At 37.1% G+C, this 43,259-nt stretch carries 45 protein-coding genes, 1 tRNA gene and 1 pseudogene; 18 read left to right on the forward strand and 29 right to left on the reverse strand.

The features are described from left to right. Together Q0X77_RS09290 and Q0X77_RS09295 are read left to right on the forward strand one after the other, a co-directional pair. The coding region (locus tag Q0X77_RS09290; protein ID WP_297796350.1) for a hypothetical protein at nucleotides 1–211 on the forward strand (211 nt) is incomplete at its 5' end. Between the two features lie 60 nt (nucleotides 212–271). Further along, nucleotides 272–769 carry a heme-binding domain-containing protein gene (locus Q0X77_RS09295; RefSeq protein WP_297796353.1) on the forward strand — a complete coding sequence of 166 codons (498 nt, stop codon included), beginning with the start codon at nucleotides 272–274 and terminating at the stop codon, nucleotides 767–769. Nucleotides 770–826: 57 nt separating this feature from the next. Here Q0X77_RS09295 and Q0X77_RS09300 read toward each other — a convergent pair whose 3' ends face one another. The 11 genes from Q0X77_RS09300 to Q0X77_RS09350 all read right to left on the reverse strand — a co-directional run bounded on the left by Q0X77_RS09300 (nucleotide 827) and on the right by Q0X77_RS09350 (nucleotide 11,833). Next, complete coding sequence (locus Q0X77_RS09300) at nucleotides 827–2,365, reverse strand: biopolymer transporter TolR (protein WP_297796356.1); 1,539 nt, start codon at nucleotides 2,363–2,365, stop codon at nucleotides 827–829. Between the two features lie 21 nt (nucleotides 2,366–2,386). Further along, a complete protein-coding gene (locus Q0X77_RS09305; protein ID WP_297796359.1) occupies nucleotides 2,387–4,597 on the reverse strand; it encodes an alpha-glucuronidase family glycosyl hydrolase in 2,211 nt (736 codons plus the stop codon). Between the two features lie 54 nt (nucleotides 4,598–4,651). Next, nucleotides 4,652–4,942 carry a hypothetical protein gene (locus Q0X77_RS09310; protein ID WP_297796362.1) on the reverse strand — a complete coding sequence of 97 codons (291 nt, stop codon included), beginning with the start codon at nucleotides 4,940–4,942 and terminating at the stop codon, nucleotides 4,652–4,654. 132 nt (nucleotides 4,943–5,074) lie between these two features. Further along, entirely contained in the window at nucleotides 5,075–5,737 is a 663-nt protein-coding gene (locus tag Q0X77_RS09315) for a hypothetical protein (protein ID WP_297796365.1), read from the reverse strand. Between the two features lie 9 nt (nucleotides 5,738–5,746). Continuing rightward, on the reverse strand, nucleotides 5,747–6,190 hold the full coding sequence (locus tag Q0X77_RS09320; protein ID WP_297796367.1) for a hypothetical protein: 444 nt from the start codon (nucleotides 6,188–6,190) through the stop codon (nucleotides 5,747–5,749). A 294-nt stretch (nucleotides 6,191–6,484) separates the two neighbouring features. Next, a complete protein-coding gene (locus Q0X77_RS09325) occupies nucleotides 6,485–7,849 on the reverse strand; it encodes an MBL fold metallo-hydrolase (protein WP_297796371.1) in 1,365 nt (454 codons plus the stop codon). Between the two features lie 18 nt (nucleotides 7,850–7,867). Then, nucleotides 7,868–8,710: an ATP cone domain-containing protein gene (locus Q0X77_RS09330; protein WP_297796374.1), complete on the reverse strand. Its 843-nt coding sequence runs from the start codon at nucleotides 8,708–8,710 to the stop codon at nucleotides 7,868–7,870. 41 nt (nucleotides 8,711–8,751) lie between these two features. Next, nucleotides 8,752–9,168, reverse strand: a complete 417-nt coding sequence (locus Q0X77_RS09335; RefSeq protein ID WP_297796377.1) for a hypothetical protein — start codon at nucleotides 9,166–9,168, stop codon at nucleotides 8,752–8,754. A gap of 93 nt (nucleotides 9,169–9,261) precedes the next feature. Then, nucleotides 9,262–10,110: a universal stress protein gene (locus Q0X77_RS09340; protein WP_297796380.1), complete on the reverse strand. Its 849-nt coding sequence runs from the start codon at nucleotides 10,108–10,110 to the stop codon at nucleotides 9,262–9,264. A 25-nt stretch (nucleotides 10,111–10,135) separates the two neighbouring features. Beyond that, nucleotides 10,136–10,969, reverse strand: coding sequence for a universal stress protein (locus Q0X77_RS09345; RefSeq protein WP_297796382.1), 834 nt, complete (start codon nucleotides 10,967–10,969; stop codon nucleotides 10,136–10,138). Between the two features lie 18 nt (nucleotides 10,970–10,987). Beyond that, nucleotides 10,988–11,833, reverse strand: coding sequence for a universal stress protein (locus Q0X77_RS09350; protein WP_297796384.1), 846 nt, complete (start codon nucleotides 11,831–11,833; stop codon nucleotides 10,988–10,990). A gap of 116 nt (nucleotides 11,834–11,949) precedes the next feature. Between Q0X77_RS09350 and trxA the strand changes: the two genes are divergently transcribed. Then, complete coding sequence (trxA, locus tag Q0X77_RS09355) at nucleotides 11,950–12,249, forward strand: thioredoxin (protein WP_297796387.1); 300 nt, start codon at nucleotides 11,950–11,952, stop codon at nucleotides 12,247–12,249. Nucleotides 12,250–12,329: 80 nt separating this feature from the next. Here the strand turns inward: trxA and Q0X77_RS09360 are convergent, their stop codons facing one another. The 6 genes from Q0X77_RS09360 to Q0X77_RS09385 all read right to left on the reverse strand — a co-directional run bounded on the left by Q0X77_RS09360 (nucleotide 12,330) and on the right by Q0X77_RS09385 (nucleotide 18,069). Next, a complete protein-coding gene (locus Q0X77_RS09360; protein WP_297796390.1) occupies nucleotides 12,330–13,169 on the reverse strand; it encodes a universal stress protein in 840 nt (279 codons plus the stop codon). Nucleotides 13,170–13,265: 96 nt separating this feature from the next. Then, nucleotides 13,266–14,321, reverse strand: coding sequence for a response regulator (locus tag Q0X77_RS09365; RefSeq protein ID WP_297796393.1), 1,056 nt, complete (start codon nucleotides 14,319–14,321; stop codon nucleotides 13,266–13,268). A gap of 50 nt (nucleotides 14,322–14,371) precedes the next feature. Then, entirely contained in the window at nucleotides 14,372–16,267 is a 1,896-nt protein-coding gene (locus Q0X77_RS09370) for a PAS domain S-box protein (RefSeq protein WP_297796395.1), read from the reverse strand. A gap of 46 nt (nucleotides 16,268–16,313) precedes the next feature. After that, nucleotides 16,314–17,150: a universal stress protein gene (locus tag Q0X77_RS09375; RefSeq protein WP_297796398.1), complete on the reverse strand. Its 837-nt coding sequence runs from the start codon at nucleotides 17,148–17,150 to the stop codon at nucleotides 16,314–16,316. A gap of 23 nt (nucleotides 17,151–17,173) precedes the next feature. Next, nucleotides 17,174–17,473 carry a ribosome-associated translation inhibitor RaiA gene (raiA, locus tag Q0X77_RS09380; protein ID WP_297796401.1) on the reverse strand — a complete coding sequence of 100 codons (300 nt, stop codon included), beginning with the start codon at nucleotides 17,471–17,473 and terminating at the stop codon, nucleotides 17,174–17,176. 158 nt (nucleotides 17,474–17,631) lie between these two features. Continuing rightward, on the reverse strand, nucleotides 17,632–18,069 hold the full coding sequence (locus Q0X77_RS09385; RefSeq protein WP_297796403.1) for a doxx family protein: 438 nt from the start codon (nucleotides 18,067–18,069) through the stop codon (nucleotides 17,632–17,634). Nucleotides 18,070–18,384: 315 nt separating this feature from the next. Here Q0X77_RS09385 and Q0X77_RS09390 point away from each other — a divergent pair, with 315 nt between their 5' ends. Genes Q0X77_RS09390 through Q0X77_RS09405 form a run of 4 tightly spaced genes read left to right on the forward strand, consistent with a single transcriptional unit; the run spans nucleotide 18,385 to nucleotide 22,175 of the window. Then, on the forward strand, nucleotides 18,385–19,092 hold the full coding sequence (locus Q0X77_RS09390; RefSeq protein WP_297796406.1) for a LytTR family DNA-binding domain-containing protein: 708 nt from the start codon (nucleotides 18,385–18,387) through the stop codon (nucleotides 19,090–19,092). 36 nt (nucleotides 19,093–19,128) lie between these two features. After that, nucleotides 19,129–20,232: an efflux RND transporter periplasmic adaptor subunit gene (locus tag Q0X77_RS09395; RefSeq protein ID WP_297796409.1), complete on the forward strand. Its 1,104-nt coding sequence runs from the start codon at nucleotides 19,129–19,131 to the stop codon at nucleotides 20,230–20,232. Continuing rightward, nucleotides 20,229–21,491 carry an ABC transporter permease gene (locus Q0X77_RS09400; protein WP_297796412.1) on the forward strand — a complete coding sequence of 421 codons (1,263 nt, stop codon included), beginning with the start codon at nucleotides 20,229–20,231 and terminating at the stop codon, nucleotides 21,489–21,491. The genes Q0X77_RS09395 and Q0X77_RS09400 overlap by 4 nt, the downstream gene beginning before the upstream one ends. 9 nt (nucleotides 21,492–21,500) lie before the next feature. Beyond that, complete coding sequence (locus tag Q0X77_RS09405) at nucleotides 21,501–22,175, forward strand: ABC transporter ATP-binding protein (protein ID WP_297796414.1); 675 nt, start codon at nucleotides 21,501–21,503, stop codon at nucleotides 22,173–22,175. Between the two features lie 15 nt (nucleotides 22,176–22,190). Here the strand turns inward: Q0X77_RS09405 and Q0X77_RS09410 are convergent, their stop codons facing one another. Continuing rightward, complete coding sequence (locus tag Q0X77_RS09410) at nucleotides 22,191–23,033, reverse strand: universal stress protein (RefSeq protein WP_297796417.1); 843 nt, start codon at nucleotides 23,031–23,033, stop codon at nucleotides 22,191–22,193. Nucleotides 23,034–23,179: 146 nt separating this feature from the next. Here Q0X77_RS09410 and Q0X77_RS09415 point away from each other — a divergent pair, with 146 nt between their 5' ends. Both Q0X77_RS09415 and Q0X77_RS09420 read left to right on the forward strand, forming a co-directional pair. After that, on the forward strand, nucleotides 23,180–23,629 hold the full coding sequence (locus Q0X77_RS09415; RefSeq protein ID WP_297796420.1) for a hypothetical protein: 450 nt from the start codon (nucleotides 23,180–23,182) through the stop codon (nucleotides 23,627–23,629). A gap of 132 nt (nucleotides 23,630–23,761) precedes the next feature. Then, nucleotides 23,762–23,845, forward strand: a tRNA-Leu gene (locus Q0X77_RS09420). A gap of 52 nt (nucleotides 23,846–23,897) precedes the next feature. Here the strand turns inward: Q0X77_RS09420 and Q0X77_RS09425 are convergent. Together Q0X77_RS09425 and Q0X77_RS09430 are read right to left on the reverse strand one after the other, a co-directional pair. Further along, nucleotides 23,898–24,614, reverse strand: coding sequence for a DUF1080 domain-containing protein (locus Q0X77_RS09425; protein ID WP_297796422.1), 717 nt, complete (start codon nucleotides 24,612–24,614; stop codon nucleotides 23,898–23,900). 11 nt (nucleotides 24,615–24,625) lie between these two features. Beyond that, nucleotides 24,626–25,981, reverse strand: coding sequence for a Gfo/Idh/MocA family oxidoreductase (locus Q0X77_RS09430; RefSeq protein ID WP_297796427.1), 1,356 nt, complete (start codon nucleotides 25,979–25,981; stop codon nucleotides 24,626–24,628). Nucleotides 25,982–26,157: 176 nt separating this feature from the next. Between Q0X77_RS09430 and Q0X77_RS09435 the strand changes: the two genes are divergently transcribed. The 4 genes from Q0X77_RS09435 to Q0X77_RS09450 are packed head-to-tail and all read left to right on the forward strand — an operon-like array spanning nucleotide 26,158 to nucleotide 29,843. Further along, complete coding sequence (locus Q0X77_RS09435) at nucleotides 26,158–27,054, forward strand: MerR family transcriptional regulator (protein WP_297796430.1); 897 nt, start codon at nucleotides 26,158–26,160, stop codon at nucleotides 27,052–27,054. 21 nt (nucleotides 27,055–27,075) lie between these two features. Then, nucleotides 27,076–28,542 carry an NAD(P)/FAD-dependent oxidoreductase gene (crtI, locus tag Q0X77_RS09440; RefSeq protein ID WP_297796433.1) on the forward strand — a complete coding sequence of 489 codons (1,467 nt, stop codon included), beginning with the start codon at nucleotides 27,076–27,078 and terminating at the stop codon, nucleotides 28,540–28,542. A 10-nt stretch (nucleotides 28,543–28,552) separates the two neighbouring features. Continuing rightward, nucleotides 28,553–29,392 carry a phytoene/squalene synthase family protein gene (locus Q0X77_RS09445; RefSeq protein ID WP_297796436.1) on the forward strand — a complete coding sequence of 280 codons (840 nt, stop codon included), beginning with the start codon at nucleotides 28,553–28,555 and terminating at the stop codon, nucleotides 29,390–29,392. A 1-nt stretch (nucleotide 29,393) separates the two neighbouring features. Further along, on the forward strand, nucleotides 29,394–29,843 hold the full coding sequence (locus Q0X77_RS09450; protein ID WP_297796439.1) for a sterol desaturase family protein: 450 nt from the start codon (nucleotides 29,394–29,396) through the stop codon (nucleotides 29,841–29,843). A gap of 51 nt (nucleotides 29,844–29,894) precedes the next feature. Here Q0X77_RS09450 and Q0X77_RS09455 read toward each other — a convergent pair whose 3' ends face one another. The 7 genes and pseudogenes from Q0X77_RS09455 to Q0X77_RS09480 all read right to left on the reverse strand — a co-directional run bounded on the left by Q0X77_RS09455 (nucleotide 29,895) and on the right by Q0X77_RS09480 (nucleotide 37,324). Next, on the reverse strand, nucleotides 29,895–30,458 hold the full coding sequence (locus tag Q0X77_RS09455) for a TlpA disulfide reductase family protein (RefSeq protein WP_297796443.1): 564 nt from the start codon (nucleotides 30,456–30,458) through the stop codon (nucleotides 29,895–29,897). A gap of 2 nt (nucleotides 30,459–30,460) precedes the next feature. Continuing rightward, on the reverse strand, nucleotides 30,461–31,018 hold the full coding sequence (locus Q0X77_RS09460) for a TlpA disulfide reductase family protein (protein WP_297796446.1): 558 nt from the start codon (nucleotides 31,016–31,018) through the stop codon (nucleotides 30,461–30,463). A 75-nt stretch (nucleotides 31,019–31,093) separates the two neighbouring features. After that, the gene (locus Q0X77_RS09465; RefSeq protein ID WP_297796449.1) at nucleotides 31,094–33,361 is read right to left on the reverse strand and encodes an aconitate hydratase; all 2,268 of its coding nucleotides are present in this window, start codon (nucleotides 33,359–33,361) and stop codon (nucleotides 31,094–31,096) included. Nucleotides 33,362–33,576: 215 nt separating this feature from the next. After that, nucleotides 33,577–33,984: pseudogene (locus Q0X77_RS15380) on the reverse strand (methyltransferase domain-containing protein); the annotation flags it as partial. A gap of 155 nt (nucleotides 33,985–34,139) precedes the next feature. Further along, complete coding sequence (locus Q0X77_RS09470) at nucleotides 34,140–35,093, reverse strand: AAA family ATPase (RefSeq protein ID WP_297796452.1); 954 nt, start codon at nucleotides 35,091–35,093, stop codon at nucleotides 34,140–34,142. Nucleotides 35,094–35,097: 4 nt separating this feature from the next. Further along, a complete protein-coding gene (locus tag Q0X77_RS09475; RefSeq protein WP_297796455.1) occupies nucleotides 35,098–36,582 on the reverse strand; it encodes a peptidylprolyl isomerase in 1,485 nt (494 codons plus the stop codon). Continuing rightward, nucleotides 36,533–37,324 carry a peptidyl-prolyl cis-trans isomerase gene (locus Q0X77_RS09480; protein WP_297796458.1) on the reverse strand — a complete coding sequence of 264 codons (792 nt, stop codon included), beginning with the start codon at nucleotides 37,322–37,324 and terminating at the stop codon, nucleotides 36,533–36,535. Before Q0X77_RS09480 ends, Q0X77_RS09475 begins: the two co-directional genes overlap by 50 nt. Nucleotides 37,325–37,609: 285 nt before the next feature. On the opposite strand from Q0X77_RS09480, the gene Q0X77_RS09485 reads away from it, so the two are divergent. Together Q0X77_RS09485 and Q0X77_RS09490 are read left to right on the forward strand one after the other, a co-directional pair. Further along, a complete protein-coding gene (locus tag Q0X77_RS09485) occupies nucleotides 37,610–37,849 on the forward strand; it encodes a hypothetical protein (protein WP_297796461.1) in 240 nt (79 codons plus the stop codon). Between the two features lie 106 nt (nucleotides 37,850–37,955). Continuing rightward, nucleotides 37,956–39,017, forward strand: a complete 1,062-nt coding sequence (locus tag Q0X77_RS09490) for a serine hydrolase (RefSeq protein WP_297796464.1) — start codon at nucleotides 37,956–37,958, stop codon at nucleotides 39,015–39,017. Nucleotides 39,018–39,053: 36 nt separating this feature from the next. On the opposite strand, the gene Q0X77_RS09495 is transcribed toward Q0X77_RS09490, so the two are convergent. After that, entirely contained in the window at nucleotides 39,054–39,572 is a 519-nt protein-coding gene (locus tag Q0X77_RS09495) for a fasciclin domain-containing protein (RefSeq protein WP_297796467.1), read from the reverse strand. 119 nt (nucleotides 39,573–39,691) lie between these two features. On the opposite strand from Q0X77_RS09495, the gene Q0X77_RS09500 reads away from it, so the two are divergent. Continuing rightward, nucleotides 39,692–40,258 (forward strand): RNA polymerase sigma factor, encoded by a 567-nt coding sequence (locus tag Q0X77_RS09500; protein WP_297796470.1) that lies wholly within the window; start codon nucleotides 39,692–39,694, stop codon nucleotides 40,256–40,258. After that, nucleotides 40,251–41,042: an anti-sigma factor gene (locus tag Q0X77_RS09505; RefSeq protein WP_297796473.1), complete on the forward strand. Its 792-nt coding sequence runs from the start codon at nucleotides 40,251–40,253 to the stop codon at nucleotides 41,040–41,042. The genes Q0X77_RS09500 and Q0X77_RS09505 overlap by 8 nt, the downstream gene beginning before the upstream one ends. Nucleotides 41,043–41,089: 47 nt before the next feature. Here the strand turns inward: Q0X77_RS09505 and rimO are convergent, their stop codons facing one another. After that, nucleotides 41,090–42,394: a 30S ribosomal protein S12 methylthiotransferase RimO gene (rimO, locus tag Q0X77_RS09510; RefSeq protein WP_297796475.1), complete on the reverse strand. Its 1,305-nt coding sequence runs from the start codon at nucleotides 42,392–42,394 to the stop codon at nucleotides 41,090–41,092. A gap of 124 nt (nucleotides 42,395–42,518) precedes the next feature. Here rimO and Q0X77_RS09515 point away from each other — a divergent pair. Beyond that, nucleotides 42,519–43,259, forward strand: a 741-nt coding sequence (locus Q0X77_RS09515; RefSeq protein WP_297796478.1) for a serine hydrolase, incomplete at its 3' end; no start/stop codon positions are given.

Here is a 43,259-nt window from a genome sequence, read left to right on the forward strand (position 1 = left end):
CTTGATGGAAATCATAACCGGAGCTGCAGAACCTTCTGCTTTACTACCTTTTCAAATGCCTGCGGACATGTTGACCGTTGAAGCCCAATTTGAAGATGTTCCGAGAGATATGACACCATATAAAGATGCCGATGGAAATGTATATGACTTTGCGTTTGGAATGAACTGGAAAGGGGTAATTTCTGATGACCGTGTGAAAAAGTATAAATAATCACTTTTTAATTCAATCTTTGCAACGAATAAAATTCTAAACTATTTTAATATATAGATCATGTTGAAAAAAATCTTAACCGGACTGTTAGTTGTCCTGATCATCATACAGTTTATACGTCCCGATAAAAACGAATCTAATGACCTAACCTATGACATTTCCACCAAATATGAGGTTCCGGATGATGTAAATCACCTATTACAGGTTTCCTGCAATGACTGCCACTCCAATAAAACGGAATATCCGTGGTATGCAAATGTACAACCGGTTGCATGGTGGCTCAATGATCATGTGGTGGATGGCAAAAGACATTTGAATTTCTCAGAATTTACCAAAATGCCCATCGCCATTCAAAATCATAAATTTGAAGAAACGATTGAAATGGTTGAAGAGAAGGAAATGCCACTACCTTCTTACACCAATTTTGGTTTACATAAAGAAGCTGATCTTTCCGAAGATCAAAGGCAAAAGATTATTGGTTGGGCAAAGAATCAAATGACCTATCTCAAAGATAATTATCCGGCCGATAGTCTTGTAATGCCCAAGAGGCGAAAATAAGGTTCAATTGGTTATAAACTATCAATACAATTAGCCTATAACTGAATGACAAAGTTATTAATTAGTATTGGTCACAAAGGCAATTTTCTTGCTATCCGGTGACCAGCTGGGTACATTTATAGAACCCTGACCCCCATAGATATAAGCTATTACCTTTGGTGTTCCCCCATTGTAAGGTATTATTCGTAAAAGACAGTGTTTATAAAAAGGATGGTCAGAAGGGTCAATATCCTTAGGAAAAGAAATAAATGCAATCCACTTTTTATCCGGACTTATATGCGGAAACCAGTCATTGTATTCATCAAAAGTCAATTGGGTTTGCTCTTCGCCATTTGCTTTCATCTTCCAAAGTTTCATCTTTCCCGTGCGCGTGGAATTAAAAAAGATATACTCCCCGTCCGGGCTATATTCAGGACCATCATCTAAAGTGGATTTATTGGTAAGTTGATTCTCAGCACCTGAATTAATATCAATTGTATATATATCGTAAATTCCGTTTCGGTTGCCGGTAAAGACCATTTTACTATTGTCAGGAGACCAGCCATGTAAATAGGATGCTCCTACGCCGGGTTTTGTGACCATCTTAGGCAAAGAATCCCCTTCGGCTGACATATAAAACAGGGCAGATGTACCACCATCATCCTGGTTATGATTACTTATTCCCAATAAAGCGCCATCAAAAGTGAGGACATGGTCATTATTATTATTTACTGCAAAGCCCGTATTTAAGGGAGTAATGGAATTAGTTGATAGCTCATAGTTGTACAAATGCCCTTTAGAATTGTAAATCAATCGATTGCCTTCAGGTGTCCAGTTGGGGGCTTGTATGGAGTGTGCAGATTTGTATATTATCTTTCGATGTCCACTCTCAACATCCATAATCTCCAGATTGCTGCCAAGATAATCCCGATATGGCGTAAAATCCGGGTTAACCGGTTTAATTATCCTTACGTTTCTAAATTCAGCAGATTCCAAAACATCAGGATTATGTGAACATACATATAAACCTATATAGACAGAATTGTCTAATTCCATATCGGGCAGTTCCACACTTTTAAGTTCATTTCCAAATTTGGAAGTAGACATGATAAATGTATTACCGCTTCTTTCTAACTGAATAACATCCGGAAATGTATCAGGAGAAATCAATTCTCTGGTTTCCCCTCCTATTTTCCGGCGATATTGGAGAGTGGTCAGACCATCGCCATGGGTAGTGGCATTCACATGTTTTGAATTGTCATCTAAGTTATTCCTAACAATCCATCCAACTTTTCGGTGAGGGTCAACACCTTTTCCTATAAATTTTACTTCCGCCCTAAGAATGAAGTCGCCCTGAATAGTAGTCCAGAGATATTGAAAGTCATCCTCCCCAAACCACATATTGGTGCCCGAACCGCTTATTTTATAGGTTTGATCCTCTTCTGAATAGTCCGAATATCCTTTTATTTTGCATACTCCGATATCTATGTTTCCATCGAACATGCCTATTTTGTTCTGGCTCCTAACTACATTTATACCAAAAATCACAAAACAAGATATACAGGTATAAATCAATGATTCTTTCAATTGGTTTTGATTTTTAGTTGATAATTTCATATTCTTTAATGTTATTGATTCTTAATTTCCCGGGGCATATGGGAATTTTAGGGACTTATAATATTCAAGGTTTTCACCGGGCAGTTCCACTCCGGTTGGAAGCTTTCTTTCCGAAAATGTCTGAAAGTATAGGAGGCATGCATTTCTCCACCATTTTGCTTCCTTAAGCTGAATTTCCAATAGCATTTTAACTTCATTGTATTGTTCCTCGGAAATATACATTTTTGCCTGTTTCCAAATGCCAAGCATTTCTTTCACCTGATCAACCCCTTTTTGATAATTCAATGCAAGTGTATCCCATAATATTTCACCATTTTTTAGTCTATAATCCCAGGGTAAATGATGAAACCACAACAGGTATTCTTCCGGTGTGGAATCCGGGTTATTAAAAAGTTTAGCTAGTTCTGGTGCATACTGGGAGCTTGCATTACTTCCCGAAGGGGTGCGATCAAATCCAATACCAAACTTGTCGGCCTTATGATAATATGTAGGGTTCCACTCAGGTCTGCTCAAATCATTTACCCATGGCCCGGGACCATAGTGATGACCTGTAGCCATGAGATGGTGCAATCCCAGCGGCGTCATATAATTAACAACTGCTTCCCTGGAACTAGCCATCATTTCTTTTACAGGGTCTAAAAACCTGGAATCATTGGAATAGGTTAATCGCAGCCATTCATCAGCTATCATATCGGAACTCAAATAGGGATTCCAGGCCAATCGTCCATAACCGTACCAATTAGCTTGGGCAAAAGGATGCCCTGTCCAGTTTATATCTGTTCCTATATTGGCCACACCTGCCATCCCTGTTATCTTGTTGTTGAATAAGGACCCATCAATGACTTTTGCAACAGTAGAATTATTGCCTTTGCGATAGGTCTCAGCATCTAACACTTCTTCATATAGTTTTGGCAAAAATACCAGATGTGAGCTAAAACCCAGATACTCCTGGGTAATTTGAAACTCCATAACAAGTGATGTGTTTGGCATTGCGCCAAACATCGGATGAAATGGTTCTCTGGGTTGAAAATCTATTGGTCCGTTCTTAACCTGAACCAACACATTATCCAGAAATTTTCCATCATAGGGCACAAATTCAGCAAAGGCTTGTTTTGCTCTGTCTGTCGCATCTGTGGCAGAATAAACAAAGGCCCTCCATATTACTATTCCACCAAAGGGCTGTAAAGCAGTTCCAAGCATATTTGCACCATCAACATGGGTTCTTCCATAATTCTGAGGTCCAGGTTGTCCCTCGGAGTTGGCCTTAACCAAAAATCCTCCAAAATCAGGGATCATTTGGTAGATCACTTTGGCTTTATCCTTCCACCATTCAATTACATCCTCATTTAACGGGTCAGCGGTATTTAACCCGCCAATCTCAACAGGCGCAGAAAATCTTGCAGTCAAATACACCTTTATTCCATAAGGCCTGAAAACATCTGCCAGGGCAGCCACCTTTTCTAAATAGGCCCGAGTTAATACAAGGGCATTTGCATTGACATTGGTTAATACAGTTGCGTTTATTCCTATTGAAGCATTTGCCCGTGCATAATCTATGTAACGAGGGTCTATATATTCAGGTAGTTTCTGCCAGTTCCAAAGTGAAAAGCCGGCATATCCGCGCTCAACGGTTCGGTCCAGATTATCCCAATGATTGAGCATACGTAAATCAAGTTTTGGTCCTTCAATTATATTTAATTCATCCAATTTTTTTTGCAATTTCATTAATTGCAAGAATTTAAATACCCCGTAAAGTATTCCTAAATCTTCATTAGCAGTAATTAGCAAAATACCCTTACCATTTACCAAAACAGATTTGATAATAAATCCTTCTTTGCCAATCCGTTCAAAATCTCCTATTAATTTTCTCCGTAACTCCTGGTTTAAATCATTTTTCTCAACCACCCACATTGTATTCATTGCATTGGGTGAATCCAGCACCCCAGAAACAGTATCTAACATCGCTTCAAGACCTCTAAGGAGTTCCTTCCTGGCAGTTTGCAGCACAGGGGTTTTAGCCCTAAAAAATATTGAATTTGTAGTACGTAGATATTCTGATCTTACGGTTTGCTTCTTAATTTGAGGGTATCCCAACCATAAATTGTATCCTACCGGTGTCTGGGCGTTGGTGGGGAGTATAGCTAAAAAAATGATTAAATAAACCAGTTTTAATGGTGAAAGGCAGTTAATAATCTTTAAGCAAGGGAAAACATAATCCAATTTTGAATTCATTGTAAGAATTTTGTTCAGGCCGGTAGTAATTAACTTAATTGGAAGGGCATTCCTTTATTTTTCCTCATCCGTCAAATCTTCCATTGGCAATTCAGTTACAACGTCATCGTCTATAATATCATCGTCTTCCAGGTCATGATCCTCCATGGCCGCGACGAGACGCTTACTGACTTTTACCAGATAAATAGCATCATCCGTCCTTACTTCAACGCATTCCACTATTTCATTTAATGCGTTTTTAAAGGTGATAATATCGTCATCATCATATCCATCAGGGTACTTTGTAACAAGAAGATCCAGGATGTCCTTGTTTAACTTTTTAAAATCCACGATTACACGTCTCATAACAAAGCCTTTTTATCAAATCAAATTACAAATTTAATTGATACCAAAAGCATAAAATACTTATTAGCACCATCTTTGGAATTTGGCAGGACGTGTTATTGGAATTCTGCGATCTTCTGATCGGCGATATGGTTACTTTGCGCTCGTGGACTCCTTATCATCGGTTTCTTTATGAAAAATCAAATCTTGTTCTTCCATGGCAAAAGTTACAAGTTTTACATAATCGTCCACTGCTTTTTTGATATTTGAAGGATCTGTTATATCAATGATACCTCGCCATATAAGTTGGCGTTCCTTACCAACGCATATACAATAAAGAGAGGTTTCCGCATGATAAACCTTGTAGTCATCATAATAATTGTCATCATAATAAATATCCTGATGTGATATATAGTCATCTTTGAATTTAGAATTAAAACTATCTAAATCTGACATCTCTTTCCTAAAGGTTTCCTTGTTTTCGGCACCAAGAATCTTCGTAAATAAAATAGCATCAAAATCTTTATCAAGCAGTGATTGTTCAACATCATCCAATTCTTCTTCCGATCTTTCAGAGTCTGTAAACCCAACATCAAATAAATCTATACTTCGCATAGCCTCTACTCCCCTCCTGGTAAAATGACGCTTCATTTTTGTTTCGAATTCTTCCTGGGCCTTAAGATTAGAAGTCATTCCAACAATAAGTACTTTGTTCGCATCAAAAATGACAATGTCCGGATTTTTCCAATTATCTATCAGTTCTGAGGAGGAACATCCCAGGAGTAACACCATTAATAAAAGATAGGATTTATTCATCTGATTTATTCAATTTAGTAATCGTTTCTGTTTTTCCTTTTTAATCACTTTAGAAACCAATTCAAAAAGCCTTGTTTTGATTTCCCTATATTGCTCTTTATAATGAGCAATGGTGTTTGTCAATTCCCTATGGGTATCTCTGTAGGCCTTTTCCAATTCAAATTGATCAACATCATCAATCATTACTTCCAATTTGTTTTCATGGGTCTGAACCTTTTTCATTAATGAAATAACTTCATCCTCAAGTTTAGATAGAACTACCACAATTTTCTTACTTTTTCCAAATATTTTTGAATCCACTAATTGTACAGTATAATGTTTTATCAAATTGTTTAAAAACAATTGCTCATCTCTCATAAATTTTAATTCCGATAACCAAAGTACAGTTGTACTATGCATCTCCTCAGGATCTATCCATTCAATATAGCGATGGGAGTTTTCTTTAATTTTCATACTCTCAAATTTTAGAAATTGTACTTAATTAAACCTTAACTATTTGTTAATCAATAATTTATATTTTAATCAAATATGGTCTTTGGCTATTTTTGGATAATTTCAATTTAGCCTTTTACTGAATAATAAGAAATGATAATTATCAGGTACTTCATAAAACTTTATGTTTCCCAATGGTCCGGCCCGTTGCACTTTAAAATACCTCCGGTATAACCAGATATTTCCGCTTTAAGAAATAGAATTGTGGTAAACTATTTGCCACCTCAACTATTAGCATTCGTATTTATATGATTATTAAAAAACGAGTTCAATGGTTTCAAATAATTTCGGAACATGTACATTCCAGTTGTATACCCCAGTTATTTTATGTTTAAACCCATCTAAAGCATCCTGCTCACCATGAATCAAAAAAACCCGCTCAGGGATATTCTTAATGGAATCCATCCAATCCAGTAGTTCCTTTTGATCTGCATGGGCAGATAAGCTCTCTTCATGATATATATGTGCTTTAACCGGGTAAAATTTACCAAAGATCTTAAGTTCTTGCCCACCTTCCAGAAGTGTTCTTCCTCTTGTTCCTTCAGCCATATAACCAACCAACAGTACGCTGGTATTGGTTCTATCCAGGAACTGTCGCAGGTAAGTAAGAATCCTTCCCCCTGTAACCATACCACTACCTGCAATAACGATTTTTGGTCTTGGATCATCAATAGTCTCCCAGGTTTCCCTGTAGGATTCAATAATAGTAACATGAGCACACATGGCATCATATTCTTTGCGAGAAAGTGAATGCCACCCGGGAAACCGCTCAAAGATGGAAAGTACGTTGGCCCCCATTGGACTATCAACAAAAATTGGAATATTTGGTATTTTGTTCTTCTTATATAGTTGCCAGAATAAATACATCAGAGATTGCAGGCGTTCTACCGCGAAAGAAGGGATGAGCAGAATACCTTTTTCGTAAATAGTTGTTTTCACCAGTTCAACCAATCTTTCCTCCATCTTATTTTCGGGATGGATTTTGTTGCCATAGGTACTTTCAACAAAAAGAAAATCGGCCCATTCGGGTTTAACCGGTGCTTCCAAGAGTATATCATCTGGTCTGCCAACATCTCCGGAAAATACAAAGCGTTTCCCAAAAATATCAAGTTCAATAAAGGTTGAACCAATTATATGTCCGTTATATCTGAATCTGTATTGTATGTTTTCAGAAAGTGGAATCCATTGGTTTAACTCTTCAGCCTTAAATAATCCTATAGTATCCTGTGCATCCTCAATGGTATAAAATGGTAGCGCAGGTTTATGCTTACTATATCCCTCACTATTGGCTAATTCAGCTTCTTCTTCATTGATCTTTGCACTATCGAGCAGTATTATTCTGGTTATTGCAAGTGTAGGTGCGGTTCCTACAATTTTCCCTTTGAATCCGGCCTTGACCAACCTGGGTAAATAACCGGTATGATCCAGGTGGCCGTGTGTCAATAATACAATATCAATTTGAGGAACCGAAATAGGTAAAGGCGATCTATTGGTAATTCTGAGGTCCTTTCTTCCCTGAAACATTCCGCAATCAACCAGTATGTTTTGCTCATTCGTTTCTAGGTAAAATTTAGACCCTGTCACTGTACCTGAAGCCCCTAAGAAGTGCACCTTAACCATGATCCTAATTTTAGAATATCAAATCTTGCAAATCATCTCAACTTCTTTCAGAATTTTAGTCTTTCTAGTATCAGAGACGCCTAAATGGTCCAGATAAAAGCTATCCTTCAGTAATTGACGGCACAAGACCACATCCCGACTTAGTAAGAATTGTTTTTCCCTTTTCGTAAGGAGTGTAGAAACCGTTATCGGATAGAGACCCAGTCTGTCTATTCGTTCTTTGAGACTATCCCCTTTCGGTAGATCCCAACTCAAAAGATAGAGCCCCATACAATTTCCATAGCGCATAGCGTCTTTGGTGAAGCGGGTATTGGTAGCTACCCAACAGGCATCGGGTTCTTTCGTACTGGAATTACTTTTATAAGCTGCATTTTTGATATCCTCGTATCTGGAATAAATATATAATGGTATTTTAACATTGCAATTTCGACCTTGGTCTCCGTGAAATTTACATTCAATAAGAATGATTGATCCATTTTTTTCGGCAATCACATCTATCTCATGTCTTACACACTTCCCTGCAATAGTCCTTCCTACCTGAATTTTGTAACCCGAATACTTCAAAACTGCACCTAAAAATTTTTCAAAGGGGAAGCCCGTGGGACCTAACTCATAAATGGCCTTTTTAAGTTTATATTTGGAGGCAAAGACAGGTTTTTTACGTCTTAAGAAACTAAACGCCCTATTATATACTTCTCTGGTTGTGATGCCATCATATAGTTCTTCCCTGACCAGGGACAAAATTTGATTTGTTAAGTCATCATCTGCCCCGCTTCTTTTAAGAGAAGTACGTAATTTCTCTTCTGAGAATAATACTTTGTCACCCGAAGCTTTGACTATAAAATAATCCTCATTTCCCATTGCTTGCTAAAACGTGATAATTAAGTCAGTATTTATAAGAATTAATAGCGTCCTTTTTTGTGAAAAAATTCCTTGACCATAGCCTTTACCTGATTTTCAGTCATACTATCTGCTTTTTCTACGCCCTTAACTTTCAAAGCAAGAGTATTATAGTTTTCATTTAACTCCTTATAAAATTTGGAATTGGTATCAGCCGGACCAAAAAGTGCAATGGCATCTGCATCTTTTATTTTCTTTGCTAATTCGCTGAAATACATTTTCATCTGTTGTTTCTCCCTTTCCAAATATTTACTGTCCTGTACTACATCCTGTGGTCCCCATCTTTGTTTGGAACGTGCGCCTCCCTTGGGATTAAAAAACTCTATTTCTGATTGAATAGTGTCAAAAAAAACATCTTCATTTTTTAAGGTTACCAGATGAGCCTTTTCTTTATCTAACCAAATACCTATTTCTTTCATGGATCTAATTTTGTGAATTTATATTGAGTACTTATTTGCAATTGACTGATGCATAAAACTATAATATCGCCTTTAATTGTCAAATGACAGTGGTCAGTCGTCGAATGGGAGAATGAGAAAAGGGATATTGATATTAAAACTTACTTTCTCAATTACCGGTTCACGGGTTAATTTCTCCAAAAATCCGTGCTGGTAATGCACCATTGACAGCATATCAATGTCCAATTCATCAATAAATTCTGTTATTGCCTTAGATTTATTGGTAAAATCGGGCATCCAATGAATAGAATGCTTTATTTTCCCTAAATACTCTCTCAGGATATACAAATTGGATTTCTGAACAGGACTTAATCGCTCTTCTACATTTATATGAACGACGCGTATAGCTGAATTACAACTTGAAGCAAGAGAGATTAGTGGTTGCAATACTTTAGCATTGTAACTATTCTTATAATCTGTAGCAAAAGCAATTTCGGCAGGTAATATAAATTCCTTTTCACCGGGCACGGTTAATATTGGACAGTCTTTGATTGCATTAATTGCTTTGATAACACTACTTCCCAAAAATATTGATCTGGAACCGGTCTTTCCCTTGTTCCCCATAACAACCAGATCTGCATTGGTCTGCTTAATAGCCTGCTGCAGGGCATCTATAGTATTTTCATGCTTAGAATGGATACTAAAATGGTGATTTTTATTAGCTGTATCAAGATTAATTTTGTGTAAAAACGCATTCAAACCTTCTTTGGACTCTTCTCCCAATTGCTGCAATAAACTAAGCTTACGACCGGCAGCGATGCTATTACTTTTTAATCTTGTATGTTCGGAATATGCATTCAGTATATAGAATGAGCACGAATCATTCTTAAATAATTGCGTTGCGTAAAAAAGGGCATTATATGCATTGTTCGAAAAATCTGTGGCAACAAGAATATTCTTCATTGAATTATAAAAATTATAAATTTAATTATGGAATAACCATAAATGGAATACTAACATGGAACCCTATTTTCTTGATAACAGGTTCGATAAAAAGACTTTCCAAAAAAGTATGTTTATTCTGAATCATTACCAGCAAATTCATATTGTTTTTAGACTGAAAATCATTTATGCCGGTAATGATTTCCTGACTTGGAAGGTCATGAAAAGAATTGGGGATTTTACCTAATATTTTTTCCAGTTTCGTTTTATTTTTTAATTGATCCTCCGTAAGATCATAGCCACTGGAAATATGAATTACATCAATTCTGGAATTATGAATCTTGGCCAAATGAACCAGAGATCGTAACTGCTCTTCACTATAATCTACCTCAAAATCTGTTGGAAAAAGTATTTCTTTTGGGGTCAAGTAATCAAATTCTGCAGGAATTGCTATCACAGGGCAAGTGGCTTTCTTAATGACATGAACGGTGTGGGTTCCTAAGAAAATCTCCTGTGCTCCCGTAGCTCCCTGAGTACCCATTATAACCAAGTCAGCCTCTTCATTGATCACCAAAGAAGCAACTTCATCTACAAGAATATTGAATGCGGAATGTGTAATAAGTGTATGTTTTGGATTCTTAAACTCCGTTTCAAGCTGTTTCTTAAGCTCTTCAAGCTGATTTATAGATTCGGATTGATAGATATCACCCAGGCCAATTTGCCCCGGGCTTTGTAACAAGTACTCTGTCTGATAAATAGCAGGAGTATAAGTGTTTAAAAGATAGAACGTTGCCTCTTCATCCTTCATCAGGTTCAAGGCATAAGAGATTGCATTATACGCATTATGGGAAAAATCGGTAGGAAGAATTATTCTTTTCATCAGTACATATTTTAATTATTAACGAGACAAATTTTGCAAAACCAAGAAAGGTATTTTTATGTGTAATCCTATTTTTTCAATTGTGGATTGATGTAACATTTGTTCAAGGTGCGAATGCCTGGAATTCACCATGACTAAAAGGTCTATTTCTTTGTGAACAATATACTTTGTGATCGCAATGGTCTTATTTTTGCCACTCGTAGTTTCAAAAAGCAAATTGGCTTTATACAAACACTCTTTTAGAAATCGCATATTGTCTTCCTGCCTTAGTGAAAGTCTCTTACTTCCATCAATATAGAGCATATGAATAGTAGATTTAAAGGAGCCTGTTAACTCACATAGCAATTTTAATTCCCTCCTTTTATAAGGTACCAAATAGTCTGAAGGAAACAATAGCTCTCTGGGAGGGTGGTATTTATAATTTTCAGGAATTGCCAGCACAGGACTTTGTACATACTTCAGGACCTGAACAGTATTACTGCCAAAAGTTATCGTCCTATCGTTGGTTTCCCCCCGTGTTCCCATAACTACAATATCTGCATTCTCCGAATTTATGAGGTCATTAATTTCGTCTGTAAGCGTTCCGAATGCTGAAATAGTTTTGAATTTGTGTTTTGGATTTGGTGAATAATCGAATATATCTTTCCTTATTCGGGCCAGTTCTTTTTCAGAGTCCCTGAAAGTCATTTCTTTTAACTCATCAAGCATACTTCTTTTGTCTACCTTATCTTGCTGATATACCTCATCTGCATAGGCATGTAAGATGAAGAATTCGCACCTCGTATATTTAAAAATCTGACTTGCATATTTGAGTGCATTGAATGCATTTGAAGAGAAATCCGTGGGTACAATAACTTTCCTCATAATTAGTTTGTCTTAAGAACCACACTAAAATTAGTATTTAAAGATCCCAAAAACCATGACATTGATCAGGTAGTAGTCATTAGATATTTTTTAAATTAGCATGGCAATTGAAAATTATGAAAGATAGCTTCAAGAAATTAACAGCAGGTCAGACACCGGTTCTGATAGATTTTCACGCAGATTGGTGCGGTCCATGCAAAATGTTGTCGCCGATATTAAAACAGGTTAAAGAAGATTTGGGCGATGCTGTAAAAATAATTAAGATAGACGTAGACAAAAACCAGGCAATAGCCTCCAAATATCAGGTTAGAGGTGTCCCCACCATGCTCCTGTTTAAGGATAAAAAACTACTATGGCGGCAATCAGGTGTCTTGCAGAAAGATGAAATAGTCAGGGTTATTGAATCTTTCAAATAATTTTATAGTTCCTCTGAACTACTAATTTCATTAAACTGATCAAAAATATTGGTTCGCGAAATAATCATTTCGCATACGCGTCATTCATGGAGGACCAAAAAGGGAATATCTGTATGATAACTTACCTCCTCAACTGTGGGTCTAAACAGGATACGTTGAAAAAAGTTTAGATTTTTTGCCACCATGGCCACCAGGTCAATATCCCTGCTTTCAATAAAACACTGTATAGCGGTTTCAAGTTTTGAACCGGTTAAGGAATGAAAGCTATGGTCAATTCCCCTGAGATAATCATGTAAAAAGTCCTTATTTCTCAACTGTTCTTCGCTCAGGGATTCACCTTTTTTAGATATATGCACAACCCGCAATACAGAATCGTTCATACTTGCCATATTGACTAAAGTATCCAGGACATTAATGTCATAGGCAATATGAAAGTCGGTAGGGAAGGCAATCTCTTTGGGTCTTTTGTACCTGGTATTTTCAGGCACCGCTAAGAGGGGACATTTTACTTTAGTAATTACATCACCTGTATTACTTCCAATAGCCACTTTTTTAAGTCCTGATGCACCCTTTGTACCCATGATAATAAGGTCAATTTTATTCTTTTCAATTTCCCTTTTTAAACCATCTACAAAAAAGTCATATTTTGCAAGGGTAACATAGGAATGCAGCTCATTATGGCAATTTTCTTCTATATAAACCAATAACTTTTTAAGGTCCTTTTTACTCTGGGTTAAAACAGTATCCTTTAAAAGGGTTGTGGTTCCTCTAACGGAAGTCCCTGCACCGGAATAAGGTGGGATGGGACTTATGTGAATAAGATGAATAATACATTTGGTTTTTTTAAACAATTCAAGACCGTACTTAATGGCATTTAGTGAATTGTTTGAAAAGTCTGTCGGGATTAATATTCGTTTCATGCTAGTCTAATTTGATAAAACGTAAAAATACAATCCTCTACTGGCGGATAAAATGATCGTCATCATGTGAACTATTTTTTCTAAGTGAAAAATTTTCTAAAAAGGTATCTTTTGCAGTCGCTCCATATCAAGTATTTTAATATCTCTATCCTTGATCTTAATAATACCTTCTTTCTTAAAACTCGATAAGGTTCTAATCAGTGTTTCTGTGGCCATTCCTGCAACACTTGCAAGGTCACTGCGTAAGACATGAATATTTCCTTCTTCATCCTCCTTTAATTTATCGGCAAATTTAAGCAGGGTTGATGCCGTTTTTTTTCTTACGGAGCCATACGCCATCTGCAACAATTGCTCTTTAATTTGTGTAAGATTCTCAGATAAAAGTTGCAATAAATCCATTACCAACTCCCCATTTTGCTCCAATACCGTTTTAAACTCATCCTTGTGAAGGCCAATGAGTATAGAGTCCTCCATAGCAGTGGCGTATTCCTGATAGGGTATATTTTTGGTAAAACTGGTAAAGCCAAAAAAATCATCAACTTTGTATATGCCCGTTATTAGCTCTTTACCCTGTTCATCCAGTTTATGTGTTTTTGCTATGCCTTTAATCACTAAATAGACTAAATTGGAGTTATCTCCTTCTCTGTATATAGTCTCCCCTAATTGAAATTCATACTCCTCACCATTATCATCAATAAAATTTTTAAGTTGATGAATAGTCCTGATCTGAGATTCAAATTTTGAATCATCGTAACTTTTACCCTCTCTTGCTTCCTGTATAATCCTGGCCTTGGCAATCCTGCTTTCAATTGCTCCAATTAGTTCGGATTCTTCAAATGGCTTGGTGAGGTAGTCGTCGGCTCCCAGTTCCATCCCCAGTCTTACATCCTTTCTTTCGGTTTTAGCCGAAAGAAATATAAAAGGTAAGGACCTGGTGCTGTCGTCTTCCGACAGGGCATCCAAAACACCATAACCATCTAACTTTGGCATCATAATATCACATACAATAACATCCGGGTTACCAGATTTAGCTACCAATACACCTTTTTCTCCATCAGGGGCAGTAAGCACCTTGTAATTGGCCAATTCCAATAATTCGGCGGTACTTTCTCTTAAAGCTTTATCATCCTCAATCAATAATACAGTTTTCATAAAAGCAGCTATTATAATCCTAATAAATTTCTGATATCTCAATCATTTTTCTAATCTTCCAACTTATCAATATTAAGAGGCAGATCTACCGAGAATGTACTCCCCTCGTTCTCCACGCTTTTAAAGCTGATTTTCCCTCCCAGGTTCTCAACATGAGATTTAACAATATTAAGACCTATTCCGGTACCCTGTGTCAACAATACATTATCTGCCCTGAAGTATCGGTTAAAGATATACTTTTGATCCTCTTCGGGTATCCCAATTCCCTTATCTATAACATGAAAATGAACATCCTTATGATTTACATCTATTTTCAGGTCTATTTCTGTATTCTCAGGTGAATATTTTATGGCATTATGCAATAAATTAGTTAGAAACAGGGAAACGATCTTTTCATCCTGGTGTATTTTAACATCATCGATATTCATGGGATAATTAATTTTTTGCCCGTCCTTTAATAACATGTTGGCACTATATATCACTTCATTGACCACTTTGCTCAGTGAAAAATCCGTCAGCCGATATAATTCCTTGCCTTTGTCCAGTCGTTCAAGGGACAAAAAATCATTCAATATTCCTGTAAGATGATGAACACCGGTCGTAATAGATTTTAAGTGTTTATCCCTTATATTCTGCTGTTCAGTGGAGGTATACTTGCCTACCAGGGTCGCAGAAGTAAGAATTGTACTCAATGGGGTTTTAAATTCATGAGAAACCATAGAAAGAAATTTGGTTTTAAGATCATTTAATTCTTTCTCCTTAACCAAAGCTTCGTTAAGCTCATGGGTTCTTTGGGCAACAGTTTTCTCCAGTTTTTGTGTATAATTCTTTCTCTCAGTGATATCAAGTACAAATACAACCATTACAATTCTATTGCCAAGTTCTGAAGATTGCAGATGAATTTCCACAGGATAGGTTGTACCATCCTTTCGTTTAAAATTCGTCTCAAATGTAATTTTCTCTTTTCTTTCTATGTTATCAGAAGGAAGGTACTCCCTGAATCTATCTTCGGAAATACCTTCAACAAGATCTGTAATGGTCCTTCGCCTAAGTTCTCCAATAGTATATCCTGTATTCTTTTGCGCCCCATAATTCACATGGGTAAACCTGAGTGTTTCCAGATCAAATACGTAAATCTCGTTTAGTGATTCATCAAAAATCTTTAAAAAATGTTTTATTTCCTCCTCTGCCTTTTTTCGGTTGGTAATATCATTTTGAATTCCCACAAAATGAGTAATCCTATCATCTCCATTACGAATCGGATTTATAGAAACCTCGTTCCAGAATAATGTACCGTTCTTTTTATAGTTTCTAAGTTGTACCTGACATTTTTTACCTTCTGAAATGGCCTTGCGCAAGATTGTAAGCCCTTCCTGATCATTATCATTATTCTGAAGGAATCGGCAATTTCTATTTAAAACTTCAGATTCTGAATACCCGGTCAACTTCAAAAAAGCTCTATTTACATAAATAATCGGATTATCTTCTTTTAAGGCGTCCGTTATGACAATTCCATTATGCGTGGCCTCAATGGCTTCACTCTTAATATCTAAACTTTTTTCTATTTCCTTTCTTTCCGATAAATCGCGAACAAGCACCAGAACATAGGTTCTATCATAGATTCTAAAAGGGTTCAACTGGACTGTTACCGGGAATTCCCGTCCAGATTTTCTCTTGCCCTGAACGCACTGACCACCTGCCATCTTGTCTTTCTTGATGTCTTTGAAATACTCGGCAACATTTTCTTTATGGTCTTTTTTAAACCGGTCAGGTATTATTACAGATAAGGGCTTACTTAAAAGTTCAAGTTTCGAAAAATCAAAGAGTTGCGCTGCTTTATTGTTTATGGAGACTATTAACTGATCCTCATTTACAACAATTAATCCTTCAGATACCGCTTCAGAAAGTAAGTGGAATATGTTGCTATTATTATCAAAAACATGCATCTGTTAGGATATAAATTAAAAAAGGGCAATCAATTTGTGTACTACACTAGACCTTAAAGGTAATCACAGGTAATTCAGCGTGATTTACTAAATCCTCACCGATGCTTCCCTTGAAAAAATGTGCTATTCCACTTCTTCCGTGGGTCGGAATTGCTATTAAATCTGCATTAACATCCTTTGCGTGATTAAAAATGCCGCTTTCAATTGAATAATCTGAAATATGAATGATTTCAGTATTGGGGGGAAGTTCTCCATTATGTGCTACTTTCAGGAAGAAATCTACCTTCTTTTTGATCTCCATGGTATTTCTGAAATCTTCATTGGGCAGGTTTACATAGACCAAGTGAAGTTGAACATTCCATTTGGCAAAAAATGAACGAGCATTATGGTAGGCCTTTATGCTCTCCACCGCAAAATCACAGGCAAAAACAACTAATTTAGGACTGAATTGAGGCCTTGGTACCTTTATAACCAGCACGGGTATATTAGAAGAACGTACAACTTTTTCTGTATTGGAGCCAACGAATATTTCGCTAACGCCACTTGCGCCATGGGACCCCATAACTATCAGGTCAATCTGTTGTTCTTTAGCCAATTCGTTAATCTCACTGAATATCTTATAATTCTGCACCATTTCAGTAATCTTAACATCTTTCAAATACGGTTTATCCAAAAAGGAATTAAACCGTTTTTTGGCCAATTTCATATAAAAGTGGGCTTCTGCAGCTTCCTCTGATTCACTCTTAGACAAGTAAGCTTCAGACAGTCCCATCATGTGAAGTACGGTAATTTCAGCACTATAATCCTTTGCCAGTTTTGCTGCTACTTCGAGTGCATATCCGGCATGTTCCGAAAAATCTACAGGGACTAATATTTTTTTCATGGCGATTTATTTAATAATCTTATCTAATACTTTTTGAATGTTTCCTTTCTTTTTCTTAGCTGATTCTCCAATTCTTTAATTGTAGTGGCTGCAGCCTTTTCAAAATTGTCTTGACTAGATTTAGCAAATAGGCGGGGGCCGGGGGCACTTAACTGTATTTCACATATTTTACCTGAACCCGATGGGTCATTTTCCAATTTAAAAAATACATCTGCTTTTATAATCCAATCATATTTATTTGAGAGTTTATTTAATTTGTTAGTAACAATAGCGCTCATAGATTCGCTGGTAGGCATTTGAACATATTGAATGTTTATCGTCATAGTTAATTAATTTATAGTTATGAATAAAGATCGTTTTAAAGATAATGGTAAACTATGACATTAATCATTTTTGATCAATGTCTGGTTAGAATAAACCAATATCCCATCCCCTAATTTATGAATACTAACTATCCAATCCAAGAACATTAAGACAGTTCTTATGACCTTAGTTTATGACTTTCTTTAAGTAGTACTAACAAGACGCCTAATATGATTAGGTTTTTGATTATATACTGCCCCAAAAGAGTAAGGTTAAAGGGGGCTTGTGAGAGTACCAGGTCTGGGAAATAAAGAAAAGGCAAGAAGGTTAATACAATATGTATTAAAGCCAGTTTTAAAGCAAATTTTTCAAAAAAGTGGGCTATTAGTAAAACCCCAATCATGGTCTCCCAAATAGCGAGTAAAATAATTGAAACCTCAGGGGCGATCAATCCAAAAGTTAATTCACTGATTGTTGCCTTAGCAAGATCTTCCGCAGGACTAACGCCATTAAAAAATTTGAGCATCCCAAACCAGAAATATACTATCCCAATACTTACGGCAACAAAATTAATATTAGATTTCCTATGCAGTATACGAGTTACTAGTTCCTTCATCTTTTTCTAAAAGTTGCTAAACTAAGAACCCTGGATTACCTAAAAAGTGATAAATGTCATTTTACTTAAATTATTTTAATAGTAATATCAGCCTTTTTCTTTTTATTTTGTATAAATTCTGCTTGTGAAATTAAAATGGATGAGTGCTATTGGCCTGAAGCCGGCGGGTTTAAAGCAGATAAAACAAACTGTACTATGATCAATGTCATTCCTCCTATATGAAAATACCGCTAGTTTTGTTTTTGATTATATAATGAACCAGGAATACCGGAATTCTTTCCTGAATACACTCAGCAGATCAATATTTATAAGTCTATGGAAAATAGATGTTTAAATACACTGGTAATCGAAAATTCGAAAGTTCAAGGCGCCATTTTAGCTCAAATGGTAAGGAACCATAAGGATTTGCATTTGGTATCCGTTTGCGGCAACGCCATGGATGCGAATCGAACTATCAAAAATCACAAAATTGACGTAATTTTTCTCGACATTGAAATGCCTTTTATAGATGGCTTTGATCTTCTTGAATCTTTGGAGCAGGACATTCAGGTTGTAATCGTGACCGGTAATTCAGATTATGCCTTAAAAGCATTTGATTATGGCGTAACAGATTTCATTCTAAAACCGGCAAAAATTCAACGTTTTCATAAGGCTGTGAAAAAAGTTCTTAAGAACCTGGTCAAAGTGGATGAAACCCTTGATGAGCAGGAATTTTTGATGGTACGAAGCAACATGAAAAACAAGAAGATCTACCTTAAAGACATTAAATGGGTAGAGGCTTTTGGTGATTATATAAAACTAATTACCAAATACGAAAAGGTGATTGTGCTCAATACCATGAAATCAATTGCAAATCAATTACCAAAGGACAGTTTCCTTCGGATTCACAGATCATATATTGTAAATTTAAGCATGGTAGACAAATTTAGCGGCACGAGTGTGGAAGTTGGCGAGCACAGCATTCCAATGAGCAGAAAGCATAAACCCAGACTTGAACTTCTATTGGAAAAAGCAGGAGTTTAGCAAACTGAATCATACCGGCAACTTAAAATAAGCTTAATGAAAGGTTACCCTATTTTCTTTAGATTTCTAATTGGCTTTATATCTGTTACATCAGCACTAAGCTGTAATGAAAATCGGGAAAAATTATTACCATCAAAGGTAACCATTACTGAATCTGTATACACTTCAGTAACCATACAACCCGATAGTCTTTATCAGGTGTATGCAGCGGTAGGTGGCATCCTCGACAAAAATTTTGTTGAAGAAGGTGATTCGGTAGCAAAAGGAACTTCAATCGCTCAAATCATTAACAACACCCCAAAGTTAAATTCTGAAAATGCTCAACTAAATCTCCAGCTAGCCCGGGAAAACTACAGTGGTAGTAATACCGTCTTAATGGCCTTAAGCGATGAAATTAAAGCTGCAGAACTTCAATATAAGAATGATTCAGTGAATTTTTGCAGACAGGAAAACCTTTGGGAACAAAATATAGGATCCAAGATAGAATACGAAAATCGAAAACTGGCTTATGAGCTATCAAGCAACAATTTGAGCTTGCTTAAAAGTAATTTTGAACGAACAAAAACCGAACTGAAGACCAAACTGAAGCAAGCTGAAAATAATTACGAGACTTCATTGATTACTACTCAGGATTTTAATGTTCAGAGTAAAATTAATGGTACGGTATACGCGCTATACAAAAACCAGGGTGAGATAATCAATACCATGGAACCCATAGCCGCTATTGGCAGTACAAATGATTTTATAATTGAGATGTTAGTTGATGAAGTTGACATAGTAAAGCTGAAAATTGGTCAAACAGCTCTAATAACACTTGACGCATATGGGTCCAAGGTATATAGCGCTATTATTAATAAAATTTATCCAAGAAAGGATGAACGTTCTCAGACGTTTAAAATAGAGGCCATTTTTTCAGAGCCGCCGGAAGTTCTATATCCCGGTCTGGCAGGAGAAGGCAATATTATAATTTCCCAAAAGGAAAATGCCATAACCATACCAAAGGAATATCTTATTGATGATAACAAGGTGCTAACGGAAGAAGGTATTATCGAAATTGTAACGGGTATTCAAGACCTTGAACGCATTGAAGTCCGATCAGGTCTGGATGCGGAAACATATATCTTAAAACCAGAAGAATGACTAACTGGAAGGTTATACTTAGCATTGCCAAAACACATCTGTTAACAAAGATGAAGTCTACCGTAACCGCTTCCCTTGGGGTAACATTTGGAATTGGAGCGTATATTACACTGGTAAGTTTTATGACGGGTTTGAACGGTATGCTCGATGACCTTGTACTTAATCAAACACCTCATATTCATATGTATAATGAAATTGCACCTTCAGCAGAACAGCCAATTTCCTTATACGATAAATTTGATGGTGGCTTAAATGTAGTACACTCCGTAAAGCCTAAGCAAAATCAACTTAAAATACATAATGCCCTCCCCATATTAAATTATTTAAAAGATAAGGAAAATGTAAAAGGAGCAACACCTCAACTGCGTACCCAAATATTCTATTTGTCGGGTTCCAGTGAACTGGGTGGTAACCTTGTAGGTGTAGATATTATGGAAGAAGTACGATTATCCAACATACAGGATAATATTGTTGAAGGGAGTCCGGAAGCTCTTAAAAACAATGAAAATGGAATCCTACTTGGTTCCGGACTTGCCAAAAAGATGTCGCTGGGTGTTGGCAATCGCGTACAAATCAGTACGGTTAAGGGTACTGTTTTTCCATTAAAAATTATCGGGATTTACCAAAGTGGTATTGCTGAAATAGACAATGTGCAAAGTTTTGCAAATCTTAAAACAGTTCAAAGAATACAGGGAGAACCTGAAAATTATATTACAGATATTAATATAAAACTATATGACCTAAAAGAAGCTGAGCCCATGGCGCGAAAGTTGGAAAAGCAGTTTAAAATTAAAGCAACCGACATCAATGAAGCAAATGCGCAGTTCGAAACAGGGACGAATATTCGAAATATTATCACCTACGCCGTTTCAATAACCTTGCTCATTGTTGCGGGTTTCGGTATTTACAATATTCTGAACATGCTTATCTACGAAAAAATGAAGGACATTGCCATCCTAAAAGCAACCGGATTTTCAGGTAAGGATGTACAACTTATATTTATGAGTCAGGCCATGTTAATAGGGGTCGCAGGGGGAATAGTTGGTTTAATCATAGGCTTTTTCTTATCGAGAATTATTGATAATATCCCCTTCGAAACTGAAGCCTTACCCACCATAAGTACATTCCCGGTAAATTATAACCTATGGTATTATGTCATTGGAATTGTATTTGCGCTAATTTCTACATTTATTGCCGGTTATTTACCTTCAAATAAGGCTAGAAAAATAGATCCTGTACGCATCATCCGCGGAACCTAATCAATAATTATGGGAACTGTTCTGGAAACCAAAAATATTAACAAGCATTTTCGAAAACCAGTGGATTTTCACGTTCTGAAGGATATAAGTTTTAGTGTACAGGAAGGGGAATTTGCATCCATTATGGGTAAATCAGGCTCCGGGAAATCAACCCTGCTTTACATACTTTCTACCATGGATACCGATTATGAGGGCCAGCTATTTTTGAATGAGGAACTTGTAACAGGGAAGCATCAAAAGGAACTATCACAATTGCGAAACAGACATATAGGGTTTGTATTTCAATTTCATTATCTCCTATCAGAATTTAGCGTTCTGGAGAATGTAATGCTTCCGGCTAAAAAACTAGCTTCCAAAAGCTATGAGGAAATAGAACATGATGCCATGGAAAAATTGAAAATGCTTAAAATTGAACATCTGGCACAAAAAAGGGCTTCACGAGTTTCCGGCGGTGAAAAACAACGTGTTGCCATTGCACGGGCACTTATCAATAATCCTGACATTCTTATGGGCGATGAACCTACAGGTAACCTTGACAGTTATAATGCGGAGAATGTCTTTCAAATATTTAAGAGATTAAAAGAAGAGGAAGGGCTTTCCCTATTGGTTGTTACCCATGATATGGACTTTGCAAAACGCACAGATCGCATCATAGTAATGGAAGATGGTACCATTCTCGACTAGATTTTGGTAGTTATTTTATTTTCTTATTGAATTATAACATAGTATGGGTATGGTAGCCAGGGATTCCATTTTTTTTACCATATCCTTATTAAAAAGCCTTGCAAAGATCCCCTTGTTTTCTCTTTCCAACATCACCAATAAATCCGCTTTCTCGTCCTTAACATGAATCCTTAAACCCTCTTCAATACTATTGGCCAGTACCATATGAAAACCTATTTTTTTATAAGTCACCTGAGCTTCCAATAACTCTTTAAACCACTCCATCTGTTGCATGGCCGTATATTCCTCCGAAGTTGGAATATGAACTATATCTATTTTGGCATCAAAACTTTCTGCTATGGCAGCCAATTTTTCAAGGGCTATGATATCAGAAGATTCAAAGTCACTGGCGTAAGTCATCTTTTTTATCTGCTTGTAATTATAGCCGGCAGGTATTATTAGTATAGGGCACAGGTTTTTATCTATTAATTTATTGGCAATGTTACCACTTAGGAATCCCCTCTTGGAATGTGCATCTTTCATCCCAATTACGAGCATGTCTATATCCTCTTTCTTTATTTTATCTGCTATACCTTTACTGACTGAAATATTTTGTGCTACAGAATATTTTAGTTGATTTTTACTCAGATTCTCATCCATATGTTTTTGGCAATAGGCTTCCAATATTTTCTTTTGTTCTGCATAGGCCAGCTTATGTATTTGTTCAACCGATCTAATATTGGAAGTACTTATCGGCGGAATATCATATATGTGAAAAATAATTAGTCGGGCATTTAAATTTTCACAGAGGTTTTTGGCATAATTTAGCGCAGAAATCGAATTTTTGGAACAATCGGTAGCGTAAAGAATAGTGTACATTGCATATTGTTTAAAGTTAACCGAATTTACCCTATTTTAGAATCAGAAAATATGACATTCGTCACTAATGTTTTACATGACATATATCATAAGAAGTCACACCCGGCTAAATTACTTTTAAGCTACAAATCAAAGAAATCTGAATCATGGATAACAGCAATAAATCAACGCAGCAAAAAAATATTGAAAATGTAAACTGGGAAAATCTATATATATTAACAGACCATTGGAAGTCTGACCTCAACTTCTACAAAGATGACCTCCGGTTTTTACACCACCTGATAGATAAATATATAATTTGGATTACAAAAGACAGCAATCTCAATATGGTAAAAGAAATACAGAAGAACCTGTTTGAGATTCGCAGCAAAAGTGAGGCCTTAATGAAAGAAGTAATTACGCACCAACAGAATCTGGCACTAATGGTGGAAAATCCCACAGAAAGTACAAACCCGCAATTCGTAAAAGATCATGAAATTCTGGAAGATCAGATTTCAAGTTTCGTAAAACAGTTCAGGTCTAATCGCAAAGAAGTTTTTAAAATAACCGAATATGTAATAGACAGTGAAGAATTACCAAATATTCTTAAATCCTAGTACGGTCCTAAACCAATTTATTTCCTCATTTCAGAGGATGGGCAATTGTTGCCTCCCAAAGCGCGAAGTAATAGTTAATAATCTGCAAAATAGAAATACTTCGTTATATTTGCACCTCCATTTTGGAAAAATGCCCACGTGGTGGAATTGGTAGACACGCTACCTTGAGGGGGTAGTGTTCGCAAGGACGTGCTGGTTCGACTCCAGTCGTGGGCACAAAAAAACTGCTTCTGTAATATTCAGAGGCAGTTTTTGATTTTATTTCAGCCTACAATCGTTTTACACGTACATTTCGGAACCATACCCCTGCACCATGATCCTGCAACGCTAAATATCCATCGTTAGCTTTGCCATAGTCTGGAAAATCATTCCATTTACCACTATTCCGTTTCTCCTGCCAGTCCTGAGAGTTCTTATCAAATTCAACAATTTTCTGACCATTAAGCCAATGTTCGGCCTTTCCTTTATTATAAATAATCTTGCTCGTATTCCACTCCCCTACCGGTTTTAGTGTTTTCTTTTCATTGGCAACATGCATGGCATAATTTGCACCTGTTTTTTGCCAATCTTCAATTGGTTCTTCAAAACCTACATCATCTAACAATTGGTATTCCGGACCGGTTTCGTAGGGAGAGTGATAAATGGTGTCCTCTACCACATGATAGAAAGCACCGCTATTGCCTCCTTTGGATATTTTCCATTCAAAAGCAAATTCAAAATTGTCATATGTTTCCATACTAATTATATCTCCTCCTACATCTCCGGCTTCTCCAAAACATTCTATTATTCCATCTTTTATAGACCAATTAGAGGGAAGTGAATTCTGGTTATATCCGCGCCAGTCTGATGGTTTTGTAAGCTCCACCCAATCGCTTTCCACCACTTGTTCTTCATTAGAGGGAGGTAGTTCCTCTTTCTTCTTTTCAGTATTCTTACATGCCACTATCATCAGCAACAAGCAACTTATAATTATTTTTAGTTTCATAACCTTATATATTAAAGTAGTTTCATATTGACAGGATCCCATTTTATTGCTTTATCCAAAAAGTAACTATCATTACAGGCTAGTGCGGGCGCAGCAGCACGATAGCCAAATACTGCATCTTCCGCTACTGCTTTACCTCCTCTTATAGCATTGAACCAATTAGAAAAGTGGTCATAATGGGCTCCCTGATAACCTTCCTCTGCTTCAAAAACCGTTTCTTCGGGTGGAAGCATCTTTTTTCTTGTACTGGCCATTCCTCTCTCGGATGCCTTGGCTTTTAAAAAGGGATCACTGTCAAATTGTTCATTATTCCTTCTTAAAATTACCTTTCTCCATTGAACATCCATAGAACCTTCACTACCCACAATTCTCAGATAAGTCGTGCCCGATGTACCGTCAACAAAATTGCACCGCAATGATAAGTTGAAAGCAGGGTGTTCTTGAGAATCGGGATAATCGAAAACACCAAGGAGAACATCCGGCACTTCTCTGCCATCTTTCCAATAACGCAATCCTCCTGAAGAATAGATCTGATTAGGTCCTTTTGAACCGGTAATAAAGTGAAGGCTGGAAAACAGATGTACAAATAGGTCCCCGGACATCCCCGTTCCGTAATCCTTGTAATTTCTCCATCTGAAAAATCTTGTAGCGTCAAAAGGTCTTTTCTCAGTATTCATTAAAAAAGTATCCCAATCTACAGTTTTTGTTGAAGCATCTTTTGGAATATTGTACTGCCAGGCGCCGGTTGGGCTTCTTCTTGCCCAAAATCCCTCTGCATAGTTAATATCCCCAATTGCTCCCTGAGCGATTAGTTCTTTAGCCTTTTCATTTCCCAATGAGGACATGCCCTGGCTACCTACCTGAAATACCATGCCAGTTTCTTTCTGAGCCTTAATAACCTCATGCCCTTCATCTAAGGAATGAACCATGGGCTTCTCACAGTAAACATGCTTGCCAGCCCGCATAGCATCAATTGAAATTTGTTTGTGCCAATGATCGGGTGTTCCAATGATTACTGCATCCACATCTTTCCTGGCCAGAACCTCCTTATACTGTTTCGTAGTAAATAAATCTTTGCCCCATCTTTCCCGGGCCCTTTGAAGATGCCCGTCATATAGATCGCATACTGCCACCAACTTTACCCCTTGGTGTTTTAAGGCAGTAATTGTATCCTCAGTACCCATACCCCCTGCACCTATCAGGGCTATTTGCACATTACTATTTGGAGTATAGACCCTCCGGTTTAATAACGATATTTTAGGTCTGGTTCCCGCAGCTATTATTGCCGGGGCACTTGCTAAAGCGAGAGTACCTGCACCAATATTCTTTAAAAATTGCTTTCTGGTCTGAGTAGTTTTTTTTGACATCCTTTTCTGCGATTAGTGAGTTTAAATATATCTATTTATAACAAAAAACATTGCCATTTAATCGTAAAAACTTAAGAATTAAAAGGTTTAATTGTTTAGTTCAGAAAAAATTAACGCAACGATAAGACAACTTTATATATAAAATTGTAAATTTGTTTAACTATTTCGTGTAAATAATGAACAATGTAAAAAAGTATTTTAGTATCCGCGATTTGGAAAACCTATCCGGAATTAAAGCGCATACTATCCGAATCTGGGAAAAAAGATATGGCTTATTAACCCCGGAACGTACCAGTACTAATATTAGAACCTATAGCCTGTCTAGTCTTCAGAAATTACTGAATATAACGCTCCTCTACAACAACGGTTATAAAATTTCTAAAATTGCCAAAATCCCGGAGGCAGAAATTCCACTTATAGTCCGTGAAATAGTTGCAAAAAACAGTACCAATAATCACGCGATCAATGCCTTTAAACTGTCAATGATTAATTTTGACCCTTCGCTGTTCCAAAATACCTATAATGGTCTTCTTGCGGAAAAATCGTTTCGCGAAATTTTTTGGGAGGATCTTATTCCATTATTAAATGAACTTGGTTTATTATGGCAAACAGACACGATAAACCCCTCACATGAGCACTTTATTACCAATTTGATCAAACAGAAGATCTATACAAGTACCGAGAAATTGCAGTTAATGCGACCCACGCAACATGATAAGGTTTTTGTACTGTTCCTACCCGAAAATGAAATCCATGAGATAGGCCTTTTATTTCTTAATTACGAGATCATGCTTAGGGGTTATAAAACAATCTATTTAGGACAAACCATGCCACTGGAAGATTTGGCAGACCTGCAATCTTATTATAAAAATTTACACTTCTTATCCTACTTCACCGTTGTCCCGACTAAAGACAGACTGGGGAAGTATATGGATGATTTTACAAAAATCATGAACAATGGAGACTGCAAGTTATGGGTTTTAGGCAGGCAAATTCAACATATAAAAAAAGAGAAACTTCCATCGCACATTCGTACCTTTGAATCCATAGAAGAATTATCCAAAGCTTTATAAGCTTTAATTAACTTTTATAGAATGAATATCAACAACAAAAAAGTTGTGATCATTGGATCGGGGTTTTCATCACTCTCTGCGGCCAGTTATCTGGCTCAAAAAGGTTTTGATGTAAGTCTTTATGAAAAGAATGATACTGTTGGGGGAAGAGCCAGGCAATTATCCAAAGGTGGGTTTACCTTTGATATTGGTCCAAGTTGGTATTGGATGCCAGATATTTTTGATCGTTTTTTTGCAGATTTTGGTAAGCAGACCTCAGATTATTATCAATTGGACAAGTTAAATCCGGCTTATAAAATCTTCTTTGAAGATGATGTGATCACCATAGGGGATTGCATGGATAAAATCAGCGAGGAATTTGAGCGCATAGAAGAAGGCAGCTCTAAATATCTTAAAAAGTTTATTGCCAAAGCTCAAAGTAACTATGATATCGCTATCAATGAAATTGTTTATCGTCCCGGGATTTCTCCCTTGGAACTGGTGACCAGCGATACCATAACAAGAGTTGATCAATTTTTTAAAACAATAAGTCAGGAAGTACGTAAAAAGTTTAAAAACCCAAAGCTGATTTCCACGCTGGAATTTCCCGTGTTATTTCTTGGAGCAAAACCCAGTAAGACCCCTGCCTTTTATAGTTTTATGAATTTTGCAGATTTTGGACTTGGAACATGGCATCCTAAAGGAGGAATGTATCAGATAATCATCGCTATGAAGAGTTTGGCGGAAGAGCTGGGAGTCACTATTTATACGAATAGCCCGGTAGAGAAGATTGTTGTTGATGGAGGTAAAGCGAAAGGGATTGTGGTCAATTCTGAAACTATAGCCGCTGACATGGTCCTTAGCGGTGCTGATTACCACCATTCTGAATCCTTATTGGACAAGCCGCATCGTCAATATTCAGAAAAATACTGGGCAAGAAAAACATTTGCACCATCTTCCTTACTATTCTTTATTGGGTTCGACAAGAAATTAAAAAATATTGAGCATCACAATTTATTTTTCGATACAGATTTTGGCCAGCATGCATCTGAAATTTATGACGACCCAAAATGGCCGTCCAGGCCCTTGTTCTATGCAAACTTTCCATCTGTAACCGATGCAAGTATGGCCCCCAGGAATCATGAAACCGGATTTTTTCTGATTCCCATTGCCCCTGGTTTGGAAGACACACCTGCTCTGAGGAACCAGTATTTTGATATTATCATGAAAAGATTCCAGGAGCGCACCGAACAGATTGTAGAAAATAATATTATATTTAAAAATTCGTTTTGTGTAAATGACTTTAAAGAACAGTATAATTCTTATAAAGGTAATGCTTATGGTATGGCAAATACGTTATCACAAACTGCTTTTATGAGACCAGGCTTGAAAAGCAAAAAAATTAGTAATTTATTTTTCACCGGCCAGTTGACTGTACCCGGGCCAGGAGTTCCCCCTTCGTTAATTTCAGGAAAATTAGTTGCTGAATTGATGATGAAAAATAATTAAAAGGTAGTAAATGAAAGCTATTTTTGATGAAGTTTCCTACGAATGCAGTAAGATTGTAACCCAAGCTTACAGCACCTCATTTTCTCTCGCAACAAAAATGTTGTCCACTTCAATTAGAGGTGATATATACAATATATATGGTTTTGTCAGATGTGCAGACGAAATAGTTGACGCTTTCCACAACTACGACAAAGAAACATTATTTAATAAATTTGAGGAAGATCTGGAGAGAAGCCTAAAAGACAAAATAAGCCTTAATCCAATATTAAACGCCTTTCAGTATACGTACCATAAATACAATATTCCTTATCATTTAGTTAGTTCATTCATGAAAAGTATGCGGATGGATCTAAATAAAAGTGTCTATAGTACAGAAGCAGAATTTAAAGAATATATTTATGGATCCGCAGATGTTGTGGGGCTTATGTGCCTTCGTGTTTTTGTAAAAGGAGATGATGAGCGCTATGAATCCCTTAAATTATCGGCCATGTCCCTTGGATCTGCCTTTCAAAAGGTGAATTTTTTAAGAGACCTTAAGGCAGATTATGAGCATCTAAACCGTTCCTATTTTCCAAACACCAATCTTCTTGAACTGGATGAAGGGTCGAAACAAAGAATCGTTGAAGAAATAAAAGTCGATTTTAAACAGGGTTACGATGGTATTGTTCAACTTCCTAATGAGGCTAAATTTGGTGTCTACACTGCTTATAAATATTATTATAAATTATTGAGTAAGCTACAAAAAACGCCTTCAAAGGAAATCAAGAACACCAGAATACGGGTGCCCAATTATCAAAAATTTGGACTTCTTGCAAAGTCCTATGTAAATTATAAACTGAATTTATACTAGTATGAAAATTGTAATTTGGATCCTGATTTTCCTTGCCACTTTTGGATTTATGGAATTTATGGCCTGGTTTACTCATAAGTATATTATGCATGGTTTTTTGTGGAGTTTACATCGTGACCATCATAAAAAAGACCATGATTCCTGGTTTGAACGAAATGACGCATTTTTTATATTTTATGCGGTTGTGAGTATAACTTTCTTTTGCCTGGCGAGCTTTACACCATTCTGGTACGGTTGGCCACTAGGTTTTGGAATAATGGCTTATGGAGCCACCTATTTTGTGGTTCATGATATTTTTATTCATCAACGTTTTAAAATGTTCAGAAATGCCAACAACTGGTATGCCAGAGGTGTGCGCAGGGCTCATAAAATGCATCATAAGCATATAGGCAAAGAAGATGGAGAATGTTTTGGTATGTTGATTGTACCCTTTAAGTATTTTAAAAAATAACCTGCTTTTTAACTAAGCCAGGTATATTCAGCAAACCTTAGATTTCTCGTTTTATTCTTTTTTTAATAGCTTTTCCAATAGCTGATGGATACTTTCGTCATTCCAGTCAGCAGCACCAGTCTCTGCCACAACAATATTGCCCTCTTTACCAATTATGAAAGTCGTGGGTAAAGCTCCTGAATAAAGGGATTTTGGTGTAAATCCGGCTTCAAAATAAACCGGTAAATCATAATTTTTCTTCACTAAGAAGTTAGACACCCTTTCTTCTTTATCCCTTGCAATAAACAAAAATGTAACCTTCTGCCCGTACGCGTTATATAATAATTGTAAATCCGGCATTTCCGCAACACATGGCGGACACCAGGTTGCCCAGAAATTTATAAATACAACCTCCCCTTTGTAATCCATGAGATTTGCCCTATTACCTTTTGCATCTACCAATTTAAAATCATAATCCTCCAGAACTTCCTGGGTTCTCTCTGCAACAGGTACAGGATTGTGAGATATTAACCTGTTCAGGTATACCTTGGCATGGAACCCTATCGGAGTGAAAAAATAAAGTGCCAGTAAAAGAATGATGGTAATATTTACCAGCTGTGTCTTTTTCAGTTTCATTTTTAATTAATTAACTCATTTAAGAGGTTATAAATTGTTTTATTATCCCAATCTGCTATTCCTTTTTTATTCACCCTGATATAGCCCTTTTTATCAATGATATATGAAGCCGGGGGTTCTGGAATAGCTAAAGGAGCTTTCTCTCCAATAATAAGGTAGGTTACGGGAAAAGTAAACTCATTTTCTTTGATAAATTCTTCTACAGGTTCCCGCTCTTCATCCGTAATAATATAAAAATCCATCTTACCCTGATATTGATCATACAGCGCCTGGATACTTTTTAGCTCCGCGGCACAAGGTAATCTCCAGGAAGCCCAGAAATTGATAAATACCACATTCCCTTTACTTTTCTCAAAATTAAAGAATTCCCACCGGGCATTTTTTAATTTCCAATTGTAATCAAGGATCCGTGATTCTTCATTAGGTGCTATCACTTCCGGGCTAAAAGAAAATACTCGGTTCAATACAATCTTACCATGGTACCCCATTGGTGTAACAAAAAAAGAAAGCAAAAAAGCTATGAGCAGTAGATTGAGTATGGTTTTCTTGCTTACTTTCATTTTCTTACAATTCTTAAAAACTAAATAACTCCCGAGGAATGTCGGGAGTTATTATATTTAACTTTATACTGTAATTTATCCTGCATTTTCTCTTTTTATAACATTCAGAGCGGATCCTTCGTGGAACCATTCAATTTGCTGCAGGTTATAGGTGTGTTTTGCTATGATCATATCTTTAGTACCATCTGCATGTACTACTTCAATGGACAAAGGTTTCTCTGGCGCAAAGTCCTTAATATCAATAAAATTAAAGGTATCATCCTCCTTGATAAGGTCATAATCACTTTCGTTGGCAAAAGTCAAAGCCAGCATCCCTTGTTTTTTCAAATTGGTCTCGTGTATCCGGGCAAAAGATTTTACCAAGACGGCCGCTACACCCAAATGTCTGGGCTGCATAGCGGCGTGCTCACGCGAGGAACCTTCACCATAATTGTGATCACCAACCACGATAGTCTTTATCCCTTCAGCCTTATAAGCTCTTTGGGTATCAGGTACACCTCCATATTCTCCTGTTAGTTGATTTTTTACAAAATTGGTTTTTTTGTTGAAGGCATTCACAGCACCTATTAATGTATTATTGGCAATGTTATCAAGATGACCTCTATATCTTAACCATGGACCGGCCATCGAGATATGATCCGTAGTACATTTACCAAAGGCTTTAATAAGGAGTTTCATATTCTGAAGACTTTCCGGAGATATGGGCACAAACGGCTCTAATACCTGTAACCTTTCAGAATCTTTGGAAACAATAACTTCAACTCCACTACCATCTTCATCCGGAGCAAGATACCCCGCATCATCTACCTCAAAACCTTTTGGAGGTAGTTCAATCCCTTCAGGTTCTTTTAATTTGACTTGCTCACCGTCTTCATTCATTAATGTATCGTTCATCGGATCAAAATCGAGCCTCCCCGATAGTGCAATAGCGGCTACCATTTCCGGAGAGCCAACAAAGGCATGTGTATTTGGGTTACCATCGGCCCTTTTTGAAAAATTTCGATTAAAAGAATGCACAATGGTATTTTTTTCCTCTCCTTTGAGATCACTTCTGTCCCACTGACCTATACAAGGCCCGCAGGCATTTGTAAAAATAGTTGCGCCCAGGTCTTCAAAAATCTGTAACAGCCCATCGCGTTCAGCGGTATATCTAATTTGCTCAGAGCCCGGGTTGATTCCAAAGTCAGATTTTGGTTTTATCTTATTATCCACGGCTTGCCGGGCAATTGATGCAGCACGTGTAAGGTCTTCATAAGAAGAATTGGTGCACGATCCAATAAGCCCCCAATCAACCTGAATAGGCCAGTCATTTGCTTTAGCTTTAGGACCTAATTCTCCAACCGGAGTTGCTAAATCCGGAGTAAAAGGACCATTGAGGTGCGGTCTTAGTTCATTTAAATTAATTTCTATAAGTTCATCAAAGTACTTTTCCGGATTTTCATATACCTCCGGATCTGCAGTCAGATATTCTTTTACTTCATTTGCCGCATCTGCTACACCACTCCTATCGGTAGCGCGCAGATATCGTTCCATGGAGGCATCATAACCAAATGTAGAGGTTGTTGCTCCTATTTCGGCCCCCATATTACATATGGTACCTTTACCTGTGCATGAAAGGTTCTTTGCCCCCTCACCAAAATATTCCACAATAGCCCCGGTACCACCTTTTACCGTTAAAATACCGGCAACTTTCAAAATAACGTCCTTAGCTGAGGTCCAACCGGAAATTTTGCCGGTTAGTTTAACCCCTATCAATTTAGGAAATTTAAGCTCCCAGGCCATACCTGCCATAACATCAACAGCATCTGCCCCACCAACTCCAATTGCCAGCATACCCAGACCTCCTGCGTTTACTGTATGAGAGTCGGTTCCTATCATCATCCCTCCGGGAAAAGCATAGTTTTCCAATACTACCTGATGAATAATGCCTGCTCCCGGCTTCCAAAAGCCAATTCCATACTTATTTGAAACAGATTCTAAAAAGTTAAACACTTCTGCACTGGTACTGTTGGCAGTTTTCAAATCAGCAACCGCACCACTCTTAGCCTGAATCAGATGATCACAATGAACCGTTGTAGGCACTGCAACTTTTGGTTTCCCGGCCTGCATAAACTGTAACAGGGCCATTTGTGCAGTAGCGTCCTGACATGCCACTCTATCCGGAGCAAAATCTACATAATCTTTGCCTCTTTCAAAGGCTTTGGTAGGATTACCTTCCCAAAGATGAGCGTATAATATTTTTTCGGAAAGTGTTAAGGGTCTTCCTACTATATCGCGGGCCTTATCTATTCGTTCCGCAATATTCGCGTAAACCCCTTTTATCATGTCAATATCAAATGTCATTATCTTGATTTTATCTGTTAATTGAATTTCCCAAAATTAGTAAAATACACGGGGCTAAAGAAATTTTTAGAATAGGATTACATATTAAACATTGTTAATTGGTGCACTTTATTTCTCGATCCTTCCAACTTTTAGAAAAATTGGAAATCGGATTTCTTTTTTCTCCTGCTCCTTCCAGTTTTTTCGTTACCCGTTTATCAATTCAGGAACCGGATTTATCCCATCATTGGCATTTTATAATTTTTAACGTCCGACCATGTATTTTGATAACCCTCCAATTGTTTTATGTCCCAATTTTCCTTTATTTCTATTTCACGATCAATACTCAAAAGATTAAAATTAAAAGGAATTGATTTATAGGCATGATCCACATGTTTCCTTTCGGCATTCCAATATGATCCAATGGTGCCTTTATAAAATTCCTCAAAATAAAACCAGTGAATTGCCCGGGCAACGGTGATGAGATCAAATTTATTCTCTGGAAATGAGGTTCTCTCTGCCCTTACTTTTTTATAAACAATGCTCTTTTGTACTTCCCGGTGATTTAATTGATTCTGACTTATGTCCGTCGCAAATACCTTGGTAAAATATTTTGCCAGTTCAACAGCAACCTGTACATTACCGGTACCGCAGTCCCAACAACAGTTTTTTACGGGAACAAACTACAGAATCTCAGATTAAAGTATAGCGGGACAAGAAGGCCTATATGCCTTGTACTTCTCAGATTGATGTGAAAAATAATCATGTACATTCTTCATGAAATGTCCAAGATTTAATCTTAAAGAAGCTTATTTATGATGTCTTCTTCTGAGATACCTTCGGCCTCAGCCTTGTAATTTTTGATTATTCTATGCCGGAGTATTCCCATCGCCACGGCCTGCACATCTTCAATATCCGGAGAGAACTTGCCATTAATAGCAGCATAGGCCTTAGCACCGAGTATAAGGTTTTGAGAGGCTCTTGGTCCGGCTCCCCAATCCAGGTATTGCTTTACATAATCTGAAGAACTCTCCAACCCTGGTCGTGTACTGCTTACCAGTTTTACAGCATAATCCACAACATTATCCGGGACTGGTATTCTTCTTATCAAATGCTGAACTTCCAAAATCTCATCCGCATTAAATAAAGGGTCCACTTCTGGAAATTCATCATTGGTAGTGGTTTTTACTACCTGGATTTCTTCCTCAACGGAAGGATATTTTAGTTCTATGGCAAACATAAAACGATCTAGCTGTGCTTCCGGAAGGGGGTAAGTACCTTCCTGTTCAATTGGATTTTGTGTAGCGAGAACAAAATAGGGTTTCGCAAGTTTATGACGCACTCCCGCAATGGTTACAGCCCTTTCCTGCATAGCTTCCAAAAGTGCAGCTTGCGTTTTAGGGGGTGTCCTGTTAATCTCATCTGCAAGAATTATATTGGCAAAAACTGGACCTTTGATAAATTTAAAATTTCTGTTCTGATCCAAAATCTCACTCCCTAAGATATCACTAGGCATCAAATCCGGAGTAAACTGTATTCTTTTAAAATCAAGTCCCAATGTGCTGGCAATGGTATTCACCATTAACGTTTTTGCTAGTCCGGGTACCCCAATAAGTAAGGAATGCCCGCCAGTATAGATAGATAAGAGAATTTGGTCTATAACCACATCCTGTCCAACTATGATCTTAGCTATTTCTTTTCTGAGGGCCTGGTGTTTGGCTACTAAATTGTTGATGGCGGTTACGTCAGACATGCAGTTATTCCTTTACCCATTTATTGGCAAACTCACAATCTCTGTTATCACCATTAACACTTACATAAGTATCCTCAATATGATCATTCAACCATTCCTTAATGGCCTTAAACTGTTTATCGCGTAAAGCAAGTTCCTGTATTTTGATATAATCTATAGCAAAGTCTGCTTCGTGTTCATCATATCTGTTACTCACCATTAATATTTTATATTTGGGAGGACCTCCATTCGGATCCTTCTCAAAAGTTGGTTGTGATACTTCGTTATCTTTTAAATTCCTTACCTGATTGTACAGGGAAGGATCCATCTTGGTAAGTTCAAAACGAGAATCAAAATTAATTGGATTTCTTAATAACCCTCCGTCATTTTTGGTTTCTTTTTCATCCGAGAAATTCTTAGCCGCTTCTGCAAAAGTATACTTGCCTTCAATAATTTGTTTTCGTATGGAGTCTAATTCAACTTTTGCTTTCTCAATGGAAGATTGTGGAATCTCTGGTTGAATGAGAATATGACGCAAGTCTAGTTCCTGGCCCCTTATTTTTTCAATATATATAATATGGTACCCAAAAGTAGTTTCAAAGGGATCTGAAATCTCTCCCTGGCGCAAACTAAAAGCTACATCTTTAAACTCCTTAACAAAAGGTGTCTCTCTGGTCATACTATAAAAGCCACCTTTGGATTTGGAGCCGGGATCCTGAGAATATAAAATTGCTTTTACACTGAAACTGGCATCATTGTCTTCGCAATCGGCCTTTATCTCATTTAACTTATTAATAGTTTTCTGTTTTTCCTCTTCAGGAATTTCAGGAATTTTAACTATCTGTGAAATTTCGAGTTCTGCTCCGAAAACAGGTTTTTCATCTTCGGGAATTTTATTAAAAAATTGTCTTACCTCTTCCGGGGTAACCTCTATTTCACTGACAATTTTTTGTTGCATTTTCTCAGAAAGCATCCTCAACTTATTAATAGTGAACAATTCTTCCCGAAAAGCCTCCACACTCTCTTTATTATAAAATTGAAGGACTTTCTGCATGGAACCTACCTGTTGAACCAATTGCTGCATTTGCCGGTCACTTGTGGCATTTACCTCATCGTCCGAGATCAGAATACTATCCTGCACTGCCTGATGTGCATATAAACGATCCTCCATCAATTTCCCTAACAATCCACATTGCGTAATATCGTCCATAGCTGCTCCCTGACTGCGTAAATCAATAAGCGTTTTTTCAATATCGGAATCCAGGATAAGGTAATCCCCTACTACAGCTGAAATACCATCTAGTTTTATTTTCTTAAAATTAGTTACTGGTTTCTTTTTTATCACACTATCAGCAACTTTCACTGGTTCTGGCGGTTCTATTTGAGTATCGGGAATAGAATCCATTTCCTGGGCACTAAGCCCGGTAAAAACAATAAAAAAGGCGACTATGTATACTAACTTATTCCTGTTTATCATAAACTTCAAATTCATTTTCCTTAGTTGCTTCATCTATAATTTCTGTTTCCAGTTTTCTGATATATTGCAATTTTCTTCTATTGAGAAGCACCTGCCTTATAGTAGGTTCAATATAAGAAAGCGGGGCAACTTCATTAACCTGAAGTACATCCTTAACCTTTGTCAAATATACCCCCAATGAGTCCTCTAATTCAAAAAATTGTGATTTTTTTAAGTATCTGTCCTGGTTATCTATGGTCAAAGGAGGTATTTCTTCAAGTACCCTCGAAGCCGATATCCAGATAGAATCGTTAAAGTTTAACTTTTTAAACTGTACACCAATAGAATCCAAAAATCTTTTATCATCCTCATTAAATCGCCTTAAACTCTCCGTCACTTCTTTCTTATTGAGAAATTGAACAGGCAATTGAATAAATCTCAGCTGAATAATTTTCTCTTTGAGCTTGAAATTTTCTTTCTCCCCCTCGTAGAATCTGTTTAATTCCGCGTCAGAGATAATAGTATCCTCCGCCCTATTTACCAAAGCTTCTTTATAGGCCCTGGTATAAAGATCTGTTCTGTATCTGGAAACCAACAGTTCAAATTCTGTGATCTTTTCATCGGGCAAATTAATCTTTGCTTTTTCCAAAAATATTTGTTTGGTAGCCCATTTATTAATGTAATTGGATACGACAATTGCACTATCTTGACGGGTCAAATTTTCACCAATCGCTGCTTTAACCTCGTCCCAGTATAGATAAGTATCCCCTACCCGAGCCAATGGCTCTTCGTTCATATCATTTTTTATTAATGAATTACAGGATATAAAAATCGAAACCAAGACATAAAGTCCTATAAGATTCCTGAGTAATTTGGTCTGTAGGTTTAAAAAATGCATTCGACAAAAATAAGAATTCAATCCTGCTGGACAAGTAATCGCAATATGGATTAACAGATTTTTAGTACCTCAATATATTTATTTAGTAAATTAGGGCAATTAACCGTATGAATATTGATAAATACCCCTGGAAACTATCTATATAATGATCTTAGCCGGGGATTACCAAATAAAAGGATAAATGTGAGCAGAAAAATTAAACTCATTTGGGATTTCAGAGGGCCAACCGCAAAAGAAATAGCCAAACATCATGAAAAACATTTAAAAGATTACATTGTCGCTGAAAAGTTAAGCCTGAATATAACCGGCACTACCCAATTAAGTTCAATGCACAGCATTGCATACCTGGTAGTTGAAGAGGTTAATATGCTCAAAGTGCGCGATGCGCTCCTTCCACATCGCGGTGAAGTCTATTCAAATTAGCATAATTTTTAAACCATACTTATTAGTGAAAGCTGTTATACTTACTTTACTGACATTAATCTTAATAACGAGTTCCTGCAAAACCAAAAGCGAAGAAAAAGATCCCATGAAGAGGGTTTTAGATTCACCTGAGGTTTCAATACGAAAAGTTATAGATAGTGTTGATCAATATGAAATTCAAATATTATATACCCAAATAGATCGCATTAACGATAGCATAATTCTAACTGATTATGAATTTCAGTTAGATAACGATCATTATTTCTATCCCGCAAGTACCGTTAAATTACCTATTGCCGTACTGGCCCTGGAGAAGTTAAATACCATTGATACACTAGATAGAAATACCCGGTACTATGTTGAAGGAGATTCGATTGAAAATACTTTTGCAGAGGATGTCATTAATATTTTAACTGTAAGTGACAATCATGCAAACAACAGATTACTTGAATTCCAGGGACAAGATGCCATCAATAGCCGACTTGATAGTTTAGGGGTTGGTCCCGTGAGAATTTCACACAGACTTGGGGTACACTCTGATGATGTCACCACAAAGCCTCTTATCCTATACATAAATGACAGCACTACCGGAACGTCAACATCCATAGTAAACTCAGAACCCTTGCCCCTGCAGCTGGAACGAATAAAAAAAGGGGTCGGATTTTACGAAAATGACTCATTAATTATGAATCCTTTTGACTTTAGTTACAAGAATTATTACCCGGTTAATTCACAGCACGAAGTCTTGAAAAGAATACTATTTCCCCAGTTATTTAGCAACCAAGAACGGTTTAACCTTAGTAAGGATCAAAGAACATTTTTATTAAGTGCTATGCATACCCTGCCGAAAGAAGCGGGTTATGATCCTGTAGAGTATTATGATGGCTATTGTAAGTTTTTTATTTATGGTGATACAAAAGAAAATATTCCTGAACACATGAAAATATACAACAAAGTTGGGTTTGCCTATGGTACACTTACGGATTGTGCTTATATAACTGATGAAAAGAATGGCGTAGAGTTTATGCTTACTGCAACCATTTTAGTTAACAAAGATGGGGTTTTTAACGACGACAAATATGAATATGATGAGATAGGAATTCCCTTTTTAGCTGCACTTGGGAGGGAGTTTTACCAGCTCGAATTAGAGCGAAAAAAAGCACCGTAATACGGTGCTTTCAATTTTATAAATAAAAAGAAGTAATTAAGGCATCACTACATCTTCGATGATGTGAATTACCCCGTTTGAAGCCATTACATCTGTTTTAGCAATTTTGCTGTAATTGCCATTCTTATCCATTAGAAAAATTCCACCATCTTTTGAAACCGCTGTTAGCGTTTCACCATTAAGTGTTTTAAGTTCAGCTTTCCCATTTCCCGCTTTTAACGCACTGGCAACATCAGCAGCAGAGATTTTTCCTGCAACTACGTGATATGTTAAGATGGCGCTTAGTTTTTCCTTATTTTCGGGAGCTAATAACGAATTCAAAGTATTTGAATCTATTTTTGCAAATCCGGCGTTAACAGGTGCAAAAACTGTGAAAGGACCATCACCCTGAAGAGCGCCTACTAAATCTGCAGCTTTTAAAGCCGTTACCAAAGTAGAGAAATCATCCACAGAAACTGCAACATCAACAATAGTCATTGCTTTGTCCTGGGCGGAGGTAGTTTGAGTAGAAAATACTAAAGCTACCATTGAGATAATTAAGATAATTTTTTTCATGATTTGTTTAAAAAGTTAAAATTAGAAATTATTTATTTGCACTATGCATTAGTAATTACACAATGATTTAAGCCATGGATGAGCAAAGTGATTTTTTATCATATCTTTAACACAAGTTTATGGCAGGACACCCAAAAGATATCGAATCCATCAATCAACTTCTCCAGGGAGATAAGAATGCCTTATACCTGTTATATGACAAGTATTCAGGAGCTCTTTATGGTGTAATACTAAGGATGTGTAAAGACGATGATTTGGCTAAAGACCTTTTGCAGGAAAGTTTTATTAAAATCTGGCAAAAAATAAGTTCTTTTGATCCTCAGAAAGGAAAATTCTACACCTGGGCTTACCGAATAGCAAAAAATACAACCTTAAATGCACTCAGAAAGTCTTCTCCGCTCATCCAAACAGATGATTTAAGTGTATATGAAAGTAGAAATACCGAATCGGAGGTTTCTGATTCTTCTAATTTGAAAGGAATTTTAGCAGATTTAGAACCTCAGCACCAAATGGCAATTGATTTGGTTTATTTTAAGGGCTATACTCATCAAGAGGCACATAAAGAAATGAACGTGCCGTTAGGCTCTTTCAAATCATATGTAAGACAGGCTCTGATTAAATTAAGAGAACGACGTGCAGAGCTATCATGGTTTGTTTTGTTAATTGAAGTTATTAGAAATGGATAAGAAAAGTATTTTAGAAGACGGGCTTTTGGAGCAGTATCTTTTGGGAGAACTTTCAAATGAACAGGAAATACAGATCCAAGAAGTTCTGGAAGGACATGCTGATTTAAAAGAAGTATTTGAAGGACTTGAAGAAGAGTTTGAAAGAATTGGCTTCGAAAATGCTATTACTCCTCCCGAAAGCATTAAAAAAGCACTGGAAAATGCTCTTGAAAACCGAGGGGAAAAATCTGAAATAAAGGACATTTCCGGACCCAAAACAGAAGACAGATTTAATTATAGTCGTCTGGCAGTAGCCGCTAGTTTAGCTGCAATTTTTGCCTTGTCCTCGTTTTGGTTCTACAATCGATGGCAGACTGCAGAAGATAATTTGGAGGCACTTCAGCAACAGACGATAGCTATGCAGGATCGATTGTCAAATTTAGAGCAAACTTTTGATGTCACTAATAGGCGGTACCAGTCTATTAATAATAGAAACGTAATTCCTTTATTACTAAAGGGCAATTCATCATATCCCGGATCCAGAGCTGTAGCCTATGTAAATCATGCTACACAAAGTGTAATGGTAAATTCACAGGGCCTTCCTCCCTTACAGAAAGATAAAACATATCAAATGTGGGCCGATGTTGATGGGGTTATGATAGATATGGGCCTTTTACCTGCAGACACGGTATTGATCCCATTGAAATACATAGCGCGTGCGGAATCGTTGAATATCACCATTGAACCAGCCGGAGGTAATGATCATCCCACGGTTGAAAACCTGATCTCTAACGTTCTGCTCTAATTCTTAATGTCTATACAACAGATAGGCAAAACCGGTGCGGATAAAACCTAATTCAACGGCCTGCCATAAAGATCAAAATCCGCAGCATCAGTGATTTCAAGTTCTACAAAGTCACCAATTTTGACGTAGAAGTTCCTTGCATCAACCAGTACTTCATTATCCACGTCAGGTGAATCAAATTCGGTCCGACCTATAAAATAATTCCCCTCCTTACGGTCAATGATACAACGAAATGTTTTACCAATTTTGTCTTGGTTTAATTGCCATGAAATAGCGGACTGGAGTTCCATAATTTCATTTGCCCTATTTTGCTTCTCTTCTTCCGGCACATCGTCTTCTAAAGTAAACGCATGGGTATTCTCCTCATGACTATAGGTAAAACAACCAAGTCGTTCAAAGCGCATTTCCTTTACCCAGTCCTTTAGTGTTTGAAAATCTTCCTCCGTTTCACCCGGGTAACCCACAATAAGTGTTGTTCTTATGGCCATGTCCGGAACCATCGCTCTGAAGTCCTTTAATAGCTTGTTAGTTTTGGCTTTAGTAGTACCCCGCCGCATACTTTTAAGGATTGGATCCGAGATGTGTTGCAAGGGTATATCCAGGTAATTGCAGATTTTTGGTTCTTTTTTCATTACGCTGAGCACATCCAATGGAAACCCGGTTGGAAAGGCATAATGGAGGCGAATCCATTCTATTCCTTCTACCTTAGAAAGTGCTCTCAGTAATTCGGCCAGGTTTCTTTTTTTGTATAAGTCCAGTCCATAATACGTTAAATCCTGGGCAATTAGTATTAGCTCCTTTACACCATTAGATGCCAGTTTTTGAGCTTCCATAACCAATTCCTCAATAGGCTTACTTCTATGTTTACCTCGCATTAGAGGTATTGCACAAAACGAACAAGGCCTGTCACAACCTTCAGCAATCTTTAAATAGGCATAATTTTTTGGCGTGGTTGTAAGGCGTTCGCCAATTAGCTCGTGTTTATAATCGGCACCCAGGGCTTTCAATAAATTAGGCAGGTCACTGGTGCCAAAATATTCATCAACATCAGGAATTTCCTTCTCCAGATCAGGTTTATAACGCTCACTCAAACATCCTGTCACAAATACCTTATCTACCTCACCCTGCATTTTTTTCTCTACATATCCTAAAATAGTATTCACACTTTCCTCTTTGGCATTTGCGATAAACCCACAGGTATTAATAACGACAATATTGCCTTCCTCCTCATGCACTACCTCTTTATCATTCGCTCTGAGTTGCCCCATAAGAACTTCGGAATCATAGACATTTTTGGAACATCCAAGTGTTACGACATTAATTCTATTTTGCTTTACCGATTTTGTTCGCATGAATTTGTTTTAGCCGTGCAAAAATACAATACAATAGACGAAGAGCAGCTTTTTAACACGAATTCTTCTATTTCTGCGTTAAACCATTACTAGCTGTGTAAGTCTAATTAGAAATCACAACCAAATGAAACCCTGCATTCAAGTACTTTTTTTAGCCATTTTTTTTCTAGGCAGTTTAGCCTGTGAAAATAATACCGATGATTTTACAGATGTATTAATTGAAGAAGACGGTTCAGATGAAAATCCGGATTCTACATTGTATTTTCCCGGAACTACCTCGGAGGATTGGGAAACTATCAGCTTTGAAACGTTAGATTGGAATGACAACGCAAAGCAGGGTCTAATCGATTTCCTGGAGGAAAAGGATACTAAAGCATTTATAATTCTAAAAGATGGTAAAATTGCCATGGAGGAATACTTCGGGACATTTACCAAGGATAGTATCTGGTATTGGGCATCTGCCGGCAAAACCCTGACTGCCTTTACAGTAGGGATTGCCCAGGAACTGGACTTACTGGACATTAATGAACAAAGCTCCGCATACCTTGGGGAAGGCTGGACCTCAGCTCCACCGGAAAAAGAAAATATGATCACTATATGGAATCAACTGACTATGACAAGCGGCTTAAAGGACACCGCATTTGATTGTGTTACTGCAGATTGCCTGGAATATGAAGCCGACGCGGGTAGTCGTTGGGCCTATCAAAATGGAACTTATACCTTATTACAGAGTGTCGTAAGTGAAGCGTCTGACACTTCATTTAGTAATTTCTTCAATACTCATTTGAGAAATAGAATTGGTATGAATGGCTTTTGGATATCCACAAATGGCTTAAACAATGTCTATTTTAGTTCGGCCCGAAGT

The sequence above is a fragment of the uncultured Eudoraea sp. genome, from assembly GCF_947258925.1.
GTDB lineage: Bacteria > Bacteroidota > Bacteroidia > Flavobacteriales > Flavobacteriaceae > Eudoraea.

Coding starts and splice junctions, on each gene's coding strand:
- Q0X77_RS09295 (WP_297796353.1), top strand. CDS start 272: ATGTTGAAAAAAATCTTAACCGGACTGTTAGTTGTCCTGATCATCATA.
- Q0X77_RS09300 (WP_297796356.1), bottom strand. CDS start 2,365: ATGAAATTATCAACTAAAAATCAAAACCAATTGAAAGAATCATTGATT.
- Q0X77_RS09305 (WP_297796359.1), bottom strand. CDS start 4,597: ATGAATTCAAAATTGGATTATGTTTTCCCTTGCTTAAAGATTATTAAC.
- Q0X77_RS09310 (WP_297796362.1), bottom strand. CDS start 4,942: ATGAGACGTGTAATCGTGGATTTTAAAAAGTTAAACAAGGACATCCTG.
- Q0X77_RS09315 (WP_297796365.1), bottom strand. CDS start 5,737: ATGAATAAATCCTATCTTTTATTAATGGTGTTACTCCTGGGATGTTCC.
- Q0X77_RS09320 (WP_297796367.1), bottom strand. CDS start 6,190: ATGAAAATTAAAGAAAACTCCCATCGCTATATTGAATGGATAGATCCT.
- Q0X77_RS09325 (WP_297796371.1), bottom strand. CDS start 7,849: ATGGTTAAGGTGCACTTCTTAGGGGCTTCAGGTACAGTGACAGGGTCT.
- Q0X77_RS09330 (WP_297796374.1), bottom strand. CDS start 8,710: ATGGGAAATGAGGATTATTTTATAGTCAAAGCTTCGGGTGACAAAGTA.
- Q0X77_RS09335 (WP_297796377.1), bottom strand. CDS start 9,168: ATGAAAGAAATAGGTATTTGGTTAGATAAAGAAAAGGCTCATCTGGTA.
- Q0X77_RS09340 (WP_297796380.1), bottom strand. CDS start 10,110: ATGAAGAATATTCTTGTTGCCACAGATTTTTCGAACAATGCATATAAT.
- Q0X77_RS09345 (WP_297796382.1), bottom strand. CDS start 10,969: ATGAAAAGAATAATTCTTCCTACCGATTTTTCCCATAATGCGTATAAT.
- Q0X77_RS09350 (WP_297796384.1), bottom strand. CDS start 11,833: ATGAGGAAAGTTATTGTACCCACGGATTTCTCTTCAAATGCATTCAAT.
- trxA (WP_297796387.1), top strand. CDS start 11,950: ATGAAAGATAGCTTCAAGAAATTAACAGCAGGTCAGACACCGGTTCTG.
- Q0X77_RS09360 (WP_297796390.1), bottom strand. CDS start 13,169: ATGAAACGAATATTAATCCCGACAGACTTTTCAAACAATTCACTAAAT.
- Q0X77_RS09365 (WP_297796393.1), bottom strand. CDS start 14,321: ATGAAAACTGTATTATTGATTGAGGATGATAAAGCTTTAAGAGAAAGT.
- Q0X77_RS09370 (WP_297796395.1), bottom strand. CDS start 16,267: ATGCATGTTTTTGATAATAATAGCAACATATTCCACTTACTTTCTGAA.
- Q0X77_RS09375 (WP_297796398.1), bottom strand. CDS start 17,150: ATGAAAAAAATATTAGTCCCTGTAGATTTTTCGGAACATGCCGGATAT.
- raiA (WP_297796401.1), bottom strand. CDS start 17,473: ATGACGATAAACATTCAATATGTTCAAATGCCTACCAGCGAATCTATG.
- Q0X77_RS09385 (WP_297796403.1), bottom strand. CDS start 18,069: ATGAAGGAACTAGTAACTCGTATACTGCATAGGAAATCTAATATTAAT.
- Q0X77_RS09390 (WP_297796406.1), top strand. CDS start 18,385: ATGGAAAATAGATGTTTAAATACACTGGTAATCGAAAATTCGAAAGTT.
- Q0X77_RS09395 (WP_297796409.1), top strand. CDS start 19,129: ATGAAAGGTTACCCTATTTTCTTTAGATTTCTAATTGGCTTTATATCT.
- Q0X77_RS09400 (WP_297796412.1), top strand. CDS start 20,229: ATGACTAACTGGAAGGTTATACTTAGCATTGCCAAAACACATCTGTTA.
- Q0X77_RS09405 (WP_297796414.1), top strand. CDS start 21,501: ATGGGAACTGTTCTGGAAACCAAAAATATTAACAAGCATTTTCGAAAA.
- Q0X77_RS09410 (WP_297796417.1), bottom strand. CDS start 23,033: ATGTACACTATTCTTTACGCTACCGATTGTTCCAAAAATTCGATTTCT.
- Q0X77_RS09415 (WP_297796420.1), top strand. CDS start 23,180: ATGGATAACAGCAATAAATCAACGCAGCAAAAAAATATTGAAAATGTA.
- Q0X77_RS09425 (WP_297796422.1), bottom strand. CDS start 24,614: ATGAAACTAAAAATAATTATAAGTTGCTTGTTGCTGATGATAGTGGCA.
- Q0X77_RS09430 (WP_297796427.1), bottom strand. CDS start 25,981: ATGTCAAAAAAAACTACTCAGACCAGAAAGCAATTTTTAAAGAATATT.
- Q0X77_RS09435 (WP_297796430.1), top strand. CDS start 26,158: ATGAACAATGTAAAAAAGTATTTTAGTATCCGCGATTTGGAAAACCTA.
- crtI (WP_297796433.1), top strand. CDS start 27,076: ATGAATATCAACAACAAAAAAGTTGTGATCATTGGATCGGGGTTTTCA.
- Q0X77_RS09445 (WP_297796436.1), top strand. CDS start 28,553: ATGAAAGCTATTTTTGATGAAGTTTCCTACGAATGCAGTAAGATTGTA.
- Q0X77_RS09450 (WP_297796439.1), top strand. CDS start 29,394: ATGAAAATTGTAATTTGGATCCTGATTTTCCTTGCCACTTTTGGATTT.
- Q0X77_RS09455 (WP_297796443.1), bottom strand. CDS start 30,458: ATGAAACTGAAAAAGACACAGCTGGTAAATATTACCATCATTCTTTTA.
- Q0X77_RS09460 (WP_297796446.1), bottom strand. CDS start 31,018: ATGAAAGTAAGCAAGAAAACCATACTCAATCTACTGCTCATAGCTTTT.
- Q0X77_RS09465 (WP_297796449.1), bottom strand. CDS start 33,361: ATGACATTTGATATTGACATGATAAAAGGGGTTTACGCGAATATTGCG.
- Q0X77_RS09470 (WP_297796452.1), bottom strand. CDS start 35,093: ATGTCTGACGTAACCGCCATCAACAATTTAGTAGCCAAACACCAGGCC.
- Q0X77_RS09475 (WP_297796455.1), bottom strand. CDS start 36,582: ATGAAGCAACTAAGGAAAATGAATTTGAAGTTTATGATAAACAGGAAT.
- Q0X77_RS09480 (WP_297796458.1), bottom strand. CDS start 37,324: ATGAACGAAGAGCCATTGGCTCGGGTAGGGGATACTTATCTATACTGG.
- Q0X77_RS09490 (WP_297796464.1), top strand. CDS start 37,956: ATGAAGAGGGTTTTAGATTCACCTGAGGTTTCAATACGAAAAGTTATA.
- Q0X77_RS09495 (WP_297796467.1), bottom strand. CDS start 39,572: ATGAAAAAAATTATCTTAATTATCTCAATGGTAGCTTTAGTATTTTCT.
- Q0X77_RS09500 (WP_297796470.1), top strand. CDS start 39,692: ATGGCAGGACACCCAAAAGATATCGAATCCATCAATCAACTTCTCCAG.
- Q0X77_RS09505 (WP_297796473.1), top strand. CDS start 40,251: ATGGATAAGAAAAGTATTTTAGAAGACGGGCTTTTGGAGCAGTATCTT.
- rimO (WP_297796475.1), bottom strand. CDS start 42,394: ATGCGAACAAAATCGGTAAAGCAAAATAGAATTAATGTCGTAACACTT.